The 57,671-nt window shown below is 39.5% G+C and carries 42 protein-coding genes and 3 pseudogenes (1 of these 45 running past the window's edge); 15 read left to right on the forward strand and 30 right to left on the reverse strand.

The genetic code is table 11. The annotated features are described in order from the left end of the window. Positions 1 to 517: 517 nt before the first annotated feature. The 3 genes from V7K98_RS04670 to radC all read left to right on the forward strand — a co-directional run bounded on the left by V7K98_RS04670 (position 518) and on the right by radC (position 4,968). Positions 518 to 2,518 (forward strand): alpha-amylase family glycosyl hydrolase, encoded by a 2,001-nt coding sequence (locus V7K98_RS04670; protein WP_335019663.1) that lies wholly within the window; start codon positions 518 to 520, stop codon positions 2,516 to 2,518. Between the two features lie 538 nt (positions 2,519 to 3,056). After that, positions 3,057 to 3,995: a phosphoribulokinase gene (locus tag V7K98_RS04675; protein WP_335019664.1), complete on the forward strand. Its 939-nt coding sequence runs from the start codon at positions 3,057 to 3,059 to the stop codon at positions 3,993 to 3,995. A gap of 241 nt (positions 3,996 to 4,236) precedes the next feature. Then, on the forward strand, positions 4,237 to 4,968 hold the full coding sequence (gene radC / locus V7K98_RS04680; RefSeq protein ID WP_335019665.1) for a RadC family protein: 732 nt from the start codon (positions 4,237 to 4,239) through the stop codon (positions 4,966 to 4,968). Positions 4,969 to 5,742: 774 nt separating this feature from the next. On the opposite strand, the gene V7K98_RS04685 is transcribed toward radC, so the two are convergent. Both V7K98_RS04685 and V7K98_RS04690 read right to left on the reverse strand, forming a co-directional pair. Then, positions 5,743 to 7,287: a hypothetical protein gene (locus V7K98_RS04685; RefSeq protein ID WP_335019666.1), complete on the reverse strand. Its 1,545-nt coding sequence runs from the start codon at positions 7,285 to 7,287 to the stop codon at positions 5,743 to 5,745. 83 nt (positions 7,288 to 7,370) lie between these two features. Beyond that, positions 7,371 to 7,542, reverse strand: a pseudogene (locus tag V7K98_RS04690) (cation:proton antiporter domain-containing protein); the annotation flags it as partial. 391 nt (positions 7,543 to 7,933) lie between these two features. Here V7K98_RS04690 and V7K98_RS04695 point away from each other — a divergent pair. The 3 genes from V7K98_RS04695 (at position 7,934) to V7K98_RS04705 (ending at position 11,836) form a co-directional block, all read left to right on the forward strand. Further along, positions 7,934 to 9,556, forward strand: coding sequence for a beta strand repeat-containing protein (locus V7K98_RS04695; RefSeq protein WP_335019667.1), 1,623 nt, complete (start codon positions 7,934 to 7,936; stop codon positions 9,554 to 9,556). Positions 9,557 to 9,710: 154 nt separating this feature from the next. Further along, a complete protein-coding gene (locus tag V7K98_RS04700) occupies positions 9,711 to 11,264 on the forward strand; it encodes a cation:proton antiporter (protein WP_335019668.1) in 1,554 nt (517 codons plus the stop codon). A 140-nt stretch (positions 11,265 to 11,404) separates the two neighbouring features. Then, on the forward strand, positions 11,405 to 11,836 hold the full coding sequence (locus V7K98_RS04705; RefSeq protein WP_335019669.1) for a hypothetical protein: 432 nt from the start codon (positions 11,405 to 11,407) through the stop codon (positions 11,834 to 11,836). A gap of 40 nt (positions 11,837 to 11,876) precedes the next feature. On the opposite strand, the gene V7K98_RS04710 is transcribed toward V7K98_RS04705, so the two are convergent. Together V7K98_RS04710 and V7K98_RS04715 are read right to left on the reverse strand one after the other, a co-directional pair. Continuing rightward, entirely contained in the window at positions 11,877 to 12,437 is a 561-nt protein-coding gene (locus tag V7K98_RS04710; RefSeq protein WP_335019670.1) for a DUF3124 domain-containing protein, read from the reverse strand. A 75-nt stretch (positions 12,438 to 12,512) separates the two neighbouring features. Next, the gene (locus V7K98_RS04715) at positions 12,513 to 13,190 is read right to left on the reverse strand and encodes a potassium channel family protein (RefSeq protein WP_114084009.1); all 678 of its coding nucleotides are present in this window, start codon (positions 13,188 to 13,190) and stop codon (positions 12,513 to 12,515) included. A 341-nt stretch (positions 13,191 to 13,531) separates the two neighbouring features. Between V7K98_RS04715 and V7K98_RS04720 the strand changes: the two are divergent. The 4 genes and pseudogenes from V7K98_RS04720 (at position 13,532) to V7K98_RS04735 (ending at position 18,000) form a co-directional block, all read left to right on the forward strand. Continuing rightward, a pseudogene (locus V7K98_RS04720) lies at positions 13,532 to 14,537 on the forward strand (IS4 family transposase). Between the two features lie 469 nt (positions 14,538 to 15,006). Beyond that, entirely contained in the window at positions 15,007 to 15,384 is a 378-nt protein-coding gene (locus tag V7K98_RS04725; protein ID WP_335019671.1) for a hypothetical protein, read from the forward strand. A 126-nt stretch (positions 15,385 to 15,510) separates the two neighbouring features. Continuing rightward, the gene (locus V7K98_RS04730; RefSeq protein ID WP_335019672.1) at positions 15,511 to 17,091 is read left to right on the forward strand and encodes an NAD(P)H-hydrate dehydratase; all 1,581 of its coding nucleotides are present in this window, start codon (positions 15,511 to 15,513) and stop codon (positions 17,089 to 17,091) included. Between the two features lie 192 nt (positions 17,092 to 17,283). After that, the gene (locus V7K98_RS04735) at positions 17,284 to 18,000 is read left to right on the forward strand and encodes a hypothetical protein (RefSeq protein WP_335019673.1); all 717 of its coding nucleotides are present in this window, start codon (positions 17,284 to 17,286) and stop codon (positions 17,998 to 18,000) included. A 309-nt stretch (positions 18,001 to 18,309) separates the two neighbouring features. Here V7K98_RS04735 and V7K98_RS04740 read toward each other — a convergent pair. Further along, positions 18,310 to 19,797, reverse strand: a pseudogene (locus tag V7K98_RS04740) (IS1380 family transposase). A 1,454-nt stretch (positions 19,798 to 21,251) separates the two neighbouring features. On the opposite strand from V7K98_RS04740, the gene V7K98_RS04745 reads away from it, so the two are divergent. The 4 genes from V7K98_RS04745 to V7K98_RS04760 are packed head-to-tail and all read left to right on the forward strand — an operon-like array spanning position 21,252 to position 24,523. Continuing rightward, positions 21,252 to 22,223 (forward strand): hypothetical protein, encoded by a 972-nt coding sequence (locus tag V7K98_RS04745; RefSeq protein WP_335019674.1) that lies wholly within the window; start codon positions 21,252 to 21,254, stop codon positions 22,221 to 22,223. Positions 22,224 to 22,225: 2 nt separating this feature from the next. Then, positions 22,226 to 22,678, forward strand: coding sequence for a hypothetical protein (locus V7K98_RS04750; protein WP_335019675.1), 453 nt, complete (start codon positions 22,226 to 22,228; stop codon positions 22,676 to 22,678). 16 nt (positions 22,679 to 22,694) lie between these two features. After that, entirely contained in the window at positions 22,695 to 22,958 is a 264-nt protein-coding gene (locus V7K98_RS04755) for a hypothetical protein (protein WP_335019676.1), read from the forward strand. After that, positions 22,955 to 24,523 (forward strand): HesA/MoeB/ThiF family protein, encoded by a 1,569-nt coding sequence (locus V7K98_RS04760; RefSeq protein ID WP_335019677.1) that lies wholly within the window; start codon positions 22,955 to 22,957, stop codon positions 24,521 to 24,523. Before V7K98_RS04755 ends, V7K98_RS04760 begins: the two co-directional genes overlap by 4 nt. A gap of 300 nt (positions 24,524 to 24,823) precedes the next feature. On the opposite strand, the gene ltrA is transcribed toward V7K98_RS04760, so the two are convergent. The 3 genes from ltrA to surE all read right to left on the reverse strand — a co-directional run bounded on the left by ltrA (position 24,824) and on the right by surE (position 29,008). After that, positions 24,824 to 26,695, reverse strand: a complete 1,872-nt coding sequence (gene ltrA, locus V7K98_RS04765; RefSeq protein ID WP_335019678.1) for a group II intron reverse transcriptase/maturase — start codon at positions 26,693 to 26,695, stop codon at positions 24,824 to 24,826. 847 nt (positions 26,696 to 27,542) lie between these two features. After that, complete coding sequence (locus tag V7K98_RS04770) at positions 27,543 to 28,166, reverse strand: hypothetical protein (protein WP_335019679.1); 624 nt, start codon at positions 28,164 to 28,166, stop codon at positions 27,543 to 27,545. A gap of 161 nt (positions 28,167 to 28,327) precedes the next feature. Next, the gene (gene surE / locus V7K98_RS04775) at positions 28,328 to 29,008 is read right to left on the reverse strand and encodes a 5'/3'-nucleotidase SurE (protein WP_335019680.1); all 681 of its coding nucleotides are present in this window, start codon (positions 29,006 to 29,008) and stop codon (positions 28,328 to 28,330) included. A gap of 389 nt (positions 29,009 to 29,397) precedes the next feature. On the opposite strand from surE, the gene psb32 reads away from it, so the two are divergent. Next, complete coding sequence (psb32, locus tag V7K98_RS04780) at positions 29,398 to 30,135, forward strand: photosystem II repair protein Psb32 (protein ID WP_335019681.1); 738 nt, start codon at positions 29,398 to 29,400, stop codon at positions 30,133 to 30,135. A gap of 38 nt (positions 30,136 to 30,173) precedes the next feature. On the opposite strand, the gene V7K98_RS04785 is transcribed toward psb32, so the two are convergent. From V7K98_RS04785 to V7K98_RS04890, 22 genes are all read right to left on the reverse strand, one after another. Further along, on the reverse strand, positions 30,174 to 30,557 hold the full coding sequence (locus V7K98_RS04785; protein WP_335019682.1) for a DUF4346 domain-containing protein: 384 nt from the start codon (positions 30,555 to 30,557) through the stop codon (positions 30,174 to 30,176). A gap of 260 nt (positions 30,558 to 30,817) precedes the next feature. After that, positions 30,818 to 32,566 (reverse strand): carbamoyltransferase family protein, encoded by a 1,749-nt coding sequence (locus V7K98_RS04790; RefSeq protein ID WP_335019683.1) that lies wholly within the window; start codon positions 32,564 to 32,566, stop codon positions 30,818 to 30,820. A gap of 243 nt (positions 32,567 to 32,809) precedes the next feature. Beyond that, complete coding sequence (locus V7K98_RS04795) at positions 32,810 to 33,511, reverse strand: class I SAM-dependent methyltransferase (RefSeq protein WP_335019684.1); 702 nt, start codon at positions 33,509 to 33,511, stop codon at positions 32,810 to 32,812. Positions 33,512 to 33,789: 278 nt separating this feature from the next. Beyond that, positions 33,790 to 34,569 (reverse strand): glycosyltransferase family 2 protein, encoded by a 780-nt coding sequence (locus V7K98_RS04800; protein ID WP_335019685.1) that lies wholly within the window; start codon positions 34,567 to 34,569, stop codon positions 33,790 to 33,792. 139 nt (positions 34,570 to 34,708) lie between these two features. Next, the gene (locus V7K98_RS04805) at positions 34,709 to 35,896 is read right to left on the reverse strand and encodes a glycosyltransferase (RefSeq protein ID WP_335019686.1); all 1,188 of its coding nucleotides are present in this window, start codon (positions 35,894 to 35,896) and stop codon (positions 34,709 to 34,711) included. Positions 35,897 to 36,134: 238 nt separating this feature from the next. After that, positions 36,135 to 37,952 (reverse strand): asparagine synthase (glutamine-hydrolyzing), encoded by a 1,818-nt coding sequence (asnB, locus tag V7K98_RS04810; RefSeq protein WP_335019687.1) that lies wholly within the window; start codon positions 37,950 to 37,952, stop codon positions 36,135 to 36,137. A 222-nt stretch (positions 37,953 to 38,174) separates the two neighbouring features. Then, on the reverse strand, positions 38,175 to 39,356 hold the full coding sequence (locus V7K98_RS04815) for a glycosyltransferase (protein WP_335019688.1): 1,182 nt from the start codon (positions 39,354 to 39,356) through the stop codon (positions 38,175 to 38,177). A gap of 68 nt (positions 39,357 to 39,424) precedes the next feature. After that, complete coding sequence (locus V7K98_RS04820) at positions 39,425 to 40,570, reverse strand: glycosyltransferase family 4 protein (RefSeq protein WP_335019689.1); 1,146 nt, start codon at positions 40,568 to 40,570, stop codon at positions 39,425 to 39,427. Positions 40,571 to 40,576: 6 nt separating this feature from the next. Further along, the gene (locus V7K98_RS04825; protein ID WP_335019690.1) at positions 40,577 to 41,554 is read right to left on the reverse strand and encodes a phytanoyl-CoA dioxygenase family protein; all 978 of its coding nucleotides are present in this window, start codon (positions 41,552 to 41,554) and stop codon (positions 40,577 to 40,579) included. A 36-nt stretch (positions 41,555 to 41,590) separates the two neighbouring features. After that, positions 41,591 to 42,733, reverse strand: coding sequence for a glycosyltransferase (locus V7K98_RS04830; protein WP_335019691.1), 1,143 nt, complete (start codon positions 42,731 to 42,733; stop codon positions 41,591 to 41,593). Between the two features lie 386 nt (positions 42,734 to 43,119). Further along, entirely contained in the window at positions 43,120 to 44,295 is a 1,176-nt protein-coding gene (locus V7K98_RS04835; protein ID WP_335019692.1) for a glycosyltransferase family 4 protein, read from the reverse strand. A gap of 31 nt (positions 44,296 to 44,326) precedes the next feature. Next, complete coding sequence (locus V7K98_RS04840) at positions 44,327 to 45,412, reverse strand: acyltransferase family protein (protein WP_335019693.1); 1,086 nt, start codon at positions 45,410 to 45,412, stop codon at positions 44,327 to 44,329. Positions 45,413 to 45,535: 123 nt separating this feature from the next. Next, positions 45,536 to 47,029, reverse strand: coding sequence for a hypothetical protein (locus V7K98_RS04845; RefSeq protein WP_335019694.1), 1,494 nt, complete (start codon positions 47,027 to 47,029; stop codon positions 45,536 to 45,538). 101 nt (positions 47,030 to 47,130) lie between these two features. Further along, entirely contained in the window at positions 47,131 to 48,438 is a 1,308-nt protein-coding gene (locus tag V7K98_RS04850; RefSeq protein ID WP_335019695.1) for a glycosyltransferase, read from the reverse strand. Between the two features lie 313 nt (positions 48,439 to 48,751). Next, positions 48,752 to 49,780: a glycosyltransferase gene (locus V7K98_RS04855; RefSeq protein WP_335019696.1), complete on the reverse strand. Its 1,029-nt coding sequence runs from the start codon at positions 49,778 to 49,780 to the stop codon at positions 48,752 to 48,754. A 226-nt stretch (positions 49,781 to 50,006) separates the two neighbouring features. Continuing rightward, positions 50,007 to 50,729, reverse strand: a complete 723-nt coding sequence (locus tag V7K98_RS04860; RefSeq protein ID WP_335019697.1) for a class I SAM-dependent methyltransferase — start codon at positions 50,727 to 50,729, stop codon at positions 50,007 to 50,009. Positions 50,730 to 50,839: 110 nt separating this feature from the next. Further along, entirely contained in the window at positions 50,840 to 51,547 is a 708-nt protein-coding gene (locus tag V7K98_RS04865; RefSeq protein ID WP_335019698.1) for a class I SAM-dependent methyltransferase, read from the reverse strand. A 220-nt stretch (positions 51,548 to 51,767) separates the two neighbouring features. Then, positions 51,768 to 53,042 (reverse strand): glycosyltransferase, encoded by a 1,275-nt coding sequence (locus tag V7K98_RS04870; RefSeq protein WP_335019699.1) that lies wholly within the window; start codon positions 53,040 to 53,042, stop codon positions 51,768 to 51,770. Next, positions 53,039 to 54,307 carry a glycosyltransferase family 4 protein gene (locus V7K98_RS04875; protein ID WP_335019700.1) on the reverse strand — a complete coding sequence of 423 codons (1,269 nt, stop codon included), beginning with the start codon at positions 54,305 to 54,307 and terminating at the stop codon, positions 53,039 to 53,041. The genes V7K98_RS04870 and V7K98_RS04875 overlap by 4 nt, the downstream gene beginning before the upstream one ends. A gap of 13 nt (positions 54,308 to 54,320) precedes the next feature. Next, positions 54,321 to 55,271, reverse strand: coding sequence for a glycosyltransferase family 2 protein (locus V7K98_RS04880; protein ID WP_335019701.1), 951 nt, complete (start codon positions 55,269 to 55,271; stop codon positions 54,321 to 54,323). Positions 55,272 to 55,417: 146 nt separating this feature from the next. Continuing rightward, positions 55,418 to 56,752 (reverse strand): glycosyltransferase, encoded by a 1,335-nt coding sequence (locus V7K98_RS04885; RefSeq protein ID WP_335019702.1) that lies wholly within the window; start codon positions 56,750 to 56,752, stop codon positions 55,418 to 55,420. A gap of 93 nt (positions 56,753 to 56,845) precedes the next feature. Then, positions 56,846 to 57,671, reverse strand: the 3' portion of a protein-coding gene (locus V7K98_RS04890; RefSeq protein ID WP_335019703.1) for a glycosyltransferase family 2 protein. The gene runs 200 nt beyond the window's last position; 826 of the gene's 1,026 nt are visible here — the last part of the coding sequence; its start codon lies off the right edge, out of view — the gene reads right to left on this strand; its stop codon occupies positions 56,846 to 56,848.

Below are 57,671 nucleotides of genomic sequence, written 5' to 3' on the forward strand. Positions count from 1 at the left end.
GTTATTTCGGCATACCCATTTGTTATTTCGGCATACCCATTTGTTATTTCGGCATACCCATTTGTTATTTCGGCATACCCATTTGTTATTTCGGCGTGTCCATAACGCACCATACAAAACTATTAGAAGAGTTGAAACCTATACTAAGCCTACTCCGTAGCGCAAAATTGGGAGAAGGGGAGGCAATTTCAAAGTCCTTCTCTCAAGGATGGGCTATGGTGTACACACAAGTCAAATTACCCCCCTTAATCCCCCCTTTCCAAGGGGGGAAACAGGAAATCTAGTTCCCTCCCCTTTGCAAGGGGAGGGTTAGGGTGGGGTGAAACTAACGCTCAAACCCAAATGAGTAAGCTATTTCAGGCTTGTGTGTACACCGTAGCCCAAGGATGGAAAAGGGATTTAGGGTGAGGACAATTGATTCCATGCAAGAGGTATATTCAACCTATTATCTGGAATAACCCTCGACTGTTGTGTAAGAACTTCATAGCTGAACTTTGATGACATAGAGGTTTTTCTCATGCCTATCGATCTATTGAGCCGCAAAAAAACTCATTTTGTCTTGTGGCGTGTCGGTGCTTCAGAAACAGATCCTACTCTCTACATTGGCAACACGACTCCCGAAAACCCAGATAGATTAGCTAAATTTAGAGAAATTCCGCTTCATCAATCAGCAGAATTTCCAGAATTGTGGGAAGTTTCGGCTCAAGAGTCTGGTTTGACTGAAGGACAGGTTTACTTTTACTGGTTTAAAGTCCGCAACTCAGATCCCTACAGTTCTGCTAATGTTAACCAAACTCTCTACTGCACAGATCCAACAGCGACAACTATAGATCGACGCTTTCCTGCACCAACACCGTCAGACTCAGGAGGCGTTACTAGCTCCGATCCGGCGAGTGTGGTGCTTTATCAAAATGGAACGCTGATTCCCTGCGATCCTCAAGGGCAAACTGTAAATTGGGAAGGCGATGCTCCTTTAGAGACACTGCCAACTAATAATCAATTGGTGATTTACGAATTACCAACCCGATGGACAAAGATTAACTCAAATGGATTGATTGAAGAAGGAGTTGGGACATTTCGTGATGTACTGGCACTGTTGATACCAGGAGCGATCGCTCCGACTTTTCCCATGATTACCGCCTTGAATAACCGCGCTCATCTTGCGGAACTGGGAATCAATGCCCTAGAACTTCTGCCACCAGAAGACAGTGATGATAATCTCAATTGGGGCTATGGTACTGCAAATTATTTTGCCGCAGACTTTGACTTAGGCCGTCCAGATAGCCAGTCAGCACCGACTGCTTCAACTGATTTAGCTAATCTGATTAAAATCTGCCATCAGCAAGGGTTACGCTTTTTTGTGGATGTGGTGATGGCATTCTCGCGGAATAATCCTTACCATAACGTTAATTTTTTGGAATTTTACATCAAATGGGCTAGTGGCGATCCAGAACAAGGTTCAAGAGATGGCTTTGGTGGGGATTTATTTAAGTACAACTATTGGGTAGAGGGCTATAACCCCATTACTGGACAAAAATCATGGCTTGTCCCAGCCCGTGAATACTTAAAAGCCCATATTGCCCACTGGTTAGAATACTATCGGGTTGATGGTCTGCGTTTAGATAGCGTCAACAATATTGCCAACTATGACTTTTTGCAAGAATTTAAGGATTTTGCCCGCACCCTTTGGGATAAAAGAGGCGGAAGTAGCGATCGCTTTCTTGTAGTTGGCGAAGAGTTGAGTGTACCCCTATCCCTCATTAAACAAAATCGTCTAGATGGACTTTGGAATGAAAAGTTTAAGCAAATCATCCGACAAGTGATTTTAGGTAAGAATGCCTGGGATGAACCTAGCTTTGAGTGGAGTATCCGCAAACTAATTGATTGCCGAAACTTAGGCTTTACAGATGGTTCTCAGGCGGTAAATTATATAACTTCCCATGATGTTGGCGGTTATGGTAACGAGCGTTTCTTCAACTACCTGGTTAGTAATGGAATTGCTGATACTGAACCACGCATTAAGTTAGCATTTGTATCCCTGCTTACCTCTGTAGGAATTCCTATGATCCTTGCCGGAGATGAATTTGCCGATCAGCAAGATTTGCCCCCAACAGATGACCATAAACAAATTGACCCAGTTAACTACAGCCGTGTAAAAGATGATTGGCGGCAACGCATTTTCCAATACGTTGCAAGATTGGTTCGCTTGCGTAAAACTTCTGAAGCTTTAGCTGTGAATGATACTAAATTTCTTCATGTTGACTTTAATGATGGTAAACGAGTTCTAGTCTGGCAGCGTGGTAATAAAGCCGATCAATTAGTAGTTGTAGTGGCGAATTTCTCTGACTACGGCACTCCTCCTGCTTCTGAGTACAGAGTTCCGAATTGGCCTGCAACCCCAGTTGGCAATCAGTGGAAAGAAATTACTCAAGAGCGGATAGTTCCATCAGAATGGGTAGGCAGAGAAGGTATCTTTCCCTGGGAAGCGAAAGTGTACGCTCTAAGTAAGTCAGTGTGAAAATTGGAACCTATAGATCCCCGACTTCTTTGAGAAGTCGGGGATCTTGTTTCTGCGTGTTTGATTCAGGATTGCTCTATCAGCCATGTAAGTAGAGCGGCGTAAATAATTAAAGGTTTGTAGTGAGGACTTTAGTCCTCAAATGAGGGCTTTAGCCCAATACGGTTCAGTTAAGAAGAATAGTAGGTTGGGTTGAGCGGCAGCGAAACCCAACAAAGCCTTGATAATGTTGGGTTTCGTTCCTCAACCCAACCTACGCCAGTTTTAGTTTTTAGCCTTAACTGAACCGTATTGGGCTTTAGCCCTCACTACAAACTAATCTCAAGATTTTTTACATTAGTTAATCTAGTTTGATTTATTCTCGCCTACTTACTTAGATTGCAATTATTATGCAATAAACCAGCGCCCAGAGATTCTATATGTAGATATATATTGCATACCAAGGCTTTCCTTGAGTTACTACCCTAAACCCTTCTAGAATAAAAACTATTGTAGGGAAATTGTATTAATAAACATTACTTATATTCTGGGAGGTATCATGAGCCGTCCAATAATTCTTGGTATTGTCGGCGATAGCGCTGCTGGGAAAACAACACTAACGCGAGGGATCGCTCAGGCACTCGGCCCGGAAAATGTCACAATCATCTGTACAGATGATTACCACCGTTACGATCGCCAACAACGTGCAGAAATTGGCATCACTGCCCTTCACCCCGACTGCAACCACTTAGATATTATGCAGCAACACCTGTCGCTGCTACGCACAGGACAGCCAATTCTTAAGCCAGTTTACAGCCATAAAACAGGCACATTCGAGCCACCGCAGTATATCAAGCCCGGTAAATTTGTGATTATTGAGGGATTACTCGGTTATTCTACTCGTGCCGCCCGTGATTCTTACGATGTTAAAGTCTATCTTGCGCCTCCTGAAGAAGTACGTGCTAAGTGGAAAGTCAAGCGAGATACGCAAAAGCGTGGCTACACACCTGAACAAGTGCTAGCGGAACTAGAAAAGCGCGAACCAGACTCAGCCCAGTTTATCCGTCCGCAACGGCAATGGTCTGATATAGTCATTAGTTTCTATCCACCCACCGATGAAGCTGACGAAACCAATGGACACCTGAATGTCCGATTAGTACTGCGTCCGACAATTCCCCATCCAGATTTCACCGTAATTACCAATTCTAGCTATGGTAACTCTGACTCAGCCATCCGCTTGGGGCTAGACAGGGATATGTGTAAGCCTGTAGATGTCTTAGAAGTTGATGGTCATGCCACCTTAGAACAGGTGAATAAATTAGAGCATATTATTTGTTCTGATATGCCTCATCTGCGAAGTATTTGCGATCGCGAAAGTAATCCCGAACTGGGTAAAATTGCTGGTACAACTGGGGAGACATTGCAAAGTTACCCTCTTGCTCTCACCCAGCTAATTATTACCTACCACATGCTCAAAGCAACGCAAATTTATCAATAATCAGCGAGGGGTTTAATGGGTTTGCGATCGCGTGTAGTGTTGGGCTGCTGAATTGTGCGATCGCATAATTCAGCGATAGGTTATTTTTTGATTTAGAAACCCCTAAAGTAAAGGTGTGTCTACAGAAGAATTAGAGATAAAATTCTCCAAAATTAAAGATTTTCTCAAATAAAGGTGATTTTGACAGCAAACGAGGGATAACTAAGGATAGTTAGATGTATGGTGACGATTTTCTTAGTTTATGACCTATTGCCTCAGAATTGCCGACCTACCTACAAATGAGCGTCCGCGTGAGCGATTAATGACGCATGGTGCCAAAATTTTAGCTACAGCCGAGTTAATCGCAATTCTTCTAGGCACCGGTCAAGGGCCAGGAAAACTGTCTGCTGTGGGTTTGGGACAATTTATTTTAAGCGAATTAGGCAAACATCAACGCGATCCTCTGGCAGTTTTGCGAGAAGTTAGCCCCGCAGAGTTGATGCAAATTTCTGGTGTTGGCCCAGCGAAAGCGACAAGTATCTTAGCAGCAATTGAATTAGGCAAACGCGCCTTTCAATCTAGACCCAATGATGGCACATTAATTGATAGCCCACTTGCTGCTGCTGCTACCCTCAGTCAAGATTTGATGTGGCAGACACAAGAACGTTTTGCAGTCGTGCTATTAGATGTCAAAAATCGCTTGCTGGGTACACAAGTAATTACCATTGGCACAGCAACCGAAACCTTAGCCTCTCCCCGTGATATTTTTCGGGAAGTTATTCGTCAAGGCGCAACACGGGTAATAGTTGCCCACAATCACCCTTCTGGCAACCTTGAACCTAGCCAGGAAGATATAGAATTAACGCGCCAGTTGTTAGCAGGGGCGAAGCTTTTGGACATTCCGGTACTAGATCATCTAATTTTGGGTAATGGTAATCATCAGAGTTTGCGGGAAATAACAACCTTGTGGGATGAACATCCGCAAGGAGATTAATCAATATCCATCAGAACTCACGCAAAAAATAGCCCAAACCTCAATTTTCTAGTCTATCGTGTACACAAAAGTCATCAAATTACCCAAAAAAAATAAAAACCTCACCCTTTCCTATCTTTAATTCCTCTCCTTACCAAGGAGAGGGACAGGTTTTACACAGTAAAACCAGGGTGAGGTTTCTCAGTGCCTCTGAGACTTAACCGTAGATTTTCCAATAGGGGCAATTCATGAATTGCCTCTACGTATTTAGTTTTGCGTAATACCATTTATTTCTGAGGCTGCGCCAAACCCTTTTAACTTCTTTCTTTGCGTTCTTTGCGTCCTTTGCGGTTCGTTTTTCTTTCTTGTACTTCTGGTTTAGCGCATCTTCATACAGAATTGGTATATAGCGGTTCCCATTCAGATGCGGTACAAGATTAATCGCAAAGTGTAAGGGCACTGCCCTGCCCATTGGTGTCAACTTAACGTCAAACCCTTGTAAAAACTGGATGTTGAGTTCACTCACCACTCATTACGATCCGCGTTACCCCACCCTAACCCTCCCCTTATAAAGGGGAGGGAACCGGATTTTCTGTTTCCCCCCTTTATAAGGGGGGATTAAGGGGGGTAAAACGGCTGTGGGACAAAGCTTTTAGCTTAAGTTGACACCAATGGGCAGTGCCGTGCCCATATCGGTGTACCTCACTCAACCGATAACTGCTATAAGTCCTAATTTAGATGCATTTGCTCTGATGAAAATCCTGAGCATCTAAAACATATTTGTCTATCTTTACTTTATGCTTCATCTACCCAATAAAGATAATATCGTTCATCATCCACCCAGCTTCTCTTAAAATCTTTGATCGGAACAATCTTCAAATCATTGCGCTTGACATTCAGTTTTTTATTTAAAATCAGCAAAATTTTCTTTTGCTCATCTTGATTTTTGAGTAGATAATTAATTTGGCTTAATATTTCATCCTGTTCGACATCTTTACGACCTTTTTTAAATAGTGTAAAGCTTCCCATACCTTTAAGCTGGGGATAGTAAAATTTTCGATGTAAATAACCCGACAAAGGAGCCATGTTTGCATCTCTGCTAGCAACAATTAGCTCATGATTTAATCCAGAATTTTGAATATATTGTGCTGTTTCTCGGCTAGCAGAAAAGGGTACAATTAAATCTCTCGAAAAACTATAAATACCTCCCGCACACTGGATATATAGAATTAGCATTAAAACTACATGATGCCATTGGTGAACAAATGTAATTGAATTTGGACGAATAGAAAACTTGTTGAGTAAAACCGGAGACTCTTGATAATAACTTCCCAGCCAAAGAGCGGCTATTAAAACTAAATAGAAATGTCCAAAATGCCGAGGCATACCGAGAAACCTCAAGTATGTAAAGGCAAATATTACAGAGTTCCCTACAATGTAGAAAAATAAAGGAACTGGCTTTTTAGACAATTTAAGCAAAGTTAAAACTACAATAAATAGAGCAATTACCGCACAAACAATTAAATCTATCCATTTTTTATGTGCAGGAATAATTAATAAATAACTACCAAATATTCTACCTATACTTCTTAAGAAATGACGGATATCTAATTCAACTATCCAACCATTATTTAACCCGCCATGAAGATAACTATCTATCGGAGGAGTAAGAATATAAACCGATAAAAGAAAACAAAATATGATAATTAGAATACTTAAAAATAAGTCGTATTTTTGGCTTTGACTAAAATACTGCTGGCGATGTTCACTATCAAAACAAAATTCAGCTAGCAATGTCAATGATAAAGAAAATGATACAAGTAAACCATAAGCACTACTATTGGCCAGTAAACCCAATAAAATTGCCAAATATGCATAAGTTTTTTTTCTGGATGAAAAAACTGTACAGAATGTAAAAACGAACAACACACTAAAGGCATAATTTCGAGAAATTAAAAGATATTCATAAAAAGGAAAGAAACCAAAGGAAAACAGAAATTTTTGTTTATAATTAAAAGGGCTATATAGGCAAAATACAGAAACTGAAACAACTGTAATTGCTAAATGAAAGATTTGCATAATAATAGGGTTATCTACTATTTTTCTCAACATTGCCAGAGAAAAATACCAGAGAACAGGATGACCTTCATAATGAATATTTGCAATTAAATCTTCAAAAGATTTACTATCTCTGACAATCAGCCAGGGATTTAGTTCATCTCGCCACATCGAATGATTGAGAATACCTATTAAACCAAGAATAGAAAAAATAATTATAATAAACCAAGGAGAATGTAAAGGTATTTTTGAAGTATATTTAATGATGCTTTTGCTTACCATTGTTAGTTCAAAATTAAATTTGTTCGCATGAAAATTATATACATTTTTTTACTATTGCGATTAAATAAGTTTAGAATCCCAGTTAAGCTTTCGCCTTCCTATTAAGGTAACAAGACGACTATCTACGCCCAGTTCACGGAACAAAGAGGTGAGAGAAACAGGATCGGTTGCAGATAGACTGGCTGCGATGAGTAAAGCTGTAGTTAGGGAAATAGCAACAATTTGATTGAGTGCGATCGCCGGGGTAGCGATCGCTGATTCAAGCACCATAAAGATATTCCTGGTATAATTTTATATTGATTCTCATCTGACTATTTTCAGATAACATCGGCTCAACGTAAGACTTTAATTAGCAGAGAATTGGGTTAGGTTTTGGTGCTTTGCAAAGTCTACTAGAAGTAAATCGATAATGGACAGAAGAACTTTTCTTGGAAAGCGATCGCACTTATAGAAATCTTACATCTGACAGAAGTCACTACAGCCAAAGCTTTTTATCCTTCTCTTAACATACGCGCAAGGGACAAGACAGTTAAACCACTAATGTCAATCCTCCATCAGGAGTATAAAAAATGTTCAAAGTCATAGTAGTATCATCATGAAATTTGAGTGCAATTTTTAGACACATAAAAAAATCGGAGCTATACCAATGGCCACATTTACCGTTACTAATACCAATAACAGTGGTGCTGGTTCACTGCGGCAAGAAATTCTAGATGCTAATGCCCTGTCAGGAAAAGACATCATCAATTTTTGCGGAGTGTTTGATGATGGACTGGCTCATACCATCAGTTTAACTGGTGGTGGTCTGAGTATCACAGATGACATTACCATTCAAGGCATAAATCCGAACTTACTAACTATTAGTGGTAATAGTGCGTCTCGTGTTTTTGATATTACCAGTGGGGTAACAGCTACAATCAACGGGCTGACTATTACTAATAGTTACAACGCCGTAGGAGGAGGCGGTGGAATTTCTAATGAAGGTGTTCTTACCTTAAACAACAGTATCATCACTGGCAACACAGTAACCAATAACACAAGCCTCTTCTTGGGCTTGCCCGCAAGTGATGGTGGTGGCATTTTCAACACTGGCAATCTCACAGTTAACTACAGTATTATTAGTAACAACTCAGCAGGCAACGGACTGGGAGATGCAGATGGCGCTATTAGTTCAGACACAACAAGCGGCAACGGCTTTGGAGGTGGCATTTTCAACACTGGCAATCTCACAGTTAACTACAGTACTATCAGTGACAACTTAGCCGCCTATGGTGGTGGTATCTCTGTTGGCAGTGGCGGCTATCTATCTGGCACTATAACTCTGAATAACAGTTACATCAGTAGAAATACAGCGCGAGTAGGAGGTGCTATTGACAACTCCATCACTCAACAACAAGCCTATGGAGGTGGCGATACTATAATTGTGAATAATAGCCTCATCACTAATAACTATGCCAACAATGCTGGCGGTATCTATAATGCTGGTAATATAACCTTAAATAATAGTACCATTAGTTACAACACCGCAACCCTGAACGGTGGTGGCATCTACAACGTCGGTATCGATAACCCTAGCTTCAGTCGTGGTGTCCCAGGAGTTGTTGGTTATGGTAGCGTTACAGCGATCAATAGCAATATCAGTAACAATAGTGCAACAAGTGGAGGCGGCATCTACAATCGTGGCACTCTATCGGTGAGTAGCAGCAATATCTGGGACAACCATGCAAGTAACGACGGTGGTGGCATCTACAACATTAGTAATTCCGTGGCAGCCGGCTACTTAGGCTTAGTTACTGTGAGTTATAGCACCATCAGTGACAATACCGCAGATATAGCCGGCGGGGGTATCTATAATGCTCCTGACCTATACCTTGGTAAAAATTATTCAAATGGAGTAATATATAAAGGTTTAAGCATTCTTAGCGTAAGTAATAGCACTATTGCTGACAACCAAGCACACTTTGGCGCTGGTATCTACAATGGTGGCACTCTAACAGTAGAGGACAGCGCTATCAAATACAATAAAGCTTTCGGAATCGAACTCAGTTCTGGTGGTTATGAGTTTGGTGACGGTGCCGGTATTTACAATAACTCTAACTATGGCACTACCACAGTGTACTCCAATGTTATCGCTTGTAACTTTGACACTTGCCAAGAGGATTCAAATAATCCTATCCAGCCTGATGATATAGCAGGTAACTTCATCAACAACGGCTATAACTGGATTGGCGTTAATACTGCTACTACTACTGCTGGTGATGCTGCATAACCTTGCTATCTGTCAGTCGTACAAAATTCATTCTGAATTCTGACGCATGTATTCTGTTTGATAATTTATTTTTTGGAGTTCCCTAAACTTGCTAATTTGGCAGCAGTAACGTGAGAATCTATCAGTGAAGTCCAAATCGCTTTAGATTGTAATAGTGGATGTTACCGAATTAGTCAAAGTTTCAATTATTCTCTTGCTCCTTGCTACAGGTGTAGCTCTGCTATCTCGGCGGCTGCGAATCCCTTATGTGACGGGTTTAGTATTGGCAGGTTTACCAATCACTGAATTGTTATCTCGTCCGATTGGTTTAAATCCAACCCTTGTTTTGAATCTTTTCTTACCAATTCTCATCTTTGAAGCTGGCATTAATACAGATGTTAGCCGCCTACGCAGCACCTTTAAACCAATTGCCCTGCTAGCTGGGCCTGGGGCTGTGCTTTCCAGTGGGATTATTGCCGCCCTGTTAAAATTTGGGCTGGGACTGAATTGGATACCTGCATTATTTGTCGGAGTAATTCTGGCAAACACTGATACAGTTTCCATGATTGCCGTCTTCAAGGAGATACCAGTACCCTCGCGGCTTTCCACCATTGTTGAAGGAGAAACTTTATTTAATGATGCAGCTGCTCTAGTTTCCTTCAACCTGATTTTGCAAGTATATTCCACAGGTTCACTCACCTTCGTAGAGGGAATTCAACAACTGCTATTTATCTCCCTAGGAGGCTGCCTGGTAGGGTTAGTCTTGGGCTACTTGAGCATACCTATATTCGCCCGTTTAGATGATGCCCTTAGCAGCTTGTTACTGACAGTTGCAGTTGCTTTAGGAACTTTTCAGGTTGGGCAATTTCTTGGTGTATCGGGTGCTGTGGCTGTAGTTGTCGCAGGATTAATTTTTGGGAATTTAGGGCTTTCTCGCAATACTTCTGCTTCTAGTCGCATCACCTTATTAAGTTTCTGGGAATATGCCAGTTTTACTGTTAACACCTTTATTTTTCTGCTGATTGGTGTAGAAATAAACTTGGTAACGCTGTGGAGAACTTTACCTGCAATTCTATTTGCAGTTTTGGCTTATCAAGTTGGGCGGGTTCTGACAGTCTATCCGTTGCTAGCAGGAATTCGTTGGATTGACCGTCCAATTCCGTTGCGCTGGCAACATTTACTCTTTTTCGGTAACATCAAAGGTTCGCTCTCTATGGCTCTGGCGTTGAGTTTACCTGCAACATTGCCAGGGCGAGATGTCCTCATCGCTTTAGTTTTCGGTAGTGTACTGATATCGTTAGTTGGACAGGGTTTAAGTTTGCCTTGGGTGGTAAAACGCTTAAAATTATCTAATTTTTCCGAAGTTCAACAGCAGGTTGAAGAATTGCAAGCCCAGTTGATGACGGGTAAGGCAGCACAAGATGAATTAGATAGTTTGTTGAAATCAGGGGTGTTACCAAAAGCCGTTTATGAAGAGATGCGTTCTGGTTATCAAGTGCGAATTGCCGGTGCAGAAAAGATACTGCGGGAACTTTATAATCGTCGTTCTGATAATGTGGAAGGCGAAAGTGGTAAGAGTAGTAAACTTGATGCCATTCGCCGCCGTTTACTCTTGGCAGAAAAAGGAGCGCTCAATGAGGCGATGCGGAAGCGCATTCTCTCAGAAGAAATTGTGCGCGGACGGATACAAATTCTTGATGAACAATTGCTGAAATTAGATGATGATTAAGTAGTTTTTGGGTATGGGACATACGGGATAGAAAAAGATATTTTTATTCGCTCGTGTGCCCATTCAGACATGGAGATTAAGGTCGAATTCATTAAATTTTGTTTGTAGGTAGAGACTATGAGCAACGCAAATATCGTAATATGAACATACTTCAAAAACTACTTATTATAATTCTGGTTGTTCTTCTTTGTATTTCTCTTATAGTCTGCTATTGGGGTGGCAATATTTTTCCCTTACTACTTGGTGAGAAAATCTGGCTTCATAAAAACCCTGATGTAATGGAAAAAGAAATTCTATACACATTACCTGTCGGCAGCTCCGTTGATAAAGCTAAAGTAATAATGAAACAAAATGGCTTTAAATGTGAAGAGGTTCAAAACGGAGTGTATTACAGATATAGAGATATTAGAATAGATTACAGCAAAGGTACTAAACATAGCCACGTAAATTTTCTAGACTGTAAAATTAATAGACCTTCCCTAATTAACACGGAATACTGGTGGACACAGATTGAGTATAAAGATGAAAGTGTTACACATATTTCTGTGTCATATCGTAATGTAGGAATTTAATTTGTCTAGTTAGTCGTACCTGAAAAATAGAAACGTATTTTTATTTTAAAGGCGATCGCTTATCATCATTTTGACTTTTAATCACTCTACCAGGACTGATAAAAGAAATTCCTTGTTGGAAGTCAGTACCAATCATGACTGCTTCCACTATAGGTTGAGATATATTTGTTTGAGCTACCCACTCGACAATGAAGTTTGCGCCCAAACCTCCACTGGTATCATTTCTATTTATAAAAAAATCTGTAGAAGCTAGGGCATCAAGTTGAATAGGACGCTCTAAGTATTGTTTAACTAATTTCCCCTCTGAGTTATAGTAGCGCACAGCAGTAATAACGATCGGATTGGTCATATCTGTATTCCGAACACTGAGTGTAACTGCTAACTCGAAAATCTCCTGTTTATTGTGATGATAGATATGGGAATAGACAGGGACATAAACAGTTTGACCGCTTGCTATCTTAAAATTTTTATCTAGCGTTACTACTTTTTGAACTGGGGTTGCTTGAATTGCATCAGGTTGTGACTTGGGTGGAATATTTGTTGATTGACAAGATGCAAGAAAAATAACAGCGATCGCTAAAATATATAGATACGGTTTCATCAAAACTATTTACACCCATTTTTTATACATTTGTAGCTAATCCCACCTAATAAAGTGTTTCGGTAGGGATTGCGCTCAACATCTTTGTTCAATAAAATCAATGACTTGATGTAAAGATCCTGGTTTAGTCACAATCAACACTGTTGAATGAGGTTCCAGTATTGTACTGCCGTTAGGAATCATCAAATCTTCATGGGGATGGGATTGATAGCCAATAATTAGCGAACCACTAGGAAATCGGGCATCCTGAGCGATTTCGGCAACGCTACGCCCAGCGACATAGCAATTATTTGGGATGGCAAGTTTCAAAACCTCAATCTGTCCTTGCTCAAAATGCATCATTGATTCCACTTGGGGATACTCAATGGCATTCACCATTGTTGAAACTGATAGTTCAACAGTACTGATGATATGATTGGCTCCAGCTATCCGCAATGGTTCGGCAAAATCGGGGTGGCGCATCCGACTCAAAATATGGGTGACACCATAGTGTTTAGCAAGAGTTACCATTGCTAAGTTTAAGGCATCACTTCTGAGCACAGCTGCCAAGGAACCAGCTTTGCGAATCCCAGCTTCTAACAATACTTCTGTACTTACAGCACTGCCTTCAAAAGCCATTGCTCCAACTTGTTCGCGGGCGTATCGACAAGCGATAGGATCGATGTCAATTACGGCAACAGTATGCCCTAGTTCTACCAGTTTTTGGGCTAAACTTAAGCCCACTAAGCCGGCTCCACCTATAAGTACGTACATGGTTGTTATTGATGCTCTCTTCTAGTTCCTATTCCACTTTACAAGTTAGCAAGTAGGGGCGTACAACTGTCATTGGTGTCAACTTTACGTGAAATCCTTGTGAAAAAACGATCTTGAGTTCACTCACTTACCATCATCGCGTCACCCCACCCCGGCTTTGCTGACGCAAAACCTCCCCTAAGCTACCGAATTACCCCTTATAAAGGGGGGAAACCGGAAAATCCAGTTCCCTCCCCTTTATAAGGCTATCCATTATAAACATCTTTCTTAACAGAAAAGTTGACAGGGGGCAGAAAATATGTAGTTGGTATAAGAAAGGGGACATCTACCAAAGTCAGCACATGGAACAATGGATCACAAAAGAACTAGAAAGAACAGAATTAGGAGATATCAGAAGAACCAAACGGTTAATCAAAATCGTAGAAAATTTAAGTGCAAAACCAGAAGCGAGTATTCCACAAGCGAGTGGGACATGGGCGGCCACTAAAGCCACCTATGACTTTTGGGACTCACCATACATCAACCCATCGATGATTAGACAAGGACATCGGGATGCGACAGTAGAGCGAATCAGCAAGCAAGGAGTAGTCTTAGCAATACAAGACACTACCGAACTAAACTACACTAGCCACAAAGCCCTATCGGGAACAGGATATCTCGATAGTTCTTATGCCCAAGGATTAAAAGTCCACTCAGTCCTGACAGTCTCCCCACAAGGAATACCATTAGGGATAATTGAGCAACTAGTATGGGCGAGGAAGGAAGAAGAATTAGGAAAGGCCGAACAAAGAAAACAAAAATCAACTCAGGAAAAAGAAAGTCAAAGATGGCTGGATGCCTTAAAACTAACAGAGTCAATTATCCCAGAATCAGTACAAGTAGTCACAATTGCCGACCGAGAAGCCGATATTTATGATTTATTTGCTTGTCCACGTCTATCGCTGGTTGATTGAACGCTATCATTATGTTTTAAAAAGTGGTTGTGGCATCGAGAAATTACAACTCGAAACAGCGCACAGATTAGAAAAGGCTTTGGCTACCTACAGCATTGTTGCTTGGCGTTTGCTGTGGCTAACTTACTTAGCCCGTTGTTCGCCTGAAGCTAGTTGTGAAGAGGTTTTAGCACCGCACGAGTGGCAAGTCCTTTATAGCGCCATTCATCATCAACTTTACCCTCATACATCACCACCTACTCTGGCTGAAGTTGTGAATTGGATTGCTCGACTGGGTGGGTTTTTAGGTCGCAAACATGATGCCTCTCCGGGTGTGAAAGTTCTCTGGCTTGGCTTGACTCGATTACATGATCTCGTTGAAGGTTGGCAACTTTGTCAGTCTCTCTATCATTGATTCTTGCCTCATCTTGAGTCAATTTTTTGGGTGTGAGTGCTTCGATTCCTCTGATGAGCTGTTCACACCTAAGTTGTCATGAACTCATTCGACTTTTTGCTGTTTTTTTGATTCTCATCTTAATTTTCCCCATCATTGCTGATTTTTTCTCTTCATCTTCTAATACACAACTCCTGACTCCTGTCAACTTTTCTGTTAAGAAAGATGTTTATAATGGATAGCCTTATAAAGGGGGATCAAAACGATACGGAATAAGGTTATCAGACTTGTGTGTACACCGTAGCCTTACTAAGGAGAGGGATTGAGGGTGAGGTTTGATCTTAATATTTAATTACGCCTACCTAATTACAACCCAAAAAGCCTTATTATCCCTTGTCTCTTACCTATCTACACAGGTACTAAGGAACTTTCTCCCGATAGCCCACAGTCGTTTTTCATACTGGGCGGTTAATATTAGGGGGTAAATTATATGAAAATACGCAAGGCAATTCTCTTAATTACTTTATTTTTTCCAGGTTTGGCTGTGGTGGGAGTATCACTTTATTGGTTTAACCTGGATTATGTAGCACTGATCAAAGCTGAAAATTATGTGACAAACCTGGTGGAGGTAGGAAAAGTTAATGATAGACAGTTAGAGTATGCCTATCATCGCACCTATATTCATCGGATCAATGTATTTGCTGATGGGACTTGGGGATTATTAGGAGGAGTAATAGTAGCGCTAGGCATACATGGGTTAGTCACGGTTAGGGATTGTAAACGAACCACAGAGGCGCAGAGAAGCCAGTGCGTTGCGGGGGTGGAGGAGTTTGTAGCACCTGGCGCAACACAGAGTGAGGAAAAATAGAGAAGATTTTTGCCTCAATTTTGGGATATTTTTTTATCTTAAAGAAAATTGTGTGAAATCTGCTAAAGTTTCAGTTAACTCAGCACAGGCTAAACACCCCGCTACCGCTAACAGGACTTAGGGCTGATGCAGAACAGGCAAGAAAAAATTTCGCAAGTAATAGTGACTGCTGGGCAGATGCACGATATTGAAGATCGGATCTTTGCAGCAGGAATGCCTGTAGTAGCTTTGATGGAAAAGGTGGCGGGATTAATTGCCCGTCGCATTCAAGAGATTCTCCTTAAAAAGGGCGATGTTGCTTCAAACACTCTCTTAAAAAGGGGGGGATCTCGTGTTGGAATTCTTGTTGGCCCCGGTCATAATGGTGGAGATGCTTTAGTAGTAGCGCGTGAGTTACACTTTCGCGGATATGAAGTTTGGATTTATTCTCCTTTCTCTAAGCTGAAAGAATTAACTTCGCATCACTTACAGTATGCCCAGAGTTTGGGCATTCACATTTATCAAACAATTGAGCAACTACCTGATTCTGATTTGTTGATTGATGGGTTGTTTGGGTTTGGTTTAGAAAGAAATCTTACCGATTCTATTGCCTCTGCAATTAATCAGTTAAATGAATTGTCTGTGCCGATTTATAGTATCGATTTACCTTCAGGTTTACACACCGACACTGGCGTTGTCTTAGGAACTGCTATTCGCGCCACTCATACTTTTTGCTTGGGTTTATGGAAACTAGCTTTTTTCCAAGATCGGGCGCTGGAATTTATTGGCAAAGCTGAGTTAATCGATTTTGATATTCCTTTCGCTGATGTAGAAGCTGTTCTCAAAGATGCACCCAGAATTAGGCGTATTACACCAGTAATGGCACTCGCTACTTTACCCTTACCTCGCCCATCAGTTACCCACAAATATAAGGAAGGGCATTTACTGCTGATTTGCGGTTCGCGGCGCTATGCAGGTGGAGCAATTTTAACTGGTTTGGGTGCTAGGGCTAGTGGTGTCGGGATGCTTTCCATTGCCGTACCCGAATCGCTGAAATCTATTTTGGTGTCACACTTGCCAGAAGCGCTAATTGTCGGTTGTCCAGAGACGGAAACTGGAGCGATTGCTCAGTTACAATTACCAGAAAACACCGATTTGAGTTCTTTCAATGCGATCGCTTGTGGCCCCGGTTTAACACGAGATACGACTCCCGTTGTTCAAGAAGTCATAGCAAGCGATCGCCCTTTGATTCTCGATGCCGATGGTTTAAATATCTTGGCACTTATGGGAGCGATCGCCACGTTAAAAAAACGTCTTGCTGTAACTATACTCACACCCCACGCTGGCGAATTCCAGCGATTGTTTCCTGATGTCGCTGATGCCAAAGATGACAGGATCAAAGCAGTACAGGAAGCAGCCGTACTAAGTGGGGCTGTAGTGTTGTTGAAAGGGGCGAGAACTGCGATCGCAAACCCTCAAGGTGATGTTTGGAGTATTCCTGAAAGTACACCCGCCTTGGCACGCGGCGGTAGCGGTGACGTGCTAACTGGGCTATTGGGTGGATTGTTGGCGCAAGCAGAAACTAAACAGATTCCTGTAGAAGATATTGTGGCAACTGCCGCTTGGTGGCATTCCCAAGCTGGTATAATAGCAGCCCAAGAGCGTACTGAATTGGGTGTAGATGCGTTTACATTGACACAATATTTGATGAAAGCCCTAAGTAATTGATTGCATTTTTCCTTGATAAAAAAGTGCGATCGCATCTACTGTTGTATCACCCATCATACTACTAGAAAAAATGGTCGGGTAAGAAATTATTTACTGTTCGGTCAAATTAATGTTGTTAAGTTACTCAGCAGGTGTAGTTCTCACCTCCAGGCTGTGTTAGATATTGTGACGCGAAACAGGAGCATAGATACGTTGCAAAAGCTTTCTTCAGAATCTCCTCTCTTTATTGTGTTAATCATTATTAGTTTTTTAGTAGTAACTTTCTCAACTTGGTTATCATCTAAACCATTTGTTTTAAAACCATTTGGGGTTAATGATATTATCCAATTACTCACATTACTATTATTTATTTCTTTATTACTAGAGCGCTCTTTAGAAGTTTTTATAACTACTTGGCGAGGCCCATTTGTCGAACAATTAGATATTAGTATTCAGCAAGAAAAGGCTCTACTCTCTGAAAAAATAAGACTTATGGAAGTTCAACAGCAACAATCCCCTTCTTTAGAATCAACTCAAATCAGTGGACTACCGCCCGAGGGAATGAGTTTAGAACAGCAAATCATCCAAAATTTTACCCAAAACCAACAAGAATCATTAAAAATATTTCAGCCCCAAATGGATGATTTAAATCAAAAAGAACGCCAAAAAGCAGCTTATAAATCTGATACACGAATAATTGCTCTATGGACATCCCTTTTATTCGGTCTTTTAATGAGTGCAATCGGTATTCGCTCAATTGAACCACTTGTAATTGTTGATTTAGATAATCCAATTCAAGTAATTATTTTTCGTTGTTTAGATGCATTGCTAACAGGAGGTTTAATTGCAGGAGGTAGTGAAGGAATTCATAAGCTTATCAAAGTTTTTCTCGACTTTATGGAAGCTACATCTAGACAAATTAAAAGTTAAAAGTTATGGCAATTTGTTTTCATTTATGAATTTCCTTCCGTAGCCCGGATTTCTCACAAGCAGTAAAAAATCAATTTACATAACCTGATGTGAAACATTTTTTGATACATCATCAATTGAAATTTAGGCGGAGAGGTAAAATAAGTATGAAACCGCAGTTATCAAGATAAAATAATCACTATATTTTTATTAGTAATGAAATCGAAATGCTCTGTTCATAACAATTTTTCATTACAAAACCAGACTTGCATAAAACCAAGCCCAAAGTATCATTAATTAGAGATTCAGGAAATGCATCTTGACTTGACATTAAGCGGTATTCGGGAGTATTTTTAAGCATCTGTAAGCCGCAGCGAAAATATGTTTGTATGGACTTGAGCGTGTAATTGCAATTAAAATTCGCCTTGCGCTTACAGTAATCAATGCTCCTAACTTCAATAATTTGGTACGAATAGTCCCAACTTGAGCATTTTGTAATTCTGTTTTAGCCAAACATCTTTGTCGCAATGCATTCATCAAAACGTAAGCTATGGAAGAGAACCATAAACGTAATTGATTTCCTGCAAATGTATGGGTACTAGTTCTATCACTAAAAAGTTCAAGTTGTTGCTCCTTAAAGCGATTTTCCATCTCCCCACGCTTACAGTATTTTTGTGTGTATAGTTGAGCAGGAGGTACTTTTTTAGTAGTTAGTGAAGTCACCACAAAACGAATATTAGTCCCCTTTACTCCATACTCAACTTTAGAAACAACACGACGACTACAACTCCAAGATTCACGGGTTTGGTAGTCTAAAGATTTATACCAAATTGAGTTATTAATCAAGTTAGAGACAACTTCAGGAAGTTTTTCTTCTGGCTTAAATACAGTTTATAAAAATGAAACTACTGTTGATAATTTCTGCTCATACTCAAACTTTGCTCTATTTTTAGTATTGGTAGTCATCTGAATTAAACGACTGTTTTGCGCCAATCCAAAAACGTAATCAACTCCGGTCTGTGACTCACACCATGTCATGATATTGTCTCTGGAATAGGCACTATCTCCTCGTACTAAAATCTCGACATTCTGCCATTCTTTACGTATTTGTTTAATGACTCTCTGCAACTCTTCTAACGCCTCAAATGCTGGATCTACATTAGAAGGGCGGAGTTTGGCGGCTAATAAGTGTTTTCCACAAAATATATAAAGTGGAGCATAGCAGTATCCTGAGTAATAAGTATTGAAGAAAACTTGCTCCTGGTTCCCATGTACTAAATCATCCGTTACATCTAAGTCTAAAATAATTTGTCGTGGTTCTTTGGAGTAAGATTCTAGAAATATTTTCAAAAATAGACTTTCAATTTCTGATGGAGAATGCCCGATTTTATGATAACGACTGTCTGCTCCTTGCTCTACGTCTTCAGGACAATGTTCAAGACGATTTAATGTACTTTTCCCTGCTAAAATGACTGGCTTATTTTCTATACCAATTCTTTTTCCTAATGCTATAGCAAACATCGGGTCATGACGTAATTCTTCGTGGTCATTCAGGTCTTCATATCCCATGATTAACCCATATATCCGTTGTGCAATTAAGCCTTCTATTGGATGCAACATTCGGTTTCTTTGACGGTAATCTTGGAAACATAGAGCTAATCGTGATGTTATTTGCAATTTTCGGTCTAGTTCCGCAATTAAGCCTAACCCAGCATCGGATGTTACCTGTCCCCCAGTGAAATTTACTACGATTGGAGGTGATTTTGGCTGTTCAAATTTGAACTGTTTTGGTATCGTTCCCGTTGCTGGTTGAATCATCCCTTAAAACTGCTGAAATGCTTACTATATAAACATTTTAACAGTTTTTATCCCCATTTTTTACGAGTTGGTGAGAAATCCGGGGTAGATAGTCCACAGAATAAGTAAGTGGTTCAAATTAAATTCTAACTTTAGGTTGTGCGCTAGCTCTGGAAGCCTGTCATTGCGAGGAGGAACGACGAAGCAATCGCTTTAACTCACGGGATTATGTGATTACTTCGCTCCTTATCACTGCGCTCGTAATGACAATTTAAGAGGTCTATCTTGAAACGCTTGCAGATACCACTTGTGTGTACAGCGTAGTCTTACTAAGGAGAGGGACAGGTTTTACGTAGTAAAACCAGGGTGAGGTTTCTGGCATCACCGTGCCAAAACGGTAAAATTGTATGCTAAGGCTGAAAAGCTTGCCTAGCAAGCATCTTAGCCACTGATTCTTTACCCTTCACCATTGAGCGGCTGATTACCCTTATTTTGTTGTTGCAGAGTAGTATTAGTACTCTGCAACAACTGGAAAAACATTAGACTTGTCTTGGATGAAGAGTAGAGATGTGCCCTTTACTGAAAACAACGTATTTTCACGGCGTTAGGTTAGTCTCAATTCCTTAGCGTACAATTTTCCCAAATTGGCACGGTGATGCCTCTTTCAAACATTGCCTAGTTTGGCTCATTTTAGGCAATGTTATGAGCGCAACTGAGTGGAAGAAAAGGGTTTTAGCCTTCCTTGATAAGAGCCTTCAGCTTCTGTTTTCGGCAATATTTTATAAGTTGGGATAGATAAGAGCGAAGCGTTCACTAGGCTGAAAGCCAAACTAGGTATACTTTTATCTCATATAGACAAAGGCGATCGCGTTGAATTTGTTACAAAAACTTTAGATGGTGATAAATTTTGCGCGTATCTTGTCTTTACCCCAAGTTGGCATCGTTCAGGATGGCACACAGGTTAGCAACTCCTCCACTTGAATTGATTAGCGCAGGCATGACTGTATAGGAGTGCTGGTTTAGGAGAGGCAGCGGAAATGGAGTGGGAGTCCGGGATCAGAATGCTGTCAATAAATTTATTACAGAAGTGCGGAAATTGTTTTGATTTTCTTGTAGTTATATAATTTACTAATTAATAAATGAACTATATAGCATCTATCAAAAGATAGATTTTTATCATCTCTGTAAAACTTTAATCATCTTTCATGTAAAGATGTTTTGTGTGAGTATATGAACACCACCTAAGTTTTCTCATACTTATACAGCAGATTGCGATTCAAAGTAAGCTCTAGAACATTATATATACTGATGCGAATAGCAAGCAGGGGTAGAGCATAGTTCAGATTTGGCACAGTGATGCCAATTATAAATAATCTATATATAGCTCAACAAAAAAGCACCCAAAAAATTTTGTAAGTTTGCATAAAATTTCTTTTTCATATCAATATACAAATAGAGTGTGAACAGCGACTAGTATGTCCAACTTAGTTAGATCCCAAAATAATTATTTTAAAACTCTTATTTATCAAGAAGAGTTAGACCACATCGCTGGATGGGTTCAAGAATATCCTGACTTAGAAACAGGTGGAGACTTGTTTGGTTTTTGGACTCATTCAGGTTTTCCAGTAGTTCAATTTGTTCTTGGTCCTGGAAAAACTAGCAGACATAATTCTACTAGCTTTTACCAGGAGAAAGAACATCTAATCAAAGCTGGAGAAATTCTCAGAAGTCAACATGGTCTTCAGCATATCGGAGAATGGCACTCTCATCATCAACTGGGTTTAGCACAGCCTAGTGGTGGTGATGAACAGACTGTTTTTAATGCATTAAGGCGATACAACTTTCCTAAATTCTTGCTATGTATTGCTAATTTGCGTCCAGAGGGAGAAGGTGGCTGGAAAACAAACTACAAAGTTCATGTTGGCTGTTTTTTATTTACTCCTTCATTTTCCCATTATCAAACAGGAGCTTGGGTAGTTTTACCTGGTCACAGCCCAATTCGTAAAGGCTTAGAATTCAGTGCATATCAAAGTTTATTTAAAACCATAAGCAATAAAAATTGGAATGTTAAGGAAACAACTCTAGAAGAACAGCAATTAGTTTCTACTGAACCGATTGAAATATCAAAGGATATATGGTATTCGACACCGATAGGTAAAGCTTTATTAAAAGAAATTTTTGATGGACTGAAAAGCCGTTATGAAAACTTTGAAATGTTCCGTACACAATGTGAAGAGATTTATTTTACATTTGCAAAAAAAAGAAATGATGGGAATATTGATCAATGGCGGCTTGAACTGCCAAATAACTTCCCTAAATGTTCAGCACGTATTAAGGTCAATCATCGTGAAACTTCTGAGATAAAAGACTGGCGTAGTGATTGTCAGCAATTGAAACAGATTGAAGATTGTATACAAAGATATTACGACGGCTATTGGAGGCCATAATTATGCTATGGAGTGCAGAACAGCGTCAAAGATTAGAAATTGAAAAAGGAATTTTGCAAAAGTATTTTCCTTCATTTAACTGGATTAATCCAACTGATGCCAATAGGACAACAGTTGAAGGAGAAGTAAAAACTAATGTAGGAAATCTTTACAAACTTCGAGTTTATGTTCCTTCTGATTTTCCTAACTCTCGACCAGATATGGTTATCTTATCTCCATATCCGTTAAAGGGGTATCGGGGAAAAGATATAAAAGAACATGGAATGAGTGCTAGTATGCACACCCTCGAACCGGCAGATTATGGTTATACCCAGATTTGTCACTATCGGGTTTGGTTGCCTAATATAACTTTATACAAGGTTGTCCTTAAAGGTCGTCTGTGGTTAGAAGCATTGGAAGCACACAAAAGAACAGGTCAACTAATGGATGCATTTTTATCAGAGATGAAAAAATAACGAAGATATTAAAATTATGAGCGAACAACAATCTCAACAAGTTCAAAATTACCTAAAAACAACAGTTCAGCAAGGAGAAACCCCTCAAGATCAAAAATTAGTTTTTGACCCTACAACAGGCGAGTTAGTTGTTCAAACAAAGAATGACAGACCACCTAGTCCTGATGCTGTAGTAGCAGATCAAATTGCTGAAGAAGGTTTTTTTTCAAAAACTTTTTTGTCTATATGCACAAAGACTAATACATTATGTAATCAACTAAAAGAGATATCAAGATTATGAGTGAAGAACCATTGCAAGACATTCAAGACTTCATAGAAGGTACTGTTGAATTAGTTAAAACTACCTTAGAAGTTGGAAATTTTATACAAGAAACTATTCAAGGAGTTCAAGATTTCTTCCAGGAAACTGTTCAACAAAGGCAAACTCCTACTGATCAAAACCTGATATTTGATCCTATAACAGGTGACTTAGGTGTTTACAGGAAAAATGGCAAATTACCTAGTCCTGATGCTGTAGTAGCAGATCAAATTGCTGAAGAAGGTTTTTTTTCAAAAACTTCTTTGGTATATATTCACGAAGACCAAGTTCAAACAATATATCACCAGTGGAAAACATCACAAATAGATAAAGTTTCTGCGGTAGCTTTTGGATTCGATGAAGGTGAAGTATTTCATGTTTATACCTGCCCGCCAAAAACTCATTTTGCTGGGCTTCCAGTGGCTTCATTTATCGAATTTCTACCCAAAATGGTAAATAATGAGGAAGTTTTTAATATTGTCAATCAAATTCTTAGTACAAGATTAGCCCAACAGTCCAATCTATCTTATTCTGTAATAGTCTTACTTGCTGTTGAAGAAGAAAAACTACAGCATCGTGTTTTTATTGCTCAAGAGGATGGTTCTTTCGTTGAAGGAATTGTTAAATTTATTCCTCAACAGTGTGAACTTTATTCACGAAGTCAAGGGTTGCTAGAAACTTCAATTCTTCAAGAGTCTAAAGTTGGTATCGTAGGCTTAGGAAGTGGTGGTTCTTCTATAGCAGTAGAATTAGCAAAAGCAGGAATTGGCAATTTTGTTTTGATTGATTTTGATCGCTTAGAGTTAGGAAATGTTTCTCGTCATATTTGTGGAACTGGTGATTTAGGACGTTATAAAACTAAAGCTGTCAGGGATTTATTATGGGGTAAAAATCCATACATCAACATAGAAACCGCTGAAATTGATATTAATACCAATCTTGAGGAAACTAAAATGCTCCTCAAGGATTGCAACCTAATTATTGCAGCTACCGACAATAATCGTAGTCGCTTTAATCTCAATAGTATTGCTTTTGAATATAAAATTCCTACTATTTTTGGGAGAGCTTTGACTCGTGCCTGTGGCGGAGATGTTTTAAGAGTTCGTTCTATGGAAGGACCTTGTTTAGCTTGCGTTTTTACCAAAGAGTTTTTAGAAGATCGTCAGGAGGAAGTTTCTCAGTTTGAACAAGCTAGAGCGAATAATCCTGCTTATGTTCCTGATGATGAAGTTAAAACAACTATCCAAGTGGGTTTATCTTCTGATATTTTGCCCATCTCAACTATGATTGTAAAACTAGCATTATTGGAACTTTCTCGTGGTAAAGAGAGTGGCATTAAGTCTTTAGAAGAAGATTTGATTGCGGATTTTTATATTTGGGCTAATCGCAGAGATAATACTTATGAGAACTGGCCTAAGATGGAATATGGCTCAAAAACACCTTCAATTTTACGGTGGTATGGAGCAAGATGGGAACGTAATTTATCTTGCGTAGTTTGTGGAGAGACTCAAGATGCTAAAAACGCTGATGATGGTTTTTTTGGGTAATATTTAAGATTTCTAGTCAAGACTTGGATCTGTCAACTGGGGTGTGAAGGCAACCTGGCATCACCGTGCCAATTTGGGAAAATTGTACGCTAAGGAATTGAGACTAACCTAACGCCGTGAAAATACGTTGTTTTCAGCAAAGGGCACATCTCTACTCTTCATTCAAGACAAGTTTAATGTCTTTTCAGTTGGTGCAGAGCACTAATACTACTCTGCACCAACAAAATAAGGGTAATCAGCCGCTCAATGCTGAAGGGTAAAGAATCAGCGGCTAAGATACTTGATAGGCAAGCTATTAAACTAAGCGAGACTCTCACAAGTCCCGCTCGTCTTCAAAACCGGACGTGATACTTTCGCATCATCCGGCTCCTCAATGACTTGGCTCTTGTTATGAGTACCTCTAACCACCTTGGGGCTGGGCTTGACGCTATTACAGTCAGATTCACCGTTTTTGTTTATTACGGCTTTGATGCCCTTACTGCCATTGCTGGCAGTTTTGGTGTCATGGCAATGTCTGTGTAGAAGTTGAATATTTTTGTAATCATCCTTACCACCTTGTGATTTAGGGATAATATGATCAACTTCTAGCACGTCGTCTTCACGAAAAAACAATCCGCAATGGTTACACTTTCCTTTTTGCTGTTTTAAGAGTTTTGAAGTCTTAATAGGCATTTCTGGATTATTCCCCTTTCTTGTAGCCCAATAAATCAGATTTCCATCGAAGGGCGATGATTCACCTTTGACCTTCGTGTGACGTACTATTGGTGTTTTCTTATGCTCTAAAAGCTCTAAAGAGGGTTTTCCCTCTGTCGCAAAAGCCCAATTTCTGTTCCTTATTTCCTGCCAGTATTTACTGGTTATCCATACCCCTGATTTATTGGGATGTCGTCTCTTTGACCAAGCTCTTAACTTCAGGTACATAAGATTATCTAAGTCAGTGTAAGCCTCCTTACTTACTACAGTTGAATAGTAATTCGCCCACCCCCGTATAATTGGGTTTAAGTGACTAATCAGTGCCGATTGCGGTGCTGACTTATGAGCTTCTATTACTTCTGAAATCCGTTTATAGTGTACCTTCTGTTTTGCTTTACTTGGGGTGATGATTGTTTTAAACAAGAGTGAGTCACCATTTGTTGATTTCCCTGACTTGTATTTGCCAGCCGGAAATTGTCTAATGTTGAAACCAAGAAAATTAAATCCTGGTTCTTCTGACCCATATTTATTTAAGGTATGGGTAAGTCTCGTTTTACTCGGTTTTAATTCAAGTCCCATGTCCTTTAACCATTCCGAGATTATTTCCTGACATCTCTGCACTACTAATATGTTTTCATGAATAACTACAAAGTCATCGGCATAACGAATTAAGCTTAAACTTTTGCGGTTATTCTGTTTATGACCTTTCAGGGTTTCAGCGTATTGCTTAACCCTTTCTTCCATTCCATGCAGTGCTATATTTGCCAATAACGGAGAAATAACTCCACCTTGGGGCGTTCCTTCCGGTGTTGGAAACAACTGAAGATCCTCCATAAATCCCGCTTTTAGCCATACCTTTATTTGACGGCGTAGGGTGGGGAAAGTATTTAATTTTCTTAACAGCGTTTCATGGTTGATTTTGTCAAAACATTTGGCAATGTCTGCATCAAGTACAAATTTTGCTTTCTGCTTAATTGCTTTAAATATTGCATCAACAGCATCATGACATGAGCGCCCTGGTCTAAATCCGTAACTGTTAGGCTCAAACTTCGCTTCCCATTCTGGTTCTAACGCCAGTTTGACTAGCGTTTGCAAAATCCTATCGTCAATTGTGGGTATTCCGAGGGGACGTTTTTCATTGCTCCCTGGCTTTGGTATCCACAACCTCCTAGTGGGTTTTACTTTCTCGTTAAATCTCAAAATTTTGACCAATTTAAGTCTTTGGTTAGGTGTTAAGGATTTGACCCCATCTATACCCGCCGTATTCTTTCCTTGATTATCTTGAGTTACCCTTCTAACTGCTAACATTTTTCCAGACCAGGACTTCATCAACATTTTTTGAAGTCGGCGAACTGCTTTTACATCACCACGATTTGAGGCTTTGTAGATTCTCTTTTGCAACTTAAAAACCACCCGTTCCAGCTTTCGCCAATTCGTTTGATTCCACTCCACCGTAGTCTTTAAACTCGTATTGGTCATTTATTGCTACTTGTAACTCCACATTCCAAATCATCGTGAGTACGTTTGCATATCCTGTACATTACACACAGGCATTAGCTTCTTACTCAATCTCACTCACTCGCTGCATACGGTTAGCACCTACTTAGCAATCGACTTACTAAGAGCTAACGAGGGGTTACTTCGTTCCGAATGACCATACTATGTACCTTTAAAGTGATGCTCTTCACCGGGTTTGTAGGAAGTGCTTATTGGTCAACTAAAAAATTGCCAATTCCTTATCCTTCACCTTTTTGGTTCCAGCGTGAACCGATATTTTTTTATCGGAAGCCTTATTTCGCTGGGTGCTAATCACGATGATTCAAACACACCTTCAATCCTGAGATTTACTTATGGGTACTTTGCTCAATGGACACCAACATAGGCTTGTCAGTGAAGCCATTTTTTACCCCCGCTTTACGGATTGGTAGGCTATCCTCTACCGTAGGGGACGCAGTTGTTAACCGTGTTTTGTATGCTTTCACTCCTGCACCTGGAGGGAGGGGTTCTCACCCTCATGGTCATTCAGTTGTCAAGGTTCTGTTATCATTACCTAGCAGCTAATCCTCTGAAACCTTTACAGGCTCTAGTTTCTAGCTAACGAATCGCACTTTCAGCCTTAGCGTACAATTTTCCCGTTTTGGAACGGTGATGCCTTTCTTAGGAGCTATATTAACCGCAAATCGCCTCACCAAAGACTTGTGTGTACACCGTAGCCTTAGTAAGGAGAGGGATTGAAGGTGAGGTTTGATCTTATATTTAATTACGCCTACCTACTTATAATTGCTAAGTCCCCTTTTAAGGGGGACTTTAAATTATCTAAATGAAATTAGTCAATGAGTTGTGGAGTAGCAATTTGCGTATCGATATCCGCTTGGGAGAAAGTGGGGAGCAACCAGCTACTTTCACCCGCCTTGAATACTTTTGCAGGTTCAATATTCAATTCAATTGCGCCAGTAACTGGATTACTTCTAGCAATAGACTGTGTACCATCAACAAACTTGACGGCGATTGGTTCAGTCAGTTCTTGTGGTTCAGCATTCGGGCTTAGAACCACTTGAGAACCTGCGGGTAAGTAAATGCCATCGCAATCCCAATCATCATCAGTGATTGTTCCTGCACCCAGGAAGTAGAGTTGAGTTGGAGATTTTTTTGGTTTATTGGCATAGACAGCTAAAGTCTTTCCGGTTTCATTGCGACACTGTGCCCGCTTGCTAGCTGTTTCTATGATATTTTTCTGAGACTGCAATTGTGTTAGTCGCTGCTGGAATTGCTCAGGTGTATAGTCAGCTTGCTCTGGTGTATCTTTTACAGTTAGAAGCTGATTGAGCGCCTGAGTTACCTCAGCATAGTCAGCCCCTTTGGTAAAATCTTTGCCAGCCCAAGAGGGTTGAGCAATTACCAAGTTCACCATCAGCACCAGGGTTACAAGAACAATTTTGAGAAACTGCATATTTTTCTCCTTTTTGTAAAATCAGTGTTCAGCGCCACTGAAACTTTACCAGATTTCTTTCAAAACCTTCAAAATTGTAACTGGATCGGCGATCGCCATCGCACAAACTAATAGCTGTAAAATTAATACTCCTACAAGCTTTCCCTAATATCTAAATATCGTCAAACCCTTAATTGAGTTACCGCGATATTGCCAGAAAAACATACATCGACATCGCTACCAAGAGTGCGATCGCGTTTGCTATATTCGCCTACATAATAAAAATTATCGCCTTCAACTCGATAGTTCACCGGTAAAGGTTTGGTACAGGCTTGGCAAAATACCATTTCCGGTTTTGGTTCTCCTGGTTGCAGATGCGGTAGGTTCACATTCCAAAAGCTTCCCGGTTCTAGGGGACGGTTCAGTAAGTCGGCTAAAACTTCAACTGTTAATTTGGCGGCTAGATCCCAATCAAAATTTTGCTTGGCTTTGCGATAGTGAGAAATGGCAATTCCAGGAATACCGTGCATTGCGGCTTCTCGCACAGCCGCAACTGTACCAGAAATGTAGGCATCGACTCCCAAGTTTCCCCCGGCATTAATACCTGAAAGCACAAATTTGACATCTGCGTTAATTTGTGATATTGCAATTCTTATACAATCGGCGGGAGTGCCTGCGATCGCATATTCAGTCTCAGAACGTCGCTGGAGGTTGATGGCGCGAGTGGTAGTAACTTGATGTCCACAGCCAGACTGATGCTCGGCAGGAGCAGCAATAATAAAATTTTTGCCGTTTACAGCTTTGATTAGAGCTTTTATACCAGGGGCATCAATGCCATCATCGTTAGTTAGAATTATAGTCATGTATATATATTGATATATCTTTAGCTATTTAGCTAAAATATCAGAAAATGCAGATATCACCAATTCATGGGTACAGCATGAAAAGCGACTTGCAGAGATGAAAACTTATGCTAGATTCTGCAAAAAACATTGATTATACGATATCATTTCTAGATAGTTTGCAAATTCCGCCCTAAGTATTTGGGTTAATTCCTAAAATGGGCGCTATTTCTTGTCAATTTAATGCTTGCAACCGCTCTCAGAACAAGTTTGTGCAATCAAAAAATCCCGTAAAATGTATACCTGCTGACAGGAGCAGAAATTTTATACTGGAAAAAAACCGGGAATGAGGTGATTTTTGCAGTGGTTCTGTAGTATTTTTGGTGCAAGTCTGTCTTAAGGATCACACGATGAAACAACTCCTCAAACAAGTATTTAGCAGTCAAAAACACCTCATCCGGCTGATTTTACCATTGGTGACGGTTATATTAGCAGCAACGCTTTTTGCCGCACCTGCTTTAGCCACAGGTGTGTATCAAATACCCAATCTCACAGCAGGAAATAACACCTGGGTTTTGGATCAAGGTGAAGTCATCAGCCGTCTGAATGAAGGTAAGATTAGCAGCGCTTTCGAGGATTTGGCCAAGCAAACAGATAAGGAAGTTAGAATTGTGACTGTTCGCCGTCTCGATTACGGTGAAACACCAGAAAGCTTCACTAAAGAGTTGTTTGAAAAATGGTTTCCCACAAAAGAAGCCCAAGCTAATCAAACCTTATTAGTTATTGATACAGTTACCAATGGTACTGCCATTCTTAGTGGAGATAAAGTCAAACCTTTACTTACTGACTCTATTGCCGAGAGTGTAGCCACAGAAACAGTAAGTGTACCGTTACGGAATGGTAATAAATACAACCAGGCATTCCTTGATGCGAGCGATCGCCTTGTTGCCGTCCTTTCTGGAAAAGCCGATCCGGGGCCACCCAAAATCATTGACAATGTGCAGGTGGAAGGAACCTACAAGAAAGCAGAAGAAACTAACCAAGGTAACGCTACTGCTTGGGTTGTAGGATTGTTAATTGCCGCCACCGTTATCCCAATGGCGACTTACTACATCTATCAGATAAATCAACCATCATCTGATGGGTAATGGAAAAGTTAGGAGTTTCTAACTATTAACTCCTAACTTTAATCTTGAACATACTCTTGTCCTGTTATTAAAGCCACCTCAGCCCGGACAAATTCTCTACCTAAATAAGCTGCATGATCTAACTGGGTAACAGGAGAGGGCTGAATTTCTTCAAAAATTTTCACGCAAAGTTCTTTCGCCGTTCTTGCGCTAAAAACCGTTGTGTAAGTTCGTTCTACCTTTTCTCGCGCCGGAATTACCTTTCCTGTTTCGGGATCGATAGCTAAACCGCGATCGTCAATCACATTTGTAAAATGCTTGGCATAAATTAACCGTGCATCTTTATCCAAGTAAATAATGAAATATCCACCTGGATCGAGGTCAATATGACGGTGGGAAAGTTTATCATCAATTGCGGCTAAATTTTCAACTATTAAATCCATAAGCATTATAAAAAGAAAATTTCTCTCTTTAAGGTTTTTGCACTCTAGATCAAGTGTAATTCCTATCTTACTTAGGATTATTTATATCTTTAAGATATTTGTAATTTCTTTTACTGAAAAATTAATCCTCTGATCGGTATAAATTATACATCTCTTCAAAAAAGCAATCCTATTTAGTTTGTGAGAATTGCAACCCGCAGATTCCCGACTTCTCAAAGAAGTCGGGAATCTTATTGCTCACCAATGCGCGATCGCTTCACCTACACCCTAGATTCTGATTTAATATTTTTGCGTTCTACATAATAGGAACCCAAAACCAATGCATCCATGTGAGTTCTCAAGAAGCACTGAATAGCTTCTGTAGGTGTGCGAACAATCGGTTCATTTTCGTTGAGAGACGTATTTAAAACGATGGGAATACCAGTCCGTTGAGCAAAGGTATTAATCAAATCCCAATAAAGAGGATTAGTTTGGCGACTGACACTTTGTAAGCGCCCAGTACCATCAACATGGGTGACAGCCGGAATTTGCTCTCTTTTTTCAGGGCGAATTTTGAAAACTTTTTCCATAAATGGCGCTGGTTCATCAACCTCAAAGAATTCGCCTACCCGTTCTTCCAAAATACTGGGAGCAAAGGGACGGAACTTTTCCCGGAATTTGATTTTCAGGTTGATAATATCCCGCATATCAGCACGGCGCGGATCGGCGATGAGGGATCTATTACCCAAAGCCCTTGCCGCAAACTCCATTCTCCCTTGGAACCAACCGACTACTTTACCTTCACAAAGTGCGTCAACAACGTGGTGTAGCAGTGCTTCTCGCTCTCGGATTTGAGGTTGCAAATCGTGCGCTTGCAATGCTAGTAAGCATTCTTCATCAGTAAACTCTGAACCCCAATAAGCATGATCTAAAACAAAGTTACGTGGTTGCTTGAGTAGATGATTCCAGATAAAGAAGGCTGCGCCAATTGATGTACCATTGTCGGCAGCACCCACTGGAATATAAATATTCTTGAAGGGAGTATTTTGAGTAATCTTGCCATTAGCAACAGAATTCATTGCCACGCCGCCTGCTAAACAGAGATTCTCACTCTTGTAGCGATCGCTCAATCGATTAATTAAATGAAAAATGATTTCTTCCGTCACCGCTTGCACAGAAGCAGCAATGTTTTGATGCTTTTGGGTAACTTCTGATTTGGAATCTCGCGCTGGCCCCAATAATTTTTCTAGTTCTGGGCTGTGGAAAGGTTCAACAATGGGCGCTCCATCTTCCCACTTCATGGCAATACCTTGCTCATGGTGATTGAAGTAATCTAAATTCAACTCAAAACTATCACCTTTAGGATAAATAATTCGCCGAAATGCTTCTAAATATTCTGGTTCTCCATAAGGTGCTAATCCCATCACCTTATATTCATCTCCATAAGCGGGAAAGCCTAAATAAAGGGTGATGGCGTTGTAAAGATAACCAATAGAGTGAGGATAGTGAGTGCGATCGAAGTACTCTAAACGATTCCCTTCACCAGCAGCTGCTAAGGTACTCACAAAGTCTCCCATACCATCAATAGATAAGATGGCTGCTTTTTCAAAGGGTGAAATGAAAAAGGCACTGGCTAAGTGAGTTGTGTGGTGTTCGAGGTTATGGATTGTAGCCCGAATCTCGTCAGGTGTAGAATAACAAGCTTCTGCCAACTGTTGCTTAAGACTTGTAGATTTACTTTGTTTGCTAAACCGATCTAAAAGTGATGATAAGGAAGGACGTTGTTGGAGAGTAAAAAGGAGTTTACGATTTACATTAGCTTTGGGATTAAAAGATACCGCCACATGATCTAAATCTCCTGCACTAATACCACCAACTTTCAGGCAATAGCGAATAGATTCTGCGGGAAATCCAGCCCAATGTTTGACTCTATTAAACCGTTCTTCTTCAACAGCAGCAATCAGTTGGCCATCTTGGACAAGAGAAGCTGAAGCATCACCGTGGTAAGCGTTAATTCCGAGGATATTCATTATGATTAAAATTGATAAAGTGAAGGAGGCAGGAGGTTGCTCTTGCAGTGTGGGCTTCTCTTTCAGAGACGCTGCGCGAACAGACACTGATTGCAGGACACAAAATCAGAGATTTGCGGTGGGGCTTAAACCGTAAGCTCCACGAGAGATTGCGGCAGGAGGCAGAGGGCATTATTTATCTAAAATTGACATTTATTTCTGCTTCCTTCTGCCTTCTGATACTAGGAATTTAGCAGTTATAAATCATTTAATTGCTTCAATACCAATAGCATATCCATATTTATCTTTCGTTTCGACCATGCTAAATCGTGAATCTGACCAGTCATCATATTGACACATCCTTACACTCTTAAAGCCATGTTTGGTAAGAGTATTTAAAAGTGATGCTTCATCCCACATCCATTGATGCTTAGAGTTAGATAATGCTTCACGTAATCTGTGGTATAAACTTTTTCGACTGCCTATACTACCAAGCAACGAACCCGCCATAAATTCTTCAGAAGCTTTAATAGATAATGCCGGATCTGAATAATGTTTAATGTAGGTGTCTACATATTGTTTTAAATCAGGAACAATAAAACGAAAAGTACCTCCAGGTTCAAGATATGAATAAATATTAGTCAGAGCAATATGGAAATCTGTTAGAGTTAAATGCTCAAGGACATGGGCGGCAAAAATAAGTTGACATCTATTTTCTTTGTTTCTGATTCCTTTGACAACATCGCCATACTGAACTGTTTTAGACCAGTTCGGCCCATGAGATAGGGATAGCAGAAAGCGACCAACAATATAAATTTTAGATATTCTTAGACTGGGAGAAGCATCAATATTCTCCCAGCCACTAGCTGCATGTAATCCGCAACCAATATGCAAACAGACACCATTTTGACTTACATTACTACTGTAGCTCATATATTTTGGATAAACTAAAAAGTTAGATTTCATGGTTAAATTGAACTTAAATATTGAGATTAACTCTTAATTTCATATAGCAATCCTAAGTGAATCATATTTGATTTTTGAATAAAATTAGGTAATTTAGGGTGTGTTAGGGCTTCCGTAACGCAGTATTCATAGGGATTTGGTGCGTTACTACGTGTATTTCAAAAATCAAATACTAGTTCTATATATTAATTTACTGCTAGCAATAGATATGCATATCTTCAGTTAAAAATTAAACTAGATTCAAGTTTAAGTGTTTTCTCATGAATGATTGCGGATTGCTATATATCCAATTTATTTAATTTTTTATACTCTAATAGACGAATTGCTAACATAATTTCTGCTAGGACACGCTGAAATGCATAGTACCAACCATGCCAACCGTCAAGAATACCACCTTTGACGATCAGGCAGTAGATTAAGATGATGAAGGGAGCCAGGATTATTTGTTTACGGATGCGATCGCTAAAACTAAGTTCGCTTTTTGGAGTCTCTAGTAGTTTTTTAGCTTCAATCAACATATAGCGATCCTGTGCCCACAACCAACGGCTCAAGGGTTTGCGATCGTCGTGATGAATATAGGCAGAAAGCATTCTGGAATTGCCGTCAACCCAAACCCGATGGGCATGTCCATCATCTTTATAAATCGCTTTTTCTCTTCTATAGAGTACATTTCGGGGCGGAAGTAGAGTTCCACGTAGGGGCTTACCAAAGATACAATACTTGAATCTGAAGCTGTAGCTATGTACATCAGGCTCTATTGGTAATGCAATAATTTCATTAATTAGCTCATCGGTTAAGACATAATCAGCATCTAGAGAAAGCACCCATTCAGATGTGATTTTTTCTAAGCCGTAGTTACATTGGGCAGCAAAGGAATCAAATCGTCTTTGGAAGATTTGCACTTGCGGATAGGAGTCTAAAATCTCTAAAGTTTCATCTGTACTGAAACTGTCAATTACAACGATTGATTTTGCCCAGGTGAGACTCTGGAGGTTGCGACGAATATTTGGGGCTTCGTTATAAGTGAGAATCAACGGAGTTATTTCTGACGATAGCATAAATATTTTTTAAAGGTTTTATTAAAAACTTAGATTAAGTCAAAAATAATGATATTTAACTAGCATTTTAAATTTTTTATCACTCAATATTGATTACTGACTTAATCTTTCTCCATATAATTTATGAAGATTATCTAAGCTAGCTGTTAATAGGAAAAAATTGTATGATAGATTCGTAAATTTGCTCCATTTTTACAGCTACTTGATCCCAGGTGTAATTCTCCGAAATAATTTTACGAGCGCGATCGCCCATATCTTTAGCTTCAGGAGTATGAGTGAGATATTGTTCAATAGCTTTAGCGATCGCCTGCACATCTAATTCGGGAACGTAACCAAGTTTGTTTTGTTGTACAACAGTAGCTAAAGCAACTCCAGGGGTAACAATAACGGGAATACCCATAGCTAAAGCTTCTAAGACGGCTACTCCGAAGTTTTCCGAGTAAGAGGTGAGGGCAAATAAATCAGACCCTTGCATAAATAAGTTTTTTGTCTCTCCAGTTACAAATCCAGTTAAGCAAGTGCGATCGCTAATGCGATTTGAGATTAGAAGAGACTCAATTTCCGCTTCGTACTCCTTGGAACCATTGCCTGCAATAACGAAGGTGAAACGGTAATTAGTAAGTTTGCCCAAGGCGGGGATGAGATAATCTAGTCCTTTTTTGGGGTGCAAGCGTGACAAAAATAAAATTATTGGTTCATCTGCTGGGACTTTCAAGTGTTCTCGAAATAGAGAACGGGCATTAGAGATAGTAGAAGGAATAGAGAGTCCGTGCGGTAGAACAAAACTAGGTGATCTGAGAGCTAAACGAGAAACTTCTTGCTGTTCTTGTTCAGAGGTAAGGTGAAGCGCTTGAGAGTGGTTGATGTTAGCCCGTTCGATCAAGTTGAGATAAATCTGTTTTTTGCAGGCACTTTGCTGAAGTGACCATTCACAGAGTTGTCCTAGTGGGCGAACAATGTAAGGAATGCCTTGAATACGGGCGATCGCCATTGCCACCGTAGAAGCATAGGAGAAAATAGCATGGATGTGTAATAAATCATACCTAGCAGCATTTTGCCACAACCATGTAGTTAACTGACTAGAAAAGGCAAATTCTCTTATGAAGTTAACTTTAGGAGAAAAGCGTGAAAAAAACCGAACTGGTACTTGCTTATAATCTATAGGCTTGCCAAGAGGTACGTCGAATAAATCATTGCCATTATCATTAGTAGTGACGATTTCAGTATCAATACCTAAATTTCGTAGTGCTTTAACTGTCTCCACCACTGCTTGACTAGGCCCACCTCGCACTGATGCTACGGAAGGAATAATATGCAGGATTTTCATGTCATGTTTATCCAAAACTTTAACGTTTTGAACTAGTACAGGAGGGAAAAATAACTAGACAGTTCTAAGTTAACAAAAAATTTACCTCTCAGTACCTAATATCTCAAATCAACACTAAATAAAGATAAAAAGTTTAAATATGGTTCATTAAAATTTATTTCAACATCAAAGTCAGCCAATAGCTACCAAATTTGTAATCTTCTTCTCCATTACTAGAATATTGTAGAGAGGATTATATTTATCCAGAAATTTCATTCCACCAATGCTGGAAAATCGCTAAACTCCAATTACGATACCATAATATTAGGTTAATATCTGTACCTAGTTCATGGTTTGGAAAATAATCGCTCCAATCTTTCTCTATCCATTCTTGAAAGGGAAAAAAGAATCCTCGTTTGGGACGATTAACTACCCAACTTGGTAATTCAGAAACTGCCTGAATTAATAACTGTTTACCGGGTGCGAGACGCATTTTGCTGGGAATAGAGGAGATAGTTTCTAATAAAGCGCGATCCACTAAGGGAACTCGCAATTCTAACCCCCATGCCATACTCATAACATCGCCGTCCCGTAATAACTGATTACGCATATAACAACTTAGTTCTAGTCGGCTCACTTCGTCTTCTAAAGAAGGAAGATTTGTTGATATACTTGTATTTTGAAAAACACCTCTCTCCCATGAATTTGGGAGTTGAACCGAAGAATCTTTGAAGTAGTGCTGAGTAATTTTCCAGGCTTCTCTTTGGGAGAAAATTCCCCTGAAACTGCGATAAGCTGCTGCGGTTGTTGGCTTTTGCTGTAAAAAGTCTCCTAAGCGCTGGGTTCGTGGTGATTTACCCCAAGATGCTAATCCCTTACCGATGCTAGTGCTGATGGGTTGAATTTTCTGGAGTTGCTGACCCAATCGCACCATCTTTGGCACTTGTTGAAATGTTTTATAACCACCGAATAACTCATCTCCCCCTAATCCAGATAAAACTACTTTAGTTCCATCTTTGTGAGCAATTTGGGACACACAAAAAGTATTGAAGCCGTCAATACTGGGTTGATCGATACTTCCTAAAAACTTTGGTAATAGTTCTTTTCCTAACGATGCTGTAACTTTATATTCTGTATGATCTGTGTCAAATTCTTTAGCAATTTTTTGGGCAAGTTCTCCTTCATTCCACTCATCTTCTTCAAAAGCAATTGAGTAGGTGCGTAAACTACCTTTCTGAGTTTGACGTGCTAAGGCAACAATTGAGGTTGAGTCAATCCCACCACTAAGAAAAATCCCTACTGGTACGTCGCTGATAAAGTGATGTTCGATAGAATCAATCAGAGCATTGCGAACTTTCTCCTTGGCTTCTGTTAGAGAAATTGCTTCAGAAGTAAAGTTAATTTGCCAATATTGTTGTTTTCTCAGATTGCCTGCTTGCCAGCGTAACCAATGACCAGCTTCTAAACAGTGAATCCCTGCAATTAGGGTGTGAGGTTCTGGTACTGATCCACTGACAAGATAGCCATATAAACCTTCTGGACTTAAGGCAATGCTAGGTAATTTTGTTGCTAGAATTGCTCTAAGTTCTGAGGCGAATATTAAAGTTGAGCCAGATTGCCAATAGTATAAAGGTTTAATTCCTAAAGCATCGCGGGCAATAAAGCAGGTTTGTTCTTGGTTATCCCAAATAGCAAAGGCAAACATTCCCCGCAAATTATTGACACATTCTGCTCCTTGCTGCTGATAAAGTTTAAGAATAACTTCAGTATCTGTTTGTGAATAAAACTTCTCGCCTTTTGCTTCTAGAGTCTGTCGTAATTCCAAAAAATTGTAAATTTCCCCATTAAAGGTAATCCAATAGCGTCCATCAGGTGTAGACATCGGCTGATGTCCTGCGGCACTGAGGTCAAGAATAGAAAGGCGAGTATGAGCAAAAGCAACTTCTCTATCTGGAGAAATATAAATTCCTTGATCGTCAGGGCCACGATGCTGTAGAGCAGTTTGCATTCTCAGCATCAAAGTTTCTAGGCTATTTTTTATTTCAGTTTTAGTTAAAATTCCGGCAATACCACACATAAAAGATAATTTAATTACTAAGCGTTTTTAAGAGATTCAAGAACTTTTCAACAACAATCCCGATCAATTTTCGCAAATAGCTAAATTGCTATAGTAAATTTTACAGGACTTACGCAAAAAATAGTCCAAACGTAGATTCTCCGGTAGAGGTAATTCATGAATTACCCCTACCACGTGTAGTTCTGCGTAAGTCCTATTTTATTGAAATAGATTTTACTATTTTCAAGAATTATGATTGAAAATAATATGTTGATAAATCTCAACCATTTTGGCTGCTACTTTGTCCCAAGTATATTGTTCTCTAATCATTTGACGAGCGCGATCGCCCATATCTTTAGCTTCCTGGGGATGAGTGAGATGTTCTTCTATAGCTTTGGCGATCGCCAGCACATCTAATTCGGGAACGTAACCCAGTTGGTGTTCTTGAACTATAGAAGCCAAAGCCACACCAGGGGTAACAAGAACGGGAACACCTACGGCTAAAGCCTCTAGAACTGCTAAACCGAAGTTTTCGGCGTGGGATGTCAAGGCAAATAGATCCGAACCTTGGATGAAAAGGTTTTTTGTTTCTCCAGCAACAAATCCCGCAAAATGGGTGCGATCGCGAATGCCATTTGAAACCAGCGCTGACTCAATTTCCGCTTCATACTCTTGCGAACCACTGCCTGCGATCGCAAAAGTGAAACGGTGATGAGTGAGTTTGCCTAATGCCGGGATAAGATAGTCTAGCCCTTTTTTAGGATGCAAACGGGATAAAAATAAAATTAGAGGTTCATCTGCTGGCAGGTTGAGATGTTGCCGAAGTAGAGAACGAGCATGAAGAATCTGGGGTTGATGAAAAAGTCCGTGTGGTAATACAAAACTGGGGGTGCTAAGTCCCAATTGAGCAACTTCTTGCTTTTCTAATTGGGAGGTAAGGTGGATAGCTTGAGAGTGGTTGAGGTTAGCTTGCTCGATTAGCCTCATGTAAATTTGCTTTTTCCACGTGCTTTGCTGCAAAGACCATTTGGATAATAAACCATGTGGGATAACAATATAGGGGATGTTTTGCAAACGAGCGATCGCCATTGCCATCGTTGATGTATAAGAGAAAATGGCATGAATATGTAGAATGTCATACTGGGAGATATTATCCCAGAGCCATGCTGTTAACTGCCAAGAAAAGGCGTATTCTCTGACAACTTTTACAGTGGGTGAAAAGCGAGAGAAAAACCAGATTGGAACTTGCTTGTATTCAATTAGTTTTTTTAAAGGAACATCAAGTAAGTAATCACCGTTATCGTTAGTCGTGGCAATCTCAACATCAACATTGTTAGCTCGTAATGCCTTAACCATATCCAGAACAACAAGACTTGGCCCACCCCGTACCAGAGGAACAGAGGGAATCACATGGAGAACTTTCATAGCGGATATCCGCCGCACAGTTTAGTAAGATACACCATTTAAGTTAAAAAAAATCAAGAACTATAAAATTAAATTGTTTTTACTTTCTTGTCAGATTTTTCATTAATAGCTTGATGATAAAGTTCAATATACTCGGAAATCATTTTCTCTGCTGAAAATCTTTGAGAATTTAAAAATCCTTTTGACTTCATCTGTTTTAAAGTGGGTAGATTACGAATTATTTCTTCTGCGGTTTCTTTCGGCTGATCGGGTTCTATATATATAGCTGCTTCTCCCCCTACCTCATTCATTGGAGAACGGTTGGATGTAAAAACAGGACAACCACAAGATTGAGCTTCTATAATTGGCCAACCAAAGCCTTCATAGAGAGAAGGGAAAAGTAAAGCCGTAGCACAAGAATAGATGGCTCTAAGGTTTTCGTTATCAATTTCTACTAACTCTATTACCTTTTGCCTAATATTATGTATGTTGATAAATTGACGCATTTCATCAGTCATCTGTTCACCCACCATAACTAGGTAAAATTCTGGTTGTTGCAGTTGTAGAATTAGCTGATCAAAGATTGATAAAACTCCCAATCGGTTTTTGTACCAGTGATTTGCCCCTACATGCAGAATAAATTGACAGTTTTGAGGAATTCCCAAAGCTTTTAAACGTGCTTGACATTCTGTAGCTGTCATCGGGGTATAGGGATAGTTTAAACCCATAGTAATCAAAGATACAGAACTCTTAGACAGAGAAGAAAGACGTAAAACATCACTTTTAGTCTGTTCTGAAACACAAGCAACTTTATGCGCTTGGTTGAGTCCTCTCATCACCATTTGCTGGAATTGCTTACCAGTCCATCCAGTCTGATATTCGGGAAATTCCCCCAAACCAGAACGAATTGGCAATAAATCATGACAAGTAATGACGTGGGGTGTATTTCCCAAATATTTTACGTAAACGGCATTACCTTGATCGCATATATGAACTATATCTGCCCAAGATAATGCTTGACGCAATTGTGCTGGGAAAAACACAAATTTATCAATATAACCTAACCATTTTCTGAGTGAATTTGCCGATGAAAGCAACTTCCCAAACCAAGGATTTGGGCGAATAATTCGGACTTGATGCCCAAGCTGGGTTAAGTAATTTTCTAACATAGAAGCAAAGATATCCATACTTCGGATTGCATCTAGTTGATAATTACCTATCAACAAAATTTTCATTAATTGCTATACTTTTGTTTTTTGGTTAGAGTATTTTGATTTAAAATGCCAGAGGAGTCGCTTGGCATTAATTAGTGCTTCAGCAGGCAATAGAGATTTTATGAGATTTTTGTTAAGAGCCTCTAATGTCTTGGGTAACAACTGCTTCTGTAGATCCAAAATATCTTGAAGCTTCATCGTAGCGATTGATGTGTTAGGAAAAGCCGGGTAATCTCTCTTAAAACCAAATCCCAGATAACTCATTACCTCTGGTGTGAGATTTTCAAGGTACTCAGTATTCACTATATTTTTCTCACCATGTCCGACATTTTCACTACCAACCTGATCGACTTGAAAAAGCAACGTGGTTCTGTTGTAAGTTTTATCTTGAAAAGGTTCGGCTCTATGTATTCCGTGGATATCACATAAGATCAGACTTCCCTTTAGCATCGGAAATGTTAGTATATCTTTGCTATACGTATTGTCGATGTAGCTATCGCTAAGGTAGATTTCGTGGCTATATTTGCGAGACCAATGATGAGAGTCTTTTATGTATTGAAAGGCATTCTTTTCAACATCAGATAAATAAAACAAAAATAACAGACCTGGCATATTGTGTTTTTCAGATAATTGTCTACCAACTTGGCGATTATTATCTGTATGCCAAGGCATGTGGGAATTTTGAGATGTTTGATAAACCCGATGATTAGTTAACTTGTAATCATCAGTGAAATATTCTTTGCACACATCCAAAACTTGTTTAGAGGTAATGACATCGTATGTTTTTTTAGAGCCAGCTAGACAATGGGTAAAAAACTTGATGTCTTGAGCAGTAACCACACCAACATCATTATTATTCAGCAGTAGTTGACTGAAATTAATTTCTTGAAGTAGTTCTTCAACATACTGACTGTTTATCGCCTGTTCAAAAGCAAAGTATCCCTTGGTTTTGAGGTCATTAACTATTTCGTTAGTACTGAAATTAGCAAAGTCTGGATGAAACATGGTTGATTAATTTCCTTTGTGATGATGTTCAAAAAATTAAATAGATGTAAAATCTTGTTCTAAGTAATTACCAAGAGTTTTTTGAAACTGTTCAAAACCAAATTGTTTAATTACTTTTTCTCTTAATGCCTCCGGTTGATAGATTAAAGGATTAGAATAAGTGCCCTGTAGGATTTGAATTATAGTTTGGGCGATCGCTTCTATATCGTCAGGATCGACAAGTGCGCCTAATTCACCCTTACACAGGGCATCCAATGCTCCATCTTGATTACCTCCAAGGGTGGGTTTACCGCAGGCGAGAGCTTCTAGGTAAACAATACCAAATCCTTCTGCTTTACTTGGCATTGCAAATATATCGCACAGATGGTAATGAGAGCTAAGTTCTTCATCAGAAATAAAGCCAGTTAAGGTTACGCAATCTTGGAGTTGATATTTAGAAATTAGTTCTTCAATTCGAGGTTTATCGTCTCCTTTACCTACTAAAACGTAATGAATATTAGGAATAGCTTGACGAATTTGGGGTAAGGCAGCCAGAATTTTGTCGTAACCTTTGTATTGCTCTGATTTGGCAAGGCGAGCGACGGTGAGGATAATAGGTTGTTCAGGTTTCAAACCATACTTTTTGAGGAGGCTATCAGGCTTGGGTGCAATCTGAAAATCATCAGCATCGAAGGTATTAGGTAGAACTACAACTTTGTCAGGATCAAGGTTTTGTTCTTTGAGGAGGCGATCGCGAGTATGGTGACTAACGGCTAAAATGCGATCGGCATGGTGAAGAGCTGTCTGTAGATTTGAATTCTGAAGATTCCACACCTCAATTCCGTGTACTACAACCCAGTAAGGGATGCCAAATAGCCGTTTCAACAGGTAAGCCGGAACACTAAAGTTTAGATGGCTGGAAAAGATCAGGTTTGGACGCTGCCAAAAACCAAAACCAATTAGTTGGCTTGCAAAAGCTGGTGTGCGTAGGGATAGCGGCCAGCTGCCAGATGGGTGAAAGCACAAATTGGGCAACTTTGATCCTACATCAGTATCGTGCTTAATGAAAATATCATAGGCAAAATCGGGGTGCAGAGTTTGGAATGCTTTGAAACAGAAAAACGAGTAACGCTGAATTCCTCCCGTAGCGTTGAATAGGTCAGGAAACCAAAGATGGCAGTGGTATCTATGTTTACCCATAGTTTTTTAAAATACTTGATGCTGATAAATAAAGGTTGAATTGTATTCTTGACACAGACATAGTACTAAAAACAACGGAAATCAGGATATTTTTAAGACAATTTTAATAAGTCAAGCTAACAGTTTTTAAAACGAATTTATGAGTTGATGAGTTACATAAGTATCTTATAACAATAATGGTCTACATTAGGGACTTCCAACAAATAAATTATCCAATCTTGTGGGATGGGCAACATGAGTGCCAATGATTACGGGCGCTCATGTTGCCCACCCTATAAGAAGTAGTTGAGTATTTTTTTATTTGGAAGTCCCTTATTCTAATTAAATATTTTTAAAACTTTTAATGACCATTTAAAAAGCTATTTTCCTAAAGATTAAGCCTTCCCTCAAACTGAGTTTGTATAGTCAATGGCCTGTTTTAGTCCCTGAGTTGCTTGAGCATAGCTATACTGAGAAATAATTCTCCGACTCTCTTCTCCCCAGCGCCGTAAACGTTCCCCATCACAAAACGCTTCGCGTAGGCTACTAGCTAAGGCAGACACATTACCCGCAGGAAAAATCAGTCCATTTTGATTGCGATCGATTAGGTCTTGGGCACACCCTACATGGCTACTAACAACCACTGGACGACTTATGCACATTGCTTCATTAATTGCAAGTCCCCAGGTTTCTGAAGAACCATAGCTAGGCAACACAACTAAATCAGCCGCCGCATAGGTGCGGGGCATCAAGGATTGATTTTGAAAGGGAGCAAAGTATATATTTGATTGACCAACTGCTGCGGATTTCAGGTCTTCTTCTAAAGAGCCTGCACCAACAAACAGTAGCGATACTTGAGGGATATTTGCTTCTAAAAAAGCTAAGAGTAAATCCAAAGGACGTTTTTTGGATTCAAATTTACCTGCAAAGAGAATTACTGCATGATGTGATGGAATGCCCAATTCCTGCTTCCAAATAATTGCCTGCTGTTTGGCACTCTCGGTTTGCGTAAAAAAGCGATCGTTATCTACAGCATGGGGAGAAAAAAACAAACTTTTTTCTGAAACTCTATGGTAGCGGAAGTAATCATAGTTAGCTTTACCCACGTAAAGGCAGGCAGCAAAGCGATGATAAATCTGCGTAATAAATTGCCGACGCGCCCATGCTTTCATACCAGTCGGCTGTAATAACCGATGAGAATCACCACGAAATAGTAATGGTATCTGAAGAGAATTCCAGTGCGATAAAAAGCGATAAATGCTGGCATAGTTGTAGCACATCAATAGCACCGCATCAGGATTGTAGGCTTTTACCTGAGATACTAAAGATGGATTTTGTAATCCCCATAAATGATGGACACCGGGATCAGTACTCAGGTTAGGCACAAATTCATATTCATATCCATCTAACAGTGGAATATCCCACTGAAGAACCTGTTTAAAACCCACGTCAATCTGTGGAGTAATACCGAAGTCCCAAAGGTAAAATACCCGAATATCAAGATTAGTGGACTGAGTAATATAGCGAAACCAAGGTGCGTAATATTGAATAGGATGGGTTGAGATAATTGCTAATTTTGTCATGTCATCATATATATTGAATAAATTGAATATATTATTGATTTAATCCTAATAATGCTGAAAGCTTATTACTATTTTTTAGTTTCAGACAAGGTTTTTCAATTAAGTAATAAGAAGCAAGTCCAGCCAAAAAACTAAACCCAACATTATAGGGAAAAATTCCTGAAATAGTAGTATTATCATTAGTTAAAAATAATTGTTGCCAAATGTATAAACTATAGGAGATTTTTCCTATGTAAACAATGACTGGTATACTCAGTAATTTATTTGCATAGGAAAGCGGGTTAGCATGGAGCCAGACAATCAGTATTCCTAAAATTATGGCATCTATGGTTAGACCTATAGAGATTAAATAACCTCTAATTAAGTGATCCAAAATGGGAGTAATGAACAATGGCCAGACAAGTAATATTACTATGGAAAATCCCTTCAATTTATATATACGCTGACTTAAGACAGGAAATAGAGTCAGAATACCCATTAGGCAGCCTACCATAATACTATCTATCGAGGTATGTAGCATCATGTTTAAATATCCTTTAACTGAAGGAAATAAAAAGTAGGTAGCTACACGAATAATCGGCATCGATAAAATTAAAATAAATGATAACTTACGAGAGTTGTTAATTCCTAACAACAATAAAATTAGAGGCCAGAGTAAGTAAAATTGTTCTTCTAATGAAAGAGTCCATAAATGACCAAGAAACCAAGTTCCTTGAAAGGAACCATTATGAAAAGGGCCTAAATAGTTCCATGTAAAAGTTGCTGCTGCTATGAATTGTTCTGCACTTATATTCAAATGAGCAATCAAATTAATAATGAAAACCACCACGATAAAACAGTAAAGACTGGGAAATAACCTGATTGCACGGCGCACATAGAACCTCTTCAGATCAATAATACCACTTTCATTAATTTCCTTTAACAAAATTACGGTAATCAAATAGCCACTTAGGACAAAAAATAGCCTAACTCCTAAGCTGGAATTGGCTATGAATATTGATACTAAATCCCAAATATCATTCTTGAAGTGAATAGTATTTTTTGCATGATCTAGCAAAACCAATAATATAGCTATTGCTCTTAAACCATCAAATGAATTAATTCGCTTTTGAATCATTAAATTGATATATATTGGTATAACTTATGTTTTAATCCATAGTGGATAAATGTTCTGTAAAATTCAATTTTAATAGTTTTTCTAAGTAAATGAAGTATATTTTTTCTAGCAAAATAAGCAGCTTTAAGAATGGATTTCACTAGTAGGGAAAATGCTATAGCGTGGAGAGGGATAATATTTAATACTTTTCATCAATAAACTTCGGATGACCAATAAAATCATTGTGCTTTGAGATAATACACTCAGAAATGAACTCAAAGTCAATTCGTTTTTAATTGACAGCATGATCAAAATTAATGATAGCAGAAATCTGTATGATGTAATCGGAACATTCATTGTAAAACGAGTTATCCATCCATATAAACTACCTAGAAATATTCCTAACCCAGCACAACCTATCCTGCCAAAGTTAGCATAAGCTTCTTGTAACAAACCCCAGGCAATTTCGGTTTTGAATGTTTCTTTATATGTTTGTAGACCATAGTATACGCTTAATATATTGGTGGCTTCACTACCACGAACCTTGTTTGAGTTAAATATCCGAGGTATTAATAATTGAGGGATAAGTGAATAAGTTGTTCCCTGCATATATTCTCTTAAGGTTCCCGTTTCTGAAATTGCTTTCATCAGCATGTGTATAATGCTTGAACGTTCGTCCAAACTTTCTGGCTTTTCTTTACGACTAGATATACTGTCTTTAGGAGTATTTATATGCCGCCAAGAATTATTAGTCCAGGTAATATATACAGTCATATATTGCGAAGGTTGAATTGAGCCTTTATTCCAGTAAATGGATCGAATTTCTCCCTTACCTAAGTTGAGGAACGATATGATTAAAAAAGTTATCAATAATAATCGCCACGGAAATTTGCCACTGCCAAGCATCCAACCTAAACTTGTTAAGACTACGTATACACCTGCGACACTCAGATAAAGACTAACTCCTGATTGAAAAATTAAAGATATTGTTAGCAAAATAAATAGTCTGGACTCTCTACGACTTAAGCGATTAGCTCCTAGTTGATAACCCAATATCATTAATCCAAGACTAGTGAGAGACGGCATTGCCGTTTTCAATATTGCATAAATTGAGCTAGGTATTATTAACCATATATATCCAGTATTTTGTAAGAGATCAAATATAATAGACAAAAAGATTATTTGGAGAAAGAAAGGGGTTATTTGGTTTGGTTTAAATACTTTAATTTTAGATATCCTTTGAGGTTCACGCCTGACGAAAGTAAGCCAAGTTATTGTCCCCACTCCCAGAAAAATGGCAACGACTATGGCTGCATTAAAATGTAATAGTTCAGAATACTTAAGAATATTTGGATTTTTTGAAATCAGGGGAAAAGCATGTGAGCTTAAGTAGGTTAGTGTCATTATTGGAAATAAAGGTAGTCCTTTGGCACGATCAGCACACCATAAATAGGTTGGTAATAGTGCCATTACTGCAATTAATAAAGCACCCATTTTACTGAGAAAGGGTGCATCAGCAGTGATGATTTTCAGTACTATAAACATCAGAGCAATCCAAAACGCTTTCACAAACCAGCGTTTCTGATGTTTGTTAAATCCTATAGGGGACTCAAAGTTAAACCCAGATATCATAACCATAACTTTAGAAAAGTGTTACTAGCATAAAGCTTGTACGTGCAATGACGTAACTGAATATGAAACTGAAAGTGTTCAAAGTAGATGAAATTTAACTGCTCCTTCTAAAAATTAGCAAGGCTCCGATCAAATATGGCACACTGCTGGCGGGTCATTTCTCGATCTGTATAAGGTTGAAAGGCTAACCAGTCAGTTTTTGGTTGAAATCCTTTAGGCATAGACAGCAACCAATTAATTTGAGCAACCATCTCGGAAAGTAAATCTTCTGGCTGGTTTGATGAAGTAAAGGTAACAGCTTGACCAGCTTGGCAACGTTTTAGAATATCAACTACAGAACTCTCGCGGTGAAAAATTGCCAGGATGGGTTTGCGGGCTAGAATACAGGGGTAGAGCTTGGAAGCTGTATAGCTAGGGTCATCGGAGCCAATTAGTAGAATAGCGTCACTATCAATGAGAACTTGTAGCGCCTCAAAGTAGGGAATGCGATGAGGATGTTCTGTTACTAAGTCAGCAACGTCTAGTTCTTGGGCTATTGGCTCTATAGTTTTAACGGCTTGACTGCCAGGAGCATAACTAGTACCAACGAAGTGCAGCTGAACTGATTGCCAAAGTTTAGAGTTATGGCGACGCTCTGACTGAATACTTAGAAATAAAGTCCTCACAGCTAAGGCCATATCATCGCCACCTCTGCCCACATATACCCAATGTCGCTTACCATCATTGGGGTCAAATATGTTTTGCTGAATATTGAGAGAAGAGAGTTTCTTAAAATCAGACTCTGGTGCTCCAAAAGGTAGAACTGTAAACTGTTTTGGTTGTAAGTGTGGATATCGTTGTTGTAAGGTTTTCGGATATGCTGGTGAAACGCTAATTACGTGACTGACTTTACTCATAGCCCTGGGTTCCAGCAATTTTGCTTGGAGTTGAGAAAATCCGTATTTGAAGCGTCCTCCTGGTGGAGTACTGTCTGTATGTTTGTAGTAATCACTTAACCAGGGATCTTGAAAGTCTAGGATATAGGGTATTCCAAAGCGTCTGTACCATCTATGACCTAGAGCCATAGTGATAAATATAGTTGTTGAAAAATAGACTAAATCAAATTTTTGCAGGCGAAGGAGGCGATCGCCTGCTCTAAGTAAATAGGGAAAACATCGTAGCCCCAAACTACCCATACCAATCAGCCGAGTCTGTTGAACGGGTATTGCTCCTGTATATGTGACTGGAATATTTGAGGGAATTGTTTTTGCTAATGTTGGGTCTTGGACTCCTTCAACACAGTCTGAACGAACAGTTAAAATATGAGGTTCCCAACCAAATTCTTCAAAGTAGGGCAGAGACATTCGCACCCGTTGATGATCGGGAGCGTTAATTGGTGGAAAATGAGGACTAACTATTAGAACTTTATGGTTCAAAATTTGATATCCTTCGTTGGTTTATTACTAAGCTGTCGCGCATATAACTTGCACTTGTAGCGGTTTCCATTCAGATGCGGTACAAGATTAATGGCGAAGCGCAAGGGCACGGCACTGCCGTACCTCTACTGGTGTACCTGACTTAACCGAGAACCGCTATAGTACACTCCAGAATGCTTGAGATAAATATAAGGCTCTGGAAAATTAAATACATGACAGCTTAGTTCTTATTTTAAAGAGCTTCTCAAATTAGAAGTATATTTACAACTAATAATCTTACACTTCTGTCCCTTGGCTAAATTAAAACTCATTTTTAAAGCAAAATAGCTTGGTAGAGCTTTTCATACTGCTCTACTATTACATCAGCAGAAAAACATTGCTCAACACGTTGACGACAGTTATGACGGTTAATGTTTGGTAATTTTTCAATAGTAGTAACTGCTTCTTCAAGATTATTAACTAAATAGCCATCAATGCCTTGACGCACAATTTCTGGTAATGCCCCTCTTGAGGAGGAAATAACAGGAGTACCACAAGCCAAAGCTTCGGCAAAAACAATACCAAAAGGTTCTTCCCACTCAATCGGCACAATCATGGCAGCAGCTTGTCCCAGAAGTTCATTTTTCTGAGCATCGTTAACAGTCCCAACATACTCAATCCCATTTTTGCCAAGATTGGGAACAATTTCTTCTTGCCAGTACTCTCCTTCTTCTCCGGTTTCACTGTAGTTTCCAGCGATAATTAAACGCCGTCCTGTTTTATGGGCAACTGCGATCGCTGTATGCGCTCCTTTAATTCGTTCTATTCGGCTCAAAAATACCAACGGCGCATCCTCTGCTACTGTCGGCACAAAATTATATTTCTCTAGCTCAACGCAATTGTGAATGGTATGCCAAGTTCCCCCATTTGCCCTTCCCAGATTACAAATGTAGTCACTACATCCTGTGAAAGTGAGAGTTCCCTGAGCTAGCTTCGCTCCCCAACTGGTGGTGCGCTTGGTAGGGTAGCGCTGGTAAGACATGACTTTTGGCAGTTGAGAACCCAGTAGAGGTAGCAGATAGAGGATGCGAGAAAAACTGTGAACTAAGTCAGGCTGGAATTCCTGAACTACCGACCAAAGACGAATTGTGTTTTGGATTGTATCAAATTTGTTTTGCGATCGCCTGCCTGCCCAAGGGAAAAATTCAGTTGCAGGCGAGGTAGAATCAGGGTGAGCGACTAATCCGACGCTATGACCTTTAGTTTGCAGCCTAGTGATTAAAACATCTACAATACGTTCTATGCCTCCATAGAGTTTAGGTGGCACTGGCAGTTCCGGATCGACACTCAGTAGAATTCGCATTGCTTGATTTTTAGAAAAGCTTTTTTTAACACTAAATATCTTCAGAAGTTGCCATCAGCATAAACTATGTATTGTTAAATGGGCATGAATTATACAGTTTTGAAAAACTATCAGTATCATAAGACCCATCTTAAATAATTCATAGCTTTTGCATTTTTTGATCCTCTTTTAAAATGAACCAATTTACTGACTATAAGTTAAAATTCTAATCATTTAAATACATTTGTTATGGTTTTGCTTCAAAATACAGAGAATATGGACGATGTTGTTCTCTATCAATACATCCTTCTGGAAAATCACCTGTTCGCCAACCACAAGATTTTACTTGAGTAAAACCAGCCGATTGTAAAACTATTTCTAAAGTTTCTGCATCATATCCACCATAATGTTCCCACTCCTGCAAAAAAATGTGATTCAATGCCTCCATTTTAGAGGCAAATAGTAGTTGAGGTTTTTCTCCACCACAACCAATTTGATTGAGTAGATCCCAGCCTTTCTCTAGATAAGCTTTAATATAAAGCTCCGCATCAGGAACTATGACTCGTAATATACCTTCTGATTGCAAACAGCGACGGCATTCCTCCAAAAAACTTGGACGTTCATCTAGAGGATCAAGGTGTTCTAAAAAATGTTCAACATGAATACCACGACAAGAATTATCAGCGAGAGGTATTAAGCGCCTAGCATCAGCTACCAAGGTAACATTCAGGTGAGGATATATATCGATATTGACCCAATCAGTCTCACCGAAAGGGCCACAGCCAATATTAACTAGAAGATCCCGTTTTTGATGCAGTTGGGAGACTTTAGCTATAATTTTTGGATTTAGCTTATGCAAAGCACGGATACGCAAAGCACTAAGTTCCAAACGAATGTGATTGAACACATGGCGGCTAAAAGGTAGCTTAGGGATAATCCAAGTACCAAAACGCTGTTTTAGGGTAGGCATATACAATAAAACTCTGATAACACTAATCGCTTTATTTTCAGTAATCGTGACTTAGCTACTGGCTCTTAATTTTGTTAGATTTCAAAGTTATTGAAAATAAAAAAATAATTTTATTTGATTCCAAGTAAAGCAATATGGGATGAAGACCGATAGGGATTTATATCTCCTTTTGTTGTATTCATTATATGAACACTATTACATCTTTTTTTGATCATATTATAGTTATTGAAAACTGAATAAGAATAGGATAGTCCATCTCCTTCTGATATCTGATAACCTTTGCCACCAGTTTTTAATAAAACAAAATATTTCCATATCCCCAGGGAATTCATCATTTGTTTCATGAATCTACTCATCGAACTACCCTGTCCAAAATTATTGGAATCTGATATAAAAATAGCTTTTCTAGATACTCTTAGCATTTCCGAAACTGCTTTGTTTGGATCTGGAATGTGATGAAGAGCAGCAAATGCACACGCTAAATCAAATTCGCCATCATTATACTTTAAGCACTGAGCATCGCCATCAATCAGATTATCTTTATGTAGACCATTCTGATAACCTTGTTTACGTAGAGCCTCTGATGGCTCAATACCGATAATTTTGATTTCATTATTGCTATTTTTTTTGGTAAATTCTATTGCTCTACCAGTGCCAGAACCAATATCAAGTATCGATTTTATATCAAGATATTTTATAGATGAAAGCATCAGATGCAATGCAAAAGTATGTTCTGCATCAGTAAAAGTGTGCATCTCATCATATTTAGAGGCTGTTTTTTCGTAATATTCTCTTTGAATAATTTCTTGTTCCTGCATTCTTAAAAAGTCTCCCCAGAATTATGTTATTTAGCTAATTTATTCAGGAATAACTAGTACAACAAGGCAAAAGTAACCCTTCGGCTGCGCTCAGGGTAAAAAGGTGAGCCATTGCGATGGACGGGTTCCCCGACATAAAGCAAATGGCGAACCCGAAGGGTAAAAGTAAAAAGAAAGAACGCTGATTTTCTAAGATTTCTAGCGGTTTTAAATGGGTGGCTTATTTACGCCGTGTTGTACTAGTTGGATATTTTAATTGCAATCCTCTCTCTACTGAAGTCAAAAATTTTAACTGTTCTCTATCCCAGTTATAAATCTCTTGACCTAATTTCCAGGTTTGATTACGGGCAATTTCCAGCTTAAGTGGTTGAGAAAATAACTTGTCTAGAGCCGTTGCTACTGCTGCTGAGTCATTAATATTTACTAACATAGCAGCCTCTCCTAATTGTTTGGCAAATTCTTGTTGAGCAGGAGTCAGGCTCATTAATACAGGTAATCCTGCTAAGAGATAAACAAAAATTTTATTGGTTAAGCAAACTGCTCGATTTATGGGCTGAATTAGCTCTAGAGATAACCCAACATCATGAACAGCCGCTAACCGAACCATTTGATCGGGAGGTGCATAGGGGAGAAAGTGGAGGCGATCGCCTACTCCCACATCTTGGGCTAATTGCATTAGCTGTTCTGAGTAACCAGAAAAAGGAATACCCCGCAGATGCAAACGTACAGGGGTTTGCATCTGCCCCATCGCATGTAGAATTGATTCTAATCCTCTACCAGGGCCTATAGTTTGGGAAAACCAATATAGGGAAGGTTCTAAACCAACGCGATCGCCCTGTTGTCGCCCTGTCGTTGTTGGTGCTTCTGCTAGGGGAAATACATTCAAAATCGGTTCCATGCTTACCCCGTAACGTTTGGCGTAGGCGGTGGCAATGCCTGGTGAGGCGGCAGTTAAATGTTGACAACGAGGTAATAAAGTGCGTTCAATGCGATCGCGTACCCTAATCTCTGCCTGATTCTCTGGAGTTTCAAGCAATTCACCAGTATGAAAGTCTTCCGCATCGAACCCTAGTTTAGCGTTGTGTTGTGCAGAAGCGATCGCAGCAGCTGGCAATGCAGCCAAACAATGGGCAATGTAGAGATCAGCAGGTTCCTCTGCTGCAACTTTGGCGAGCTTAGTACTCATAGGATTATGTGCCCAAGTAGCTACAGACAGGTGAGGAATCCAACCAGTACTCACTACTTTCTGAGCCAACTTTTGCCACAGTCTACGTCCTAAGTAACTCGGTCTTGAGCCTAAACCCACCTGTGTCCATGACCAAGGCACTTCAGATAAAATCGTTTTATCTAATGAACGAATCGCTGCCATATAATCTCCAGCTACAACTCGCACCTGAAAACCAGCAGCATATAAAGCATTTGCCTCTTTCACCAGTCGGGGATTAGAGGCTACATGGCCAGGACTAACTAAGCAGATACGTTTCTTTTTGGTCATAGACTGTAACCTGCTGTTGTTAGCCCATCCCGTAAGTTTTCAATTAGGGCTAAACGATAGTCAGACCATTGCCAACTTGCAGCAGTGTCCAGCGCCGCTTGTCGCATAGCTTGGAGTTCCGAGCGATGGGTTATACACCAGTCCAAAGCTTCTGCTAAGGCGTTAACATCCCCAGCTGGAATGATCAATCCGTTGACCCCATGTCTCACTAAATCAGATGCTCCAGCACGATTGGTAGTGATCACAGGTAATCCTTGAGCAAAGGCCTCAGTAACAACCAAACCGAAGCCATCGCAAAGAGTGGGAAACACAAGTACATCAGCCCGACGATAGTATTCATATAGCTCGGAACGGGGAACAGTTCGGGAAAATTTTAGAGAGCTTGGTAAGTTTTGCAACAATTTACTAGGTAATTCCATAGCTCCCAAGATATCCATACTGGCTCCAGAAGGGGGTTGTAGCTGTTTCCAAGCCGAGAGTAAATAATGAGCGCCTTTCCGAATCCCAAATGTGCCTGCCCAAAGGAATTTGATCGGTTCTTGCTGTGAATTACTAACAGCCAGAGCTTCATTACAAACTGGGGGTGCTGCTAGAGGAACTACTCGCACTTTTTTGACATCCAAGCCAGCAGCAGCATAAGAAGCTTTTGTAAATTCAGAATTAGCAATTACTATATCGGCTAATTTCCATTCCTCTCGACGACGCTGGGTACGAGGCTCTTGACGAGCTTGGCAGTATTTCCGATAAGGAGTTTGGAGTTCTGGATAAATCTTGAGTTCTTCTTGAAGAAGATTCTCAACAAAGTCATGTTCTGGTGAGGGAACATCATAAATACACGCTATACCCTGTTGTTTAGCAGCTTGAAAGGTTGCGAGACAGTCATACTCATACCCATAAACTGCTTGAGAGCCTGCAAGAGCCTGACGTGCAACCCAACGATCAAATTCATTATTACCCCAGTGAAATATCAAATCTCCGATGATTTCATCTTTACTAATAAATCGAGTTAATATATGAATTATTTCGTGCCAAGGGTAATCCTTTACTAGTGACTGGGGCAATTCAGTAACAGAGCGACGTGAGAGTTGTTTTGCTAAGTCGAGCTTAAATAGTTTTGTCAGTGGAGAAATATTATTTAACCATTTTGCGTCTGGTCGAGCTACAAATGTAGTTGCAAACTGGCTCAACATTCCTGCCTCAAATAGCGCTCTGCCAACTTGCTGTGCAAAAGGAGCAGGAGTTGGATGTGCTAGGGTAATTTGCATTTTGACTCCTTGTTTAGAGATGAACTGGAGCTTTCCTAAGTAACTTCAGCAGTATGGTAGCTCCTTGCTTGCTACATAAAATTGACATAATGCCTACAATTTTGGGCCATGTGAAGCCAAATCCAGGGTCTACTTGATAAAGATGACGGAGATTTTCCTGAAATATCTTTTCTTCTGTCATAAACAAAGTTCGAGCAGTGTAGTCATATACTTTTGCCAGAGCCGCACAACGATTTGGAGTTAGTCCACCATGATTTTTCCAAAATTCCTCGACTTGGCAAGCATTATGAAAACAGTCTTTCACAAAACCTAGAGGACTACGACTAGATAAACTGTTGTTCTTATGGACACGATAATTAGCTCCTACACCTGACACATAAACAAACTTACCACCTACTAAAGCTGCATCCAATAGAAACCGCGCATCTTGAATAATTGGTAATGATTCATTCCAGCCCCCAATTGCATCTACGATCTCCCGGCGATAGAGGAGAGCCGCTGGTGGGGCCCAGAAATCGGTGAATAAGGCGATTTGAGGATCGAAGTGGATATCTTCAATTTTTCTGGCGATAACTTCACCTGGCAGAAATTCACCCGTTTCATTCTCTTCTAATTTTTGCCAATCTGAGTAAGCAACATCAGCACCACTGGATTCTAAAGCATTCACTCTTGTTTCTAAAGCGTCAGGTTCCAACAAATCATCAGCATCAAGGTATTGAATGAATTTACCCTGTGCTAATTCTGTCCCTCGGTTACGAGCTGCACTTGCTCCTCGGTTGAGACCAAATTCCGCGCTGATTTTATTTCCAAAGGATTTGATTACCTCTGCTGTGCCATCGGTTGAGCCATCATCTATCAAAATAATTTCATAATCAGCAAAAGTTTGAGAGAAAACACTTTCAATGGTTTGATATAGAAATAGCTCGGCGTTATAGCAGGGTATAATAATTGAAACAAGTGGCACTATCTATCCTCACCAACTAAGATGAAAATTAATTATCATGTAATTTATCTATTAAAACTAGATTAAAGTATTACGTGTATATTGAAAAACAATGCATCTTTAGATATTCCACAAATTCCCTCATATATTTACGATGTTAAGGTTGGTCATAACTTATTCATTTGTTGATAAAGATTTGCCATTTCTAATGCCACTTCCTTCATCATCCGCACTGGTGCGATCGCCTGACGTAGTTTGTCTAATACATTCCGGTTACGAGTCAAGTAGGCTATGGCCTCGCTCCAAGCGACAATATCCATCGCTGGGACTAACCACCCATTTACACCATGTTTAACTAACTCTGCAATTCCGCCGATATCTGAACCTAAAACTGGCGTACCTACCGCCTGAGCTTCTAAAACCGTTAGTGGCCCAGTTTCCATCCACTGTGATGGCACAGCTAAAACATCAAAGCTAGCGAGGGTATGGGGTACATCTGCCCGTGATAGCGGTTCTGCTAGGCAAATGCGAGGATCGTTACCTGCTTTAGCCAAAACCTGCTGCTGATAGGCTCTCCCCTCGTCTCCCTGTGCTAACCCGTGAATCACCAGTTCAACTGGTACATTTAATGGTAGACGGCACACCGCCTCTACTAGTATGTGAATGCCCTTGATTTTGTCCCAACGTCCCAAAAAACCTATTCTCAGAGGATTGCTCGTCTGTATACTGGATTTTAAATTAGGTTTTGTTTTGGAATAAGTTGGATCAACCCCCTGCCTACACAAGACAAGTTTTTCTTCAGGAATACCGTTCAGTAATAATGCATCGTAGAGCCACTGACAGACAGCCACAACGCGATCGCTTAAAGCCAACATCTCTTGTAAGCGATTTTGATGCATACTTACTAAAGCTGGTGTAGCTAAAGCAGTAGCTAGACGCACATTGGAGAATTTTGTCTGGGCGATCGCACTTAAGGGTAAGGGAATTTTAGACAATAGAGGTGCTAGGCTTGCTGGTATGCCTCTCGCCATAGCCCAGCAGCTACCACACCGTACTTGCTCAATCCGTCCGTCACATACTTGTTGCCCATTCAATAGCATTGTGCCACGTAAACAGATATATCCAGGGACATGGACAGTTAATACTGTTGGCATCCCTAGCTGTTTTGCCTGCCGCATGTGGTGTATGCTACAACCAGTCACCCAAGAGTGTTGATGATAGATGTCAGCTTTTTGTTGCTGGAGCCACTGAGCAAAATATTCAAACCCATCATGCGGTGTGACATCACGGATTTGCTTAAGGGTGAGATCAGGAAAAACAGGATAACGATATATGCTAATACCATTATGCTCATAGGTTGTTTCCTGAGTTCCCTTTTGAGGAGCAGCAACAATACTTTTTACACCTTGGGAGTTTAATTCATTTACTAATCCATCTACATAAACCTCTGTACCCCCAGAAGATTCAGGAAAATAGTATCCGAGAGTTTGGATAACTTTCATTGGGTAATCATATTGAGAATAATCGATAAAACTCCAAAAACATACTTGGGTGACACTTACAGATTAACTACTATAAACGTTAAATTCAATTCTTTATTCAGACTTCATACCTTGAAAGAATATTTCTCTTTTTAATGCTCCCCAAAAGAATCTTGATAGACATAATTGTGGATTGCGAAATAACAATTCTATCATTAGAGAGAAACTTCGCTTTTTATTAGATAAAGCTTCAGTAACTATTTGGAATGACTCAACTTGTTTGAGATGCCAGCTAATCTGAATTTTTTCAATTGGCTGAAAATCCGAATATAATTTTCCACAGACTTTTTTACCTTCTTCTACAAATAACGATTGATATTTCATCGTTTTTGCATCAGGATGAACTAAAAACTTGGAAATTATGTTCGGTAAGGTAATAATATTGACATTGCGTAACTTCACTAATACTTTTAGATAAAAAGCCCAATCAAAAGCATAATTCAAGTCCTCACTTAAGTATCCCATCTCTTGCACTAAAGATAGTCTTAAGAATGCAGAAGGTTGACTTATCTGTAAACCAAACTGACCGTCATTAATAAATTCCAATGGATTTTTGGGTATCCTGGGTACTAAATGATGTAATTTATCCCCAGATGATGCATCAACTCCAATTGAAGAGCCTATTAATATATCAGGTTGGTGTAAATTCCATGATTGGGCAACATCATATAATGCATTAGGAAGAAGTTGGTCATCGGAATTAATCCAATTAAAAATATCTCCAGTGCAGTGTTTTAATCCTCTATTAATTGCAGAGGTTTGTCCTTTATCTTTTTCACTTACCCAATAATCAATAAAATCCTGATATTTTTTTATAACTTCAACTGAGTTATCACTGGAACCACCATCAATGACTATATACTCTAAATTTGGATAGCCT

The sequence above is a fragment of the Nostoc sp. genome (genome assembly GCF_036917435.1).
Classification (GTDB): Bacteria; Cyanobacteriota; Cyanobacteriia; order Cyanobacteriales; family Nostocaceae; genus Nostoc.

Excerpts from the sequence above, each read along its gene's own strand:
- V7K98_RS04670 (WP_335019663.1), top strand. The coding sequence starts at position 518 with ATGCCTATCGATCTATTGAGCCGCAAAAAAACTCATTTTGTCTTGTGG.
- V7K98_RS04675 (WP_335019664.1), top strand. The coding sequence starts at position 3,057 with ATGAGCCGTCCAATAATTCTTGGTATTGTCGGCGATAGCGCTGCTGGG.
- radC (WP_335019665.1), top strand. The coding sequence starts at position 4,237 with ATGACCTATTGCCTCAGAATTGCCGACCTACCTACAAATGAGCGTCCG.
- V7K98_RS04685 (WP_335019666.1), bottom strand. The coding sequence starts at position 7,287 with ATGGTAAGCAAAAGCATCATTAAATATACTTCAAAAATACCTTTACAT.
- V7K98_RS04695 (WP_335019667.1), top strand. The coding sequence starts at position 7,934 with ATGGCCACATTTACCGTTACTAATACCAATAACAGTGGTGCTGGTTCA.
- V7K98_RS04705 (WP_335019669.1), top strand. The coding sequence starts at position 11,405 with ATGAACATACTTCAAAAACTACTTATTATAATTCTGGTTGTTCTTCTT.
- V7K98_RS04710 (WP_335019670.1), bottom strand. The coding sequence starts at position 12,437 with ATGAAACCGTATCTATATATTTTAGCGATCGCTGTTATTTTTCTTGCA.
- V7K98_RS04715 (WP_114084009.1), bottom strand. The coding sequence starts at position 13,190 with ATGTACGTACTTATAGGTGGAGCCGGCTTAGTGGGCTTAAGTTTAGCC.
- V7K98_RS04725 (WP_335019671.1), top strand. The coding sequence starts at position 15,007 with ATGAAAATACGCAAGGCAATTCTCTTAATTACTTTATTTTTTCCAGGT.
- V7K98_RS04730 (WP_335019672.1), top strand. The coding sequence starts at position 15,511 with ATGCAGAACAGGCAAGAAAAAATTTCGCAAGTAATAGTGACTGCTGGG.
- V7K98_RS04745 (WP_335019674.1), top strand. The coding sequence starts at position 21,252 with ATGTCCAACTTAGTTAGATCCCAAAATAATTATTTTAAAACTCTTATT.
- V7K98_RS04750 (WP_335019675.1), top strand. The coding sequence starts at position 22,226 with ATGCTATGGAGTGCAGAACAGCGTCAAAGATTAGAAATTGAAAAAGGA.
- V7K98_RS04755 (WP_335019676.1), top strand. The coding sequence starts at position 22,695 with ATGAGCGAACAACAATCTCAACAAGTTCAAAATTACCTAAAAACAACA.
- V7K98_RS04760 (WP_335019677.1), top strand. The coding sequence starts at position 22,955 with ATGAGTGAAGAACCATTGCAAGACATTCAAGACTTCATAGAAGGTACT.
- ltrA (WP_335019678.1), bottom strand. The coding sequence starts at position 26,695 with ATGACCAATACGAGTTTAAAGACTACGGTGGAGTGGAATCAAACGAAT.
- V7K98_RS04770 (WP_335019679.1), bottom strand. The coding sequence starts at position 28,166 with ATGCAGTTTCTCAAAATTGTTCTTGTAACCCTGGTGCTGATGGTGAAC.
- surE (WP_335019680.1), bottom strand. The coding sequence starts at position 29,008 with ATGACTATAATTCTAACTAACGATGATGGCATTGATGCCCCTGGTATA.
- psb32 (WP_335019681.1), top strand. The coding sequence starts at position 29,398 with ATGAAACAACTCCTCAAACAAGTATTTAGCAGTCAAAAACACCTCATC.
- V7K98_RS04785 (WP_335019682.1), bottom strand. The coding sequence starts at position 30,557 with ATGGATTTAATAGTTGAAAATTTAGCCGCAATTGATGATAAACTTTCC.
- V7K98_RS04790 (WP_335019683.1), bottom strand. The coding sequence starts at position 32,566 with ATGAATATCCTCGGAATTAACGCTTACCACGGTGATGCTTCAGCTTCT.
- V7K98_RS04795 (WP_335019684.1), bottom strand. The coding sequence starts at position 33,511 with ATGAAATCTAACTTTTTAGTTTATCCAAAATATATGAGCTACAGTAGT.
- V7K98_RS04800 (WP_335019685.1), bottom strand. The coding sequence starts at position 34,569 with ATGCTATCGTCAGAAATAACTCCGTTGATTCTCACTTATAACGAAGCC.
- V7K98_RS04805 (WP_335019686.1), bottom strand. The coding sequence starts at position 35,896 with ATGAAAATCCTGCATATTATTCCTTCCGTAGCATCAGTGCGAGGTGGG.
- asnB (WP_335019687.1), bottom strand. The coding sequence starts at position 37,952 with ATGTGTGGTATTGCCGGAATTTTAACTAAAACTGAAATAAAAAATAGC.
- V7K98_RS04815 (WP_335019688.1), bottom strand. The coding sequence starts at position 39,356 with ATGAAAGTTCTCCATGTGATTCCCTCTGTTCCTCTGGTACGGGGTGGG.
- V7K98_RS04820 (WP_335019689.1), bottom strand. The coding sequence starts at position 40,570 with ATGAAAATTTTGTTGATAGGTAATTATCAACTAGATGCAATCCGAAGT.
- V7K98_RS04825 (WP_335019690.1), bottom strand. The coding sequence starts at position 41,554 with ATGTTTCATCCAGACTTTGCTAATTTCAGTACTAACGAAATAGTTAAT.
- V7K98_RS04830 (WP_335019691.1), bottom strand. The coding sequence starts at position 42,733 with ATGGGTAAACATAGATACCACTGCCATCTTTGGTTTCCTGACCTATTC.
- V7K98_RS04835 (WP_335019692.1), bottom strand. The coding sequence starts at position 44,295 with ATGACAAAATTAGCAATTATCTCAACCCATCCTATTCAATATTACGCA.
- V7K98_RS04840 (WP_335019693.1), bottom strand. The coding sequence starts at position 45,412 with ATGATTCAAAAGCGAATTAATTCATTTGATGGTTTAAGAGCAATAGCT.
- V7K98_RS04845 (WP_335019694.1), bottom strand. The coding sequence starts at position 47,029 with ATGGTTATGATATCTGGGTTTAACTTTGAGTCCCCTATAGGATTTAAC.
- V7K98_RS04855 (WP_335019696.1), bottom strand. The coding sequence starts at position 49,780 with ATGCGAATTCTACTGAGTGTCGATCCGGAACTGCCAGTGCCACCTAAA.
- V7K98_RS04860 (WP_335019697.1), bottom strand. The coding sequence starts at position 50,729 with ATGCCTACCCTAAAACAGCGTTTTGGTACTTGGATTATCCCTAAGCTA.
- V7K98_RS04865 (WP_335019698.1), bottom strand. The coding sequence starts at position 51,547 with ATGCAGGAACAAGAAATTATTCAAAGAGAATATTACGAAAAAACAGCC.
- V7K98_RS04870 (WP_335019699.1), bottom strand. The coding sequence starts at position 53,042 with ATGACCAAAAAGAAACGTATCTGCTTAGTTAGTCCTGGCCATGTAGCC.
- V7K98_RS04875 (WP_335019700.1), bottom strand. The coding sequence starts at position 54,307 with ATGCAAATTACCCTAGCACATCCAACTCCTGCTCCTTTTGCACAGCAA.
- V7K98_RS04885 (WP_335019702.1), bottom strand. The coding sequence starts at position 56,752 with ATGAAAGTTATCCAAACTCTCGGATACTATTTTCCTGAATCTTCTGGG.